Origin of the sequence: Streptococcus mitis, from assembly GCF_023109105.1 — a bacterium.
GTDB lineage: Bacteria > Bacillota > Bacilli > Lactobacillales > Streptococcaceae > Streptococcus > Streptococcus mitis_BW.
Genome location: NZ_JALDTZ010000002.1, coordinates 1 through 57671, shown reverse-complemented (window position 1 = coordinate 57671; position 57671 = coordinate 1). Strand labels below are relative to the sequence as shown.

Here is a 57671-nt window from a genome sequence, read left to right as displayed (position 1 = left end):
TTTCTGAATTGGTCAAACGGGCAGGTGTTTCGCGGGCGGCCTTTTACCGTAATTATGATTCCAAAGAGGAAATTTTAGAGAGTGTCTTTAAACGGAGTGTCCACAATATTATGGAACAGTTGCATCATTATGATTTAAAAACAGATCTTTATCTGGTCTGGGTTCATCTTTTCCGAGAGGCTAGAAAAGAAGCCAGAGTGATTCAACTTGCCTTAGATTACCATTTGGAAAAAATCTTTGTCCAGGCCATGCAGGAATTTTTAGAAAAATACCATGGAAAATCAAAAGGTGTCAGCTCTTATCTTCATTCCTTCTGGAGCTCAGCCATTGTATCTGTCCTTCTAAAATGGATCAAGGATGGCATGAAAGTACCTGCTGAAAAGATTGCGGATTTACGGTTACCATTTTTTAAAAAATAGAGAAAAAGGAGAAAAGAGATGACTGAAAAAAGACTAGCCTGGGATGAGTACTTTGCAGCTCAAGCCCTACTAATTGCCAATCGTTCCACTTGTAAACGTGCCAAAGTGGGCGCAATTCTGGTAAAGGATAATAAGGTAATTTCCACTGGTTACAATGGTTCGGTGTCAGGGACTGAGCATTGTATTGACCACGAATGTCTGGTCATCGAAGGACACTGTGTTCGCACCCTTCACGCTGAGGTCAATGCTATCCTTCAAGGTGCAGAACGTGGTGTTCCTAAAGGCTTTACAGCCTATGTAACCCATTTTCCTTGTCTCAACTGTACAAAACAATTGCTGCAGGTAGGTTGCAAGCGCGTGGTTTATATCAACCAGTACCGAATGGACGATTATGCCCAATACCTTTATCAAGAAAAGGGAACAGAATTGACCCATTTACCACTTGAGACAGTACAGTCCGCTCTTAAAGAGGCAGATTTAATGTAAAAATTATCAAAAATAAATGGTTTAGAAAGATTTTTAAACCGTTTTTTGGTATAATAAGAAGAATAAATTGAAAGAAGGAACTCAAAAAATGGGAAAAATTGAAGTTATTAATCATCCACTGATTCAACACAAATTGTCAATCTTGCGTCGTACAGATACTTCTACAAAAGCTTTTCGTGAGCTAGTAGATGAGATTGCAATGTTGATGGGGTATGAAGTACTTCGTGATCTTCCACTAGAAGATGTGGAAATCGAAACACCAATCACAAAAACAGTTCAAAAACAATTGGCAGGTAAGAAATTGGCCATCGTTCCAATCTTGCGTGCAGGTATCGGGATGGTTGATGGGCTCTTGAGCTTGGTTCCAGCTGCTAAGGTTGGTCACATCGGTATGTACCGTGATGAAGAAACACTTCAACCAGTTGAGTACTTGGTGAAATTGCCTGAAGATATTGACCAACGTCAAATTTTTGTCGTAGACCCAATGTTGGCAACAGGTGGCTCAGCAATCTTGGCTGTTGACTCGCTTAAAAAACGTGGTGCATCAAATATTAAATTTGTCTGCCTTGTATCTGCACCAGAAGGTGTCAAAGCCCTACAAGAAGCTTATCCAGATGTAGAAATCTTTACAGCAGCCTTGGATGAACGCTTGAACGAACACGGTTATATCGTTCCAGGTCTTGGAGATGCTGGAGATCGCTTGTTCGGTACGAAATAAGATCGAAAAGAAGAATGACTTGGAAAAGAATTTCCAGTCACGAAAGGAGGTTAAATTTTTGTTTCTGTCTAATGAAAACAGAGCAAAAATTTGACCTTTTTTGACCAAGATATTATAATAGTCTTATCTTCAGTCATTTGACCAACAAAATTAAAATTCAAAAGGAGAAATAAATGATTCCTGTAGTTATTGAACAAACAAGCCGTGGAGAACGTTCATACGATATTTACTCACGTCTTTTAAAAGACCGCATCATTATGCTGACAGGTCCAGTTGAAGACAATATGGCTAACTCTGTTATTGCTCAGTTGCTCTTCTTGGATGCTCAAGATAGTACAAAAGATATTTACCTTTATGTCAATACACCTGGTGGTTCTGTTTCAGCTGGTTTGGCAATCGTTGATACCATGAACTTTATTAAGGCAGATGTCCAAACCATCGTTATGGGAATGGCTGCATCTATGGGAACAGTCATCGCATCAAGTGGAGCCAAAGGCAAACGTTTCATGCTTCCAAATGCAGAGTATATGATTCACCAACCAATGGGTGGTACAGGTGGTGGTACTCAACAAACCGATATGGCGATCGCTGCAGAACACTTGCTCAAAACTCGTAATACCTTGGAAAAAATCTTGGCTGAAAATTCAGGTCAGTCAATCGAAAAAGTCCATGCGGATGCAGAACGTGATAACTGGATGAGTGCCCAAGAAACACTTGAATATGGCTTCATTGATGAAATCATGGCCAACAATTCATTGAACTAATGATTAAAGAAGGCAAACTCGACTGGGTTTGCTTTTTTTGGTATAATAGGGAGAGATTTCTTAGAAAGAGGATTTATCATGTTTGAAAAAGTCAATCGATCTGGCTTGATTATCTATCTTTACTATAATCGTGATGCAAAAAAACTGCAGGATTATGGAGATATTACCTATCATTCCAAGAAACATCGTTACTTACAACTCTATGTTCCAACTCAAGAAGTGGAGCAATTGGTCGGGCGCTTGAGCAAGGAAAGATTTATCAAAAAAGTTAGAGTTTGTCATATCCAAGAATTGGAAACACCCTTTGTGGGCAATCTTTATCGAGAGGAAAACGCAATCATTTAAAAAATATAAAAAAAGTGTTGACAATTTTCTGATAATTCGGTATATTCTTAACATGCTATTTATTTAAGAAATAAGGAGATAAAAAATGAAGAAAAAATTTGCCCTATCGTTTGTGGCGCTTGCAAGTGTAGCACTTCTTGCAGCCTGTGGAGAAGTGAAATCTGGAGCGTCAAACGCTGCTGGTAACTCAGTAGATGAAAAGACAATCAAAATCGGATTTAACTTCGAGGAAACTGGTGCCGTAGCAGCCTACGGTACATCTGAACAAAAAGGTGCCCAACTTGCCGTTGATGAAATCAATGCCGCAGGTGGTATCGATGGAAAAAAAATCGAAGTAGTTGATAAAGATAACAAGTCTGAAACTGCTGAGGCGGCTTCAGTAACAACTAACCTTGTAACTCAATCTAAAGTATCAGCAATCGTAGGACCTGCGACATCTGGTGCAACTGCAGCTGCGGTAGCTAACGCTACAAAAGCAGGTGTTCCATTGATTTCACCAAGTGCAACTCAAGATGGATTGACTAAAGGCCAAGATTACCTCTTTATCGGAACTTTCCAAGATAGCTTCCAAGGAAAGATTATCGCAAACTATGTTTCTGAAAAATTAAACGCTAAGAAAGTTGTTCTTTACACTGACAATGCCAGTGACTATGCTAAAGGTATTGCCAAAGCTTTCCGTGAAGCTTACAAAGGCGAAATCGTTGCAGATGAAACTTTCGTAGCAGGTGACACAGACTTCCAAGCAGCTTTGACAAAAATCAAAGATAAAGACTTTGATGCGATCGTATTACCAGGTTACTACACTGAAGCTGGTAAAATTGTAAACCAAGCGCGTGGTATGGGAATTGACAAACCAATCGTTGGTGGTGATGGATTCAACGGTGAAGAGTTTGTGCAACAAGCAACTCCTGAAAAAGCATCAAACATCTACTTTATCTCAGGCTTCTCAACTACTGTAGAAGTTTCACCTAAAGCAAAAGCCTTCCTTGAAGCTTACCGTGCAAAATATAACGAAGATCCTTCAACATTTGCAGCTCTTGCTTATGACTCAGTTCACCTTGTAGCAAACGCAGCAAAAGGTGCTAAAAACTCAGGTGAGATCAAGGACAACCTTGCTAAAACAAAAGACTTTGAAGGTGTAACTGGTCAAACAAGCTTCGATGCAGACCACAACACAGTCAAAACTGCTTACATGATGACCATGAACAATGGTAAGGTTGAAGCAGCAGAAGTTGTAAAACCATAATAGAAAAATGTTGAAATAGGGAATGAGCCGTTGACTCACTCCCTGTTTCGATGTTTAGTACTCTTCGAAAATCACATTCAAACCGCGTCAACGTCGCCTTGCCGTACTCAAGTACAGCCTGCGGCTAGTTTCCTAGTTTGCTCTTTGATTTTCATTGAGTATAAGAACCTATCAAAAATTGAGGGAAAACCCTCAAAATTATAAATAGAAAGAGTGAATCTTATGCTCCAACAACTAGTAAATGGTTTGATTCTAGGTAGTGTTTACGCACTGTTAGCCCTAGGATATACCATGGTTTACGGAATTATCAAGCTCATCAACTTCGCCCACGGTGATATTTATATGATGGGAGCCTTTATTGGTTATTTCTTGATTAATTCTTTCCAAATGAATTTCTTTGTAGCGCTAATTGTAGCTATGCTAGCTACAGCCATCCTTGGTGTCGTGATTGAGTTCCTTGCTTACCGACCTTTGCGCCACTCAACTCGTATTGCTGTTTTGATTACGGCTATTGGGGTTTCCTTCCTACTTGAGTATGGAATGGTCTATCTGGTTGGTGCCAATACTCGTGCTTTTCCTCAAGCGATTCAAACAGTTCGCTATGATTTGGGACCAATTAGCCTAACAAATGTACAGTTAATGATCTTGGCCATTTCCTTGATTTTGATGATTTTGTTACAAGTCATTGTCCAAAAGACTAAGATGGGGAAAGCCATGCGTGCAGTATCCGTAGATAGCGATGCAGCACAATTGATGGGAATCAATGTAAACCGTACTATCAGCTTTACCTTTGCTTTGGGTTCCGCTCTTGCGGGTGCGGCTGGTGTTCTGATTGCCCTCTATTATAACTCTCTTGAGCCTTTGATGGGTGTTACTCCAGGTCTTAAGTCTTTCGTTGCCGCTGTACTTGGTGGTATCGGAATTATTCCTGGTGCGGCTCTTGGTGGATTTGTAATTGGTCTATTGGAAACCTTTGCGACAGCCTTTGGAATGTCAGACTTCCGTGATGCCATTGTTTATGGAATCTTGTTGTTGATCTTGATTGTCCGCCCAGCTGGTATCCTTGGTAAAAATGTGAAAGAGAAGGTGTAAACAATGAAAGAAAATTTAAAAGTTAATATTCTATGGTTACTCCTTTTGTTAGCTGGCTATGGCTTGATTAGTGTACTGGTTTCAGTCGGAGTACTCAATCTATTCTATGTACAGATTTTACAACAAATTGGGATTAATATTATTCTGGCTGTTGGTCTTAACTTAATCGTTGGTTTTTCAGGCCAATTTTCACTTGGGCATGCTGGTTTCATGGCGATTGGTGCCTATGCTGCTGCTATTATTGGTTCTAAATCACCAACTTACGGTGCCTTCTTTGGAGCTATGCTTGTAGGGGCTTTGGTTTCAGGAGCAGTTGCCTTACTTGTCGGAATTCCAACTTTGCGCTTGAAGGGAGACTATCTTGCGGTAGCGACTCTTGGTGTTTCTGAAATTATCCGTATCTTTATCATCAATGGTGGAAGCCTTACAAACGGTGCGGCAGGTATCTTGGGAATTCCTAATTTTACAACTTGGCAAATGGTTTACTTCTTTGTCGTGATTACAACCATTGCAACCTTGAACTTCTTACGTAGTCCAATTGGGCGTTCAACCCTTTCTGTTCGTGAGGATGAAATCGCTGCTGAGTCAGTTGGGGTTAATACGACTAAAATTAAAATCATCGCTTTTGTCTTTGGTGCTATTACTGCAAGTATTGCAGGGTCGCTTCAGGCAGGATTTATCGGTTCAGTTGTACCGAAAGATTATACTTTCATCAACTCAATCAACGTTTTGATCATTGTTGTATTTGGTGGACTTGGCTCAATTACAGGTGCCATTGTTTCGGCTATTGTTCTTGGAATTTTGAATATGCTTCTCCAAGATGTTGCTAGCGTGCGTATGATTATTTACGCTTTAGCCTTGGTATTGGTAATGATTTTCAGACCAGGTGGACTCCTTGGAACATGGGAATTGAGCCTATCACGTTTCTTTAAAAAATCTAAGAAGGAGGAACAAAACTAATGGCATTACTTGAAGTAAAACAGTTAACCAAACATTTTGGCGGTCTAACAGCTGTTGGAGATGTGACTCTTGAATTGAACGAAGGGGAATTGGTTGGACTAATTGGTCCAAACGGAGCTGGGAAAACCACTCTTTTCAACCTCTTGACGGGTGTTTATGAACCAAGTGAGGGGACAGTTACCCTAGATGGTCACCTTTTGAATGGAAAGGCACCATATAAGATTGCTTCTTTGGGACTTGGCCGTACTTTCCAAAATATCCGTCTCTTTAAAGATTTAACAGTTTTGGACAATGTTTTGATCGCTTTTGGCAACCATCACAAACAACATGTTTTTGCTAGTTTCTTACGCTTACCAGCTTTTTATAAGAGTGAAAAAGAATTAAAGGATAAAGCTTTGGAATTGCTGAAAATCTTTGATTTAGATGGCGATGCAGAGACTCTTGCTAAAAACCTTGCCTACGGACAGCAACGTCGTTTGGAAATTGTTCGTGCCCTTGCTACGGAACCTAAAATTCTCTTTTTAGATGAACCAGCAGCAGGTATGAACCCACAGGAAACAGCTGAATTGACTGAGTTAATTCGTCGTATCAAAGATGAATTTAAGATTACAATCATGCTGATTGAACACGATATGAATCTGGTCATGGAAGTTACAGAACGCATCTATGTACTTGAATATGGTCGTTTAATTGCTCAAGGAACTCCAGACGAAATTAAGACCAATAAACGCGTTATCGAAGCTTATCTAGGAGGTGAAGCCTAATGTCTATGTTAAAAGTTGAAAATCTTTCTGTACATTACGGTATGATCCAAGCAGTCCGTGATGTAAGCTTTGAAGTGAATGAAGGAGAAGTAGTTTCCCTTATAGGTGCCAATGGTGCAGGTAAGACAACCATTCTCCGTACCTTGTCTGGTTTGGTTAGACCGAGTTCAGGAAAGATTGAATTTTTAGGTCAAGAAATCCAAAAAATGCCAGCTCAGAAGATTGTAGCAGGTGGTCTTTCACAAGTACCAGAAGGACGCCACGTCTTCCCTGGTTTGACTGTTATGGAAAATCTTGAAATGGGAGCTTTCTTAAAGAAAAATCGTGAAGAGAATCAAGCTAACTTGAAGAAGGTTTTCTCACGCTTTCCTCGTCTTGAAGAACGGAAGAACCAAGATGCAGCAACTCTTTCAGGTGGTGAGCAACAAATGCTTGCTATGGGTCGTGCCCTCATGTCAACACCTAAACTCCTTCTTTTAGACGAACCATCAATGGGACTTGCCCCAATCTTTATCCAAGAGATTTTTGATATCATTCAAGATATCCAGAAACAAGGGACAACTGTCCTCTTGATTGAACAAAACGCTAATAAAGCACTCGCAATCTCTGACCGAGGCTATGTACTGGAAACAGGAAAAATCGTCCTATCAGGAACAGGAAAAGAACTCGCCTCATCAGAAGAAGTCAGAAAAGCATATCTGGGTGGCTAAAACAATCCAGTGGATTGTTTTAGTCGGCAGATGGAGATTGCGAAGCAATCATCATCATTATAGTCCGGTGGACCTTTTTAGTCGGTAGATAAAGATTGCTCAAGAAATCTTCAGACAGTCTGGGAGACTAGTTTAGGTTGCGAATGGAGATTGCAAACAAATCTGCATCTATATTGAAAGCTTAATTTCTAATAATTGAAAAAATCGAATGAAAGGTATCTAACTTTCATTCACGGAGCTCGATTTCAGAGCTCTTTTTGCTAGCTTATTCATACTTTTCTGAATTTTGAAAAAGAAATGTAAGCGTTTGATAGATTTACAAAAAGATTGTATAATAGGGATAAGAATAGAAAAGGAGAAGTCTCATGGCAGTTAAAGATTTTATGACCCGCAAGGTAGTGTACATTAGTCCAGATACAACAGTATCTCATGCAGCAGATTTGATGAGAGAGCAAGGGTTGCACCGCTTGCCTGTTATCGAAAATGATCAATTGGTTGGTTTGGTAACTGAAGGAACAATTGCGCAAGCTAGTCCATCAAAAGCAACAAGTCTTTCTATCTATGAGATGAACTATCTTCTAAATAAGACCAAAGTAAAAGATGTCATGATTCGTGACGTTGTTACTGTTTCAGGTTATGCTAGTCTAGAAGATGCAACTTATCTGATGTTAAAGAACAAGATTGGTATTCTTCCTGTCGTAGATAACCATCAAGTCTATGGTGTTATTACAGACCGTGACGTTTTCCAAGCCTTTCTTGAAATTGCTGGTTACGGTGAAGAAGGAATTCGTGTGCGCTTTGTTACAGAAGATGAAGTTGGTGTACTCGGAAAGATTGTTTCTTTGATTGTAGAAGAAAATTTGAATATTTCCCATACAGTCAATATCCCACGAAAAGATGGTAAGGTGATTATCGAAGTTCAAATTGATGGTTCAGTTGATTTGTCATCCTTAAAGCAAAAATTTGAATCAGAGAATATTCAAGTCGAAGAAATCACTCGTACTTCAGCAAAAGTCTTGTAAGAAGGGAAGCCGAAAGGCTTCTTTTTATGTCTAATAATGGATTAGAGCAAAAGATGGAAAGAAATGATAGAATATGGTATAATAAAATGATACAAAAAAGGAGTATTTATGGACATTTCAGAAATTCGTCAGAAAATTGACGCAAATCGTGAAAAATTAGCTTCTTTCAGGGGGTCTCTTTGACCTCGAAGGTCTAGAGGAAGAGATTGCCATCTTGGAAAATAAGATGACAGAACCTGATTTTTGGAACGATAATATCGCGGCCCAAAAAACGTCGCAAGAATTAAATGAATTAAAAAACACCTATAACACCTTCCACAAAATGGAAGAGTTGCAGGATGAAGTTGAAATTTTATTAGACTTTTTAGCTGAAGATGAGTCAGTGCATGAAGAGCTGGTTGAACAGTTGTCAGAGCTTGATAAGATGATGACCAGTTACGAGATGACCCTTCTCTTGTCAGAACCTTATGACCACAATAATGCCATCTTGGAAATCCATCCAGGCTCCGGTGGTACAGAGGCTCAGGATTGGGGTGATATGTTGCTTCGTATGTACACTCGCTATGGAAATGCTAAAGGCTTTAAAGTAGAAGTTTTGGATTACCAAGCAGGAGATGAAGCTGGTATTAAGTCGGTAACTCTATCATTTGAAGGCCCTAATGCCTATGGCCTTCTCAAGTCAGAAATGGGTGTTCACCGCTTGGTGCGAATCTCACCATTTGACTCTGCCAAACGTCGTCATACCTCTTTCACATCTGTAGAAGTGATGCCTGAGTTGGACGATACCATTGAAGTGGAAATCCGAGAAGATGACATCAAGATGGATACCTTCCGTTCAGGTGGTGCCGGTGGACAAAACGTCAACAAGGTTTCAACAGGTGTACGTTTAACTCACATTCCAACTGGAATTGTTGTCCAATCAACAGTGGATCGTACCCAGTATGGAAATAGAGATCGAGCTATGAAGATGTTGCAGGCCAAGCTCTATCAAATGGAGCAAGAGAAGAAAGCCGCGGAGGTAGATTCCCTCAAGGGTGAGAAAAAAGAAATCACATGGGGAAGTCAAATCCGTTCTTATGTTTTCACGCCATATACTATGGTAAAAGATCACCGAACTAGCTTTGAGGTTGCTCAGGTAGATAAAGTTATGGATGGAGACCTAGATGGTTTCATTGATGCCTATCTCAAGTGGCGCATCAGCTAACATAGAAAGGAACTCACATGTCAATCATTGAAATGAGAGATGTCGTCAAAAAATACGACAATGGAACGACTGCCCTACGCGGTGTTTCGGTCAGCGTTCAACCGGGGGAATTTGCTTATATCGTAGGTCCTTCAGGAGCAGGGAAGTCAACATTCATTAGAGCTTTATACCGCGAAGTAAAAATCGAAAAAGGAAGCTTAACTGTAGCTGGTTTTAATCTGGTTAAAATTAAGAAGAAAGATGTCCCTCTCCTACGTCGTAGTGTTGGGGTTGTCTTCCAAGATTATAAACTGTTACCAAAGAAAACTGTTTATGAAAATATTGCTTATGCAATGGAGGTAATTGGAGAAAGTCGCCGTAATATCAAAAAACGGGTTATGGAAGTCTTAGACTTGGTTGGATTGAAGCATAAGGTTCGTTCTTTCCCAAATGAACTTTCGGGGGGAGAGCAACAACGGATTGCGATTGCGCGTGCTATTGTAAACAATCCCAAAGTATTAATAGCTGATGAACCAACAGGAAACTTGGACCCAGATAATTCATGGGAAATCATGAATTTGTTGGAACGCATCAATCTCCAAGGTACAACTGTCTTGATGGCTACCCACAACAGTCAGATTGTAAATACCTTGCGCCACCGTGTCATTGCCATTGAAAATGGTCGTGTAGTTCGTGACGAAGCTAAAGGAGAATATGGATACGATGATTAGTAGATTTTTTCGTCATTTATTTGAATCATTAAAAAGTTTGAAACGAAATGGCTGGATGACAGTAGCTGCTGTCAGTTCAGTTATGATTACTTTGACCTTGGTTGCAATATTTGCATCTGTTATCTTTAATACGGCTAAACTAGCTACAGATATTGAAAATAATGTCCGAGTAATGGTATACATTCGTAAGGATGTAGCTGATAATAGTGAGACGATTGAAAAAGAAGGTCAGACTGTTACAAATAACGACTACCATAAGGTATACGATGCTTTAAAAGGTATGTCAACTGTTAAAAGTGTTACGTTTTCAAGTAAAGAAGAACAATATGAAAAATTAACCGAGACAATGGGGGACAACTGGAAAATCTTTGAAGGGGATGCCAATCCTCTCTATGATGCCTATATCGTTGATACCAATACACCAAGTGATGTAAAGACAGTAGCGGAAGAAGCTAAAAAAATTGAAGGTGTGTCAGAAGTTCAAGATGGTGGTGCTAATACAGAACGCTTGTTTAAGTTAGCCTCATTTATTCGTGTCTGGGGACTAGCTATCGCGGGATTATTGATTTTCATTGCAGTGTTCTTGATTTCTAATACTATTCGTATCACCATTATTTCACGCAGTCGTGAAATTCAAATTATGCGTTTAGTAGGTGCTAAGAATGGATATATCCGCGGACCATTCTTGCTTGAAGGTGCCTTCATTGGTTTGTTTGGAGCAACCCTTCCATCAGTTTTGGTTTACTTTGTCTATAACCGAGTATTCCAATCTGTTAACCCATCTTTGGTTGGACAAAATCTATCGTTGATTACACCGGATACCTTTATCCCATTGATGATTGGTCTCTTGTTCGTCATTGGAATCTGTATCGGTTCACTTGGTTCAGGAATTTCAATGCGCCGATTCCTGAAAATCTAAAATAAAATAGAAGTATATTTGAGGAGATTTTAATATCTCCTTTTTTGCTACAAAAATTTTAGAAAAAGTGTACTTTTTTTTATAAAAGCCTTTACAAAAAAAAATAAAGTGGTATAATTAATACATAGTTAAGTGCAAACGTTTTCGTAAAACGTTTGCCTAAATAAAAATAAAGGAGATTTGAATGATGAAAGATACATTCAAAAATGTCTTGTCTTTCGAGTTTTGGCAAAAATTCGGTAAGGCTTTGATGGTGGTTATCGCTGTTATGCCGGCTGCTGGTTTGATGATTTCAATCGGTAAGTCACTTGTGATGATTAACCCAACCTTTGCACCACTTGTAGTTACAGGTGGAATTCTTGAGCAAATTGGTTGGGGGGTTATCGGTAACCTTCACATTTTGTTTGCCCTAGCAATTGGAGGAAGCTGGGCTAAAGAACGTGCTGGTGGTGCTTTCGCCGCTGGTCTTGCCTTCATCTTGATTAACCGTATCACTGGTACAATCTTTGGTGTATCAGGCGATATGTTGAAAAATCCAGATGCTATGGTAACTACTTTCTTTGGTGGTTCAATCAAAGTTGCTGATTACTTTATCAGTGTTCTTGAAGCACCAGCCCTTAACATGGGTGTATTCGTAGGGATTATCTCAGGTTTTGTAGGGGCAACTGCCTATAACAAATACTACAACTACCGTAAACTTCCAGACGCACTTTCATTCTTTAACGGAAAACGTTTTGTACCGTTTGTTGTTATTCTTCGTTCAGCAATCGCTGCAATTCTACTTGCTGCTTTCTGGCCAGTAGTTCAAACAGGTATCAATAGCTTTGGTATCTGGATTGCCAACTCACAAGAAACTGCACCAATCCTTGCACCATTCTTGTTTGGTACTTTGGAACGTTTGCTCTTGCCATTTGGTCTTCACCATATGTTGACTATCCCAATGAACTACACAGCTCTTGGTGGTACTTATGACATTTTAACTGGTGCAGCTAAAGGTACTCAAGTATTTGGTCAAGACCCACTATGGCTTGCATGGGTAACAGACCTTGTTAACCTTAAAGGTACAGATGCAAGTCACTACCAACAATTGTTAGATACTGTTCACCCAGCTCGTTTCAAAGTTGGACAAATGATCGGTTCATTCGGTATCTTGATGGGTGTGATCGTGGCTATCTACCGTAATGTCGATGCTGATAAGAAACATCAATATAAAGGTATGATGATTGCAACAGCTCTTGCAACATTCTTGACAGGGGTTACTGAACCAATCGAATACATGTTCATGTTTGTAGCAACACCTATGTATCTTGTTTACTCACTTGTTCAAGGTGCTGCCTTCGCTATGGCTGACGTAGTAAACCTACGTGTCCACTCATTCGGTTCAATTGAATTCTTGACTCGTACACCACTAGCAATTAATGCTGGTATTGGTATGGATATCGTTAACTTTATCTGGGTAACTGTTCTCTTTGCTGTAATCATGTACTTTATCGCAAACTTCATGATTCAAAAATTCAACTACGCAACTCCAGGACGTAACGGAAACTATGAAACTGCTGAAGGAGCTTCAGAAGGAGCTAGCAGTGAAGTGAAAGTTGCAGCAGGTTCTCAAGCTGTAAACATTATCAACCTTCTTGGTGGACGTGCAAACATCGTTGATGTTGATGCATGTATGACTCGTCTTCGTGTAACTGTTAAAGATGCAGATAAAGTAGGAAATGCAGAGCAATGGAAAGCAGAAGGAGCTATGGGTCTTGTCATGAAAGGACAAGGAGTTCAAGCTATCTACGGTCCAAAAGCAGACGTATTGAAATCTGATATCCAAGATATCCTTGATTCAGGTGAAATCATTCCTGAAACTCTTCCAAGTCAAATGACAGAAGCGCAACAAAACACTGTTCAATTCAAAGGTCTTACTGAGGAAGTTTACTCAGTAGCTGATGGCCAAGTTGTTGCTTTGGAACAAGTAAAAGATCCAGTATTTGCTCAAAAAATGATGGGTGATGGATTTGCTGTAGAACCTGCAAATGGAAATATTGTATCTCCAGTTTCAGGTACTGTATCAAGCATCTTCCCTACAAAACATGCTCTTGGTCTTGTGACTGAAGCAGGTCTTGAAGTACTGGTTCACATTGGTTTGGATACAGTAAGTCTTGAAGGAAAACCATTTATAGTTCATGTAGCTGAAGGACAAAAAGTTGCAGCAGGTGATCTTCTTGTCACAGCTGACTTGGATGCTATCCGTGCAGCAGGTCGTGAAACTTCAACAGTGGTTGTCTTCACAAATGCTGAAGCTATTAAATCAGTTAAATTAGAACAAACAGGTTCTCTTGCAGCGAAAACAGCAGTTGCAAAAGTAGAATTGTAATATACTTGAGGTTGGAAGCTGTTTTCCAACCTCTTGTTTTAGGAGAAAATCATGAAATTTTTAACACTCAATACCCACAGTTGGATGGAGAAAGAAGCAGAAGAAAAATTCCAGCTCTTGCTCCGAGATATTCTTGATAAAGATTATGATTTGATTTGTTTCCAAGAAATCAATCAGGAAATTACTTCTCCTGAGGTGGAGGTTAATGATTTCTATCAAGCTTTACCTGCAGCAGAGCCAATTCACCAAGACCACTATGTTAGACTTTTGGTTGAAAAATTGTCTGAGAAGGGAAGAAGCTACTATTGGACTTGGGCCTATAACCATATCGGTTATGATCGCTACCATGAAGGTGTGGCTATCTTGTCCAAAACACCTATTGAGGCGCGTGAGATTTTGGTATCAGATGTAGATGATCCAACAGATTATCATACACGTAGAGTTGCCTTGGCAGAAACTGTAGTAGATGATAAGGAGCTTGCAATTGCTAGTGTCCACCTTTCTTGGTGGGATAAAGGGTTCCAAGAAGAATGGGCACGATTTGAAGCTGTCTTGAAAGAATTGAATAAGCCACTTTTACTAGCTGGAGATTTCAACAATCCAGCTGGGCAGGAGGGTTACCAAGCTATTTTAGCTAGTCCATTAGGCCTACAAGACGCCTTTGAAGTTGCTCAAGAGAAAAGTGGTAGCTATACTGTTCCACCAGAAATTGATGGTTGGAAAGGGAACACTGAACCCCTTCGAATCGACTATGTTTTTACTACCAAAGAGTTAGAGGTGGAAAATTTACATGTCGTATTTGATGGTAACAAGAGTCCGCAAGTCAGTGATCACTATGGCTTGAATGCTATTTTAAACTGGAAATAATGACTGAAAAGAGGTTGGAATTATGAAGTTCCAGCCTTTTTCTGACTAGAGAAGCTACTGGAAATATACTAATACTCAATAAAAATCAAAGAGCAAACTAGGAAGCTAGCCGCAGGTTGCTCAAAGCACTGCTTTGAGGTTGCAGATGGAAGCTGACGTGGTTTGAAGAGATTTTCGAAGAGTATAAATAAGTGAGGGTACTGAAATAGAACAAAATATGGTATAATTGATAAGATAGATAGAATCGAGGATATTATGTCATTTACGAAATTTCAATTTAAAAACTATATTAGAGAAGCCTTGGAGGAGTTAAAATTTACAACTCCAACAGAGGTGCAAGACAAGTTGATTCCTATTGTTTTAGCAGGTCGTGACCTAGTCGGTGAATCAAAAACAGGTTCAGGTAAGACTCATACTTTCTTGTTGCCGATTTTCCAGCAATTAGATGAAGCTAGTGATAGTGTACAGGCAGTGATTACGGCACCGAGCCGTGAATTGGCTACTCAGATTTACCAAGCAGCTCGTCAGATTGCCGCTCATTCAGATGTAGAAGTACGTGTCGTTAACTATGTTGGTGGAACAGACAAGGCCCGTCAGATTGACAAATTAGCAAGTAATCAACCACACATTGTCATTGGGACGCCAGGTCGTATTTATGATTTGGTAAAATCTGGAGACCTAGCTATTCATAAAGCTAAGACTTTTGTGGTCGATGAGGCAGACATGACCTTGGATATGGGATTTTTAGAAACTGTTGATAAGATTGCAGGAAGTCTTCCAAAAGACTTGCAATTCATGGTCTTCTCAGCAACCATCCCACAAAAGTTGCAACCATTCTTGAAAAAATACTTGTCAAATCCTGTCATGGAGAAAATCAAGACCAAAACAGTTATCTCTGACACCATTGATAACTGGTTGATTTCTACCAAGGGACGTGATAAGAATGCTCAAATTTACCAGTTGACTCAGTTGATGCAGCCTTATTTGGCAATGATTTTTGTGAACACTAAAACACGCGCTGATGAATTACATTCATACCTGACCGCTCAAGGTTTGAAGGTGGCAAAGATTCATGGAGATATTGCCCCTCGCGAACGCAAGCGTATCATGAATCAGGTGAAAAATCTGGATTTTGAGTATATTGTAGCAACAGATTTGGCAGCGCGTGGAATTGATATTGAAGGTGTTAGTCATGTCATCAATGATGCCATTCCGCAAGATTTATCTTTCTTTGTTCACCGAGTTGGTCGTACTGGACGAAATGGTCTAGCTGGTACAGCTATTACCCTTTACCAGCCAAGTGATGACTCGGATATCCGTGAGTTGGAGAAATTGGGAATCAAGTTTACTCCTAAGATGGTCAAAGACGGGGAATTTCAAGATACTTATGACCGTGATCGTCGTGCCAATCGTGAGAAGAAGCAAGATAAGCTTGATATTGAAATGATTGGTCTGGTCAAAAAGAAAAAGAAAAAAGTTAAACCGGGCTATAAGAAAAAAATCCAGTGGGCGGTTGATGAAAAACGCCGTAAAACCAAGCGTGCAGAAAGTCGTGCTCGCGGTCGTGCAGAGCGTAAAGCAAAACGCCAAACATTTTAATAGTAATTGTTGGAGTACTGAGCTCCAACTTTTTTTATTTATGAGAACGAACTATCTATACAGAAACACTACATTATAGACTGCAAATTGCACCTAAAAATGGTATAATGGTAGAGTTATATAGTCCCGATAAGATGGTAGAAATTTCTATTTTTTCTTTCGAGTCGCAACTCGCAAAGAATGACGGTTCCAAAGTCGTTCGTCATTCTACGGTTGCCGCTATAGGCGGTCACCCTATGCACCTTACTAGCTTCATAAATGTTTTTATTTCTTACGCGTTGTAACTCTTAGACTATAGAAATACCTATCAGTACTTTGTAACTCTATAACACTATTTTTAAGGGGGGGACATTTTTATGTCAGAACGTAAATTATTCACGTCTGAATCTGTATCTGAGGGGCATCCAGATAAGATTGCAGACCAAATTTCAGATGCGATTTTGGATGCTATTTTAGAGCAAGATCCAGAGGCGCACGTGGCTGCTGAAACAGCTGTTTATACTGGTTCAGTACATGTTTTCGGTGAAATTTCAACCAATGCTTATGTCGATATTAACCGAGTGGTTCGTGATACTATTGCAGAAATCGGTTATACCAATACAGAGTACGGTTTTTCTGCGGAGACGGTAGGAGTTCACCCATCCTTGGTAGAACAATCACCAGATATCGCTCAAGGGGTTAATGAAGCCTTAGAAGTTCGTGGAAATGCGGATCAAGATCCACTTGACTTGATTGGAGCTGGAGATCAAGGTCTCATGTTTGGTTTTGCAGTGGATGAAACTGAAGAACTCATGCCATTGCCAATCTCACTCAGTCACAAGTTGGTTCGTCGTTTGGCAGAGCTTCGTAAGTCTGGTGAAATTAGCTATCTTCGTCCAGACGCCAAATCTCAAGTTACGGTTGAGTATGATGAAAATGACCAGCCAGTGCGCGTGGATACAGTCGTTATTTCAACTCAACACGATCCAGAAGTCAGCAATGAACAAATCCATGAGGATGTGATTAACAAGGTCATCAAAGAAGTGATTCCAGCTTCGTATCTTGACGATGAAACTAAATTCTTCATCAATCCAACTGGTCGTTTCGTTATCGGAGGACCTCAAGGGGACTCAGGTTTGACGGGTCGTAAGATCATCGTAGATACTTATGGTGGTTACTCACGTCACGGTGGTGGTGCCTTCTCTGGTAAGGATGCCACTAAGGTTGACCGTTCCGCTTCTTATGCAGCTCGCTACATTGCTAAAAACATTGTTGCTGCAGGTCTTGCTAAGAAAGCAGAAGTTCAATTGGCCTACGCAATCGGTGTAGCTCAACCTGTATCTGTCCGTATCGATACTTTCGGTACAGGAACAGTAGCTGAAAGTAAACTTGAAAAAGCAGCGCGTCAAATCTTTGACCTTCGTCCTGCAGGAATCATCCAAATGCTTGACCTCAAACGTCCAATCTACCGTCAAACAGCGGCTTATGGACATATGGGACGTACAGATATTGATCTTCCATGGGAACGCTTGGATAAGGTAGAAGCCTTGAAAGAAGCAGTAAAATAAAATCTTAAGAGGGAGTTTCCCTCTTTTTAATATACTATTTCCTCTAAAATCATTGAAATTATAGCCTGAATTTGATATGATATTTCTATGGATAAAAGTAGAGCAAAACGTGTTGAGCACGATAAAAAGAGAATCGGTTTGATAGCCCTGGTAGCTATCTTTTCAGTAAGTATATGTGTCCTTGGTTCAATGATTGGATACAAAATATATACAAAGCAAAGTTTTGAACAAAGGATTGAATCTCTCAAAAAAGAGAAAGATGATCAATTGAGTGAGGGAAATCAGAAGGATCATTTTCGTAAGGGACAAGCAGAAGTAATTGCCTATTATCCTCTCCAAGGGGAGCAAGTGATTTCATCTGTAAAAGAAATCATGACACAGGATATTAAGGAAAATCTGGAAGACAAGGAAAATCTGGAAGACAAGGAAAATCTGGTTTTCTATTATACGGAGAAACAGGATTCGACTTTAAAAGGGATTGTCAACCGAAGTGTGATGAAACAAGTCTATGATTTAACTCCTTCAAAAGTTGAAGAGACTGAAAAAACTAGTCTTGCAAAAGTCCATTTGACAGAAGATGGCAAACCTTTTACACTTGATCAATTGTTTTCAGATGCTAGTAAAGCCAAAGAGCAGCTGATAAAAGAACTGACCTCTTTCTTACAGGATAAGAAATTGGAGCAAGAAAAGGTCGATCAGCTTGTTAAAGGTTTCTCTGACCAAGACTTATCTTTATGGGATTTTGATTATAAGGATAGTCAAATAATCCTATATCCTAGTCAGGCAGTTGAGAATCTAGATGAGATAGCCTTGCCAGTATCTAGTTTCTTTGAGGTTATTCAGTCCTCATATCTGCTGGATAAGGATGCGGAACTTTATAAGGCTTATTATGAAAAGAAAAATCGTAAAGTAGTAGCCTTGACTTTTGATGATGGACCTAATCCTACAACGACAAATCAAACATTAGATACTCTTTCTAAGTATGGAATTAAGGCTACTTTCTTTGTACTAGGTAAGAATGTTTCTGGAAATGAAGAGATTTTGAAACGCATGAAAGCAGATGGTCATGTCATTGGAAACCATAGTTGGAGCCATCCAGTGCTTTCAAAACTTTCGCTTGATGAAGCTAAGAAACAGATTACTGATACTGAGGATGCGTTGACTAAGGTGCTGGGCGCTAGTTCTAAACTTATGCGTCCGCCTTATGGAGCCATTACAGACGACATTCGCAATAGCCTCGATTTGAGCTTTATTTTGTGGGATGTGGATAGTCTTGACTGGAAGAGTCATAATGAAGCATCTATTCTGACAGAGATTCAGCGTGAAGTGCAGAATGGTTCTATTATTCTCATGCATGATATTCATGCTGAGAGTGTCAATGCTTTACCGAAGGTTATTGACTATTTGAAAGGGCAAGGTTATGACTTTGTGACAATTCCAGATTTGTTAGACTCTCGTCTTAAAGCTCATCAGCTCTATTACGGCCGCAATCAATAATACACAAAATCTAAAGAGAAAAGTTTTCCTTGAAATTTGGCTCTTTGGATTTTCTTCTCATTGAAAGGAAAAATAATGAAATCTTATACTTTAAACAATGGTGTTACAATTCCAGTACTGGGATTTGGAACCTGGAAAGCTGAAAATGGAGAGATTGCCTATCAAGCTGTACTAGAGGCTTTAAAGGCAGGCTATCGCCATATCGATACGGCAGCGATTTATAAAAATGAAGAAAGCGTTGGTCGTGCTATTCAAGATAGTGGCATTCCGAGGGAGGAAATCTTTGTAACCAGTAAACTTTGGAATACAAATCATAACTATGAGCAAGCTCGTCAGGCTTTTGAAGAGTCTTTAGAGAAGCTGGGCTTGGATTATTTGGATCTGTATTTGATTCATTGGCCGAACCCAAAACCTTTAAGAGAAAATGAGGCATGGAAAACTCGCAATGCTGAGATTTGGAGAGCGATGGAGGATCTTTATCTAGAAGGTAAAATCCGTGCTATCGGAGTTAGTAATTTCCTTCCCCATCATTTGGATGCCTTGCTTGAAACAGCAAGAATCGTTCCTGCGGTTAATCAAGTTCGTTTGGCACCAGGTGTGTATCAAGAGGAAGTAGTAGATTACTGTCGAGAAAAAGGAATTTTATTGGAAGCTTGGGGGCCTTTTGGTCAGGGAGAACTGTTTGATAGCAAGCAAGTGCAAGAAATTGCGGCAAATCACGGAAAGTCTGTTGCTCAAATAGCCTTGGCCTGGAGCTTGGCAGAAGGATTTTTACCACTCCCAAAATCTGTCACAGCATCGCGTATTCAAGCTAATCTTGATTGCTTTGGAATTGAACTGAGTCATGAGGAAAGAGAAACCTTAAAAACGATTGCTGTTCAGTCGGGTGCTCCACGAGTTGATGATATGGATTTCTAGAAAATCATAAAAAGAATTGTACATTCTTCTAATTTTTGATATAATAGTCTGCAGGAAAGAAAGTCTTATGGCGTTCTTCAAGCGAGCTTGGGATAGTGGGAGCCAAGTAGGACAAAATAAAGAACTGGCGCTTTCTGTAGTATTTAAAAAAGCAATGAAGTAATAAATTAGGGTGGAACCGCGTTTCTGACGCCCCTAGTCGCAAGGCTTGGGTGTTGAAATTCGGTTCTTTTTGATTTTGAACCTGAGTCTTCTTTCAAGAAAATCAGTCCTGGATTTTCTATACAGTCTCACTGCTTCATGTGTTTAAGCTAGACGCAGTACTAACTCGTCTTGCCTCGTATAATCGACTAGGCAGACTCGTATCGCAAGAAATCATTTTTTATTAAGGAGTATTCAATGTCTAAGAAATTAACATTTCAAGAAATTATTTTGACTTTGCAACAATTTTGGAATGACCAAGGTTGTATGCTAATGCAGGCTTATGACAATGAAAAAGGTGCGGGAACCATGAGTCCTTATACTTTTCTTCGTGCCATCGGACCTGAGCCATGGAATGCGGCTTATGTAGAGCCATCACGTCGTCCTGCTGACGGTCGTTACGGGGAAAACCCTAACCGTCTTTACCAACACCATCAATTCCAAGTGGTCATGAAGCCTTCTCCATCAAATATCCAAGAACTTTACCTTGAATCTTTAGAGAAATTGGGAATCAATCCTTTGGAACACGATATCCGTTTCGTTGAGGACAACTGGGAAAACCCATCAACTGGTTCAGCTGGTCTTGGTTGGGAAGTTTGGCTTGATGGGATGGAAATCACTCAGTTCACTTACTTCCAACAAGTGGGTGGATTGGCAACTGGCCCTGTGACCGCGGAAGTTACCTATGGTTTGGAGCGCTTGGCTTCTTATATTCAGGAAGTGGATTCTGTCTATGATATCGAATGGGCTGATGGTGTAAAATACGGAGAAATCTTCATCCAGCCTGAGTACGAGCACTCAAAATATTCATTTGAAATTTCGGACCAAGAAATGTTGCTTGAAAACTTTGATAAGTTTGAAAAAGAGGCTGGTCATGCCTTGGAAGAAGGCTTGGTACACCCTGCCTATGACTATGTTCTTAAATGTTCACACACCTTTAACCTGCTTGATGCGCGTGGTGCCGTATCTGTAACAGAGCGTGCAGGCTATATCGCTCGTATCCGTAACTTGGCCCGTGTCGTAGCCAAAACCTTTGTCGCAGAACGTAAACGCCTAGGCTACCCACTTTTGGATGAAGCAACACGAGCTAAACTCTTAGCAGAAGACGCAGAATAGTGAGTAATACTGTGCTCTAAAATCGTTAGAGGCAAGTCGAAGACTTGCTAGAGGGATATGCACCGTTGTACTGTTATGTGGGGATTTTTGAAACCTTAGGTTCAAAAATTAGTCAGCTAAATCCACTTTGATGAGACTGTTGGAAATCTTGATTAATTTAGCATTAGATTTCCCTACAGACTCACAAAGTTAGTTAGCGACGTCCCCAGTACCTAAGGTGCATATCAAAAAAGATTGAAGAAAATGTAAAGGAAAAAACATGACAAAAAACTTATTAGTAGAACTCGGTCTTGAAGAATTACCAGCCTATGTTGTTACGCCAAGTGAAAAACAACTAGGCGAAAAAATGGCAACCTTCCTCAAGGAAAACCGCCTGTCTTTTGAAGCTATTCAAACCTTCTCAACACCACGTCGTTTGGCTGTTCGTGTCACTGGGCTTGCAGACAAGCAGTCTGATTTGACAGAAGATTTCAAGGGTCCAGCAAAGAAAATTGCCTTGGATAGTGATGGGAACTTTACCAAAGCAGCTCAAGGATTTGTCCGTGGAAAAGGCTTGACTGTTGAAGATATTGAATTCCGTGAAATCAAGGGTGAAGAATACGTCTATGTCACTAAGGAAGAAATTGGTCAAGCAGTTGAAGCCATTGTTCCAGGTGTTGTGGATGTCTTGAAGTCACTGACTTTCCCTGTCAGTATGCACTGGGCTGGTAATAGCTTTGAATACATCCGTCCTGTGCACACTTTAACCGTTCTCTTGGATGAGCAAGAGTTTGATTTGGATTTCCTTGATATAAAGGGTGATCGTGTCAGCCGTGGTCATCGTTTCTTGGGACAAGAAACCAAGATTCAGTCAGCCTTGAGCTATGAAGAAGACCTTCGTGCACAGTTTGTAATTGCAGATCCACGTGAACGTGAGCAGATGATTGTGGACCAAATCAAAGCAATCGAAGCTGAACATGGTGTCCGTATCGAAATTGATGCCGACTTGCTAAATGAAGTCTTGAACTTGGTTGAATATCCAACTGCCTTCATGGGAAGTTTTGATGCCAAATACCTTGACGTTCCAGAAGAAGTTTTGGTGACTTCGATGAAAGAACACCAACGTTACTTTGTTGTCCGTGATCAAGATGGTAAACTCTTGCCAAACTTCATTTCAGTTCGTAATGGAAACGCAGAGCATTTGGAAAATGTCATCAAAGGAAATGAGAAAGTCTTGGTAGCCCGCTTGGAAGATGGAGAATTCTTCTGGCGTGAAGACCAAAAATTGGTGATTTCAGATCTTGTTGAAAAATTAAACAATGTAACCTTCCATGAGAAGATTGGTTCTCTTCGTGAACACATGATTCGTACGGGTCAAATCGCGGTACTTTTGGCAGAAAAAGCTGGCTTGTCAGTGGATGAAACAGTTGACCTAGCCCGTGCAGCAGCCATTTACAAGTTTGACTTGTTGACAGGTATGGTTGGTGAATTTGACGAGCTCCAAGGAATTATGGGTGAGAAATATGCCCTTCTTGCTGGTGAAACTCCAGCAGTGGCAGCTGCTGTTCGTGAACACTACATGCCTACATCAGCTGAAGGAGAACTTCCAGAGAGCAAGGTTGGCGCAGTTCTAGCCATTGCAGACAAATTGGATACGATTTTGAGTTTCTTCTCAGTAGGCTTGATTCCATCAGGTTCTAATGATCCTTATGCCCTTCGTCGTGCAACTCAAGGTGTAGTTCGTATCTTGGATGCTTTTGGTTGGTACATTGCTATGGATGAGCTGATTGATAGCCTTTATGCTTTGAATTTCGATAGTTTGACTTATGAAAATAAGGCGGAAGTTATGGACTTTATCAAGGCTCGTGTTGATAAGATGATGGGTTCTACTCCAAAAGATATCAAGGAAGCCGTTCTTGCAGGATCAAACTTTGTTGTGGCGGATATGTTGGAAGCGGCAAGTGCTCTCGTAGAAGCAAGCAAGGAAGAAGACTTTAAATCATCTGTTGAATCACTTTCTCGTGCCTTTAATTTGGCTGAGAAGGCAGAAGGAGTTGCTACAGTTGATTCAGCACTTTTTGAAAATGACCAAGAAAAAGCCTTGGCGGAAGCAGTAGATACACTTGTTTTATCAGGTACTGCAAGTCAGCAATTGAAACAGCTCTTTGCGCTTAGCCCAGTCATTGATGCTTTCTTTGAGAATACCATGGTAATGGTAGAAGATCAGGCTGTCCGTCAAAATCGCTTGGCTATCTTGTCTCATTTAACTCAAAAAGCCACTAAACTCGCTCGTTTTAACCAAATTAATACTAAATAAAATTTGATAAACGAACTTTATCTTATCACAAAGGAGAAGAAATGGATCCGAAAAAAATTGCTCGTATCAATGAGCTTGCTAAAAAGAAAAAAACAGAAGGCTTAACACCAGCTGAAAAAGTGGAACAAGCTAAACTACGTGAGGAGTACATCGAAGGTTATCGTCGTGCAGTTCGTCACCATGTTGAAGGTATTAAAATCGTGGATGAGGAAGGAAATGACGTGACTCCTGAAAAACTTCGTCAAGTGCAACGCGAAAAAGGATTGCATGGTCGAAGTCTTGATGATCCAAATTCATAATAAGCATTATGCCTTTTAACAAGGATAGATAAAATAATACTCAATGAAAATCAAAGAGCAAACTAGGAAGCGAGCCGCAGGTTGCTCAAAGCACTGCTTTGAGGTTGTAGATAAGACTGACAAAGTCAGTAATCATACCTACGGCAAGACGAAGCTGACGTGGTTTGAAGAGATTTTTGAAGAGTATAATAACCAAAAGACTAGCAGTTTGTGTTGCTAGTCTTTTTATCACTAAAAAAGGAACCGGGATGGTTCCTAAATCTATTATTAGTTACTTGCACCAGATGTAGCGTCTGCGCCACCACCGTGACCTCCAGCATCACCTGCATCAGAAGCTCCAGATGTGGCATCTGCTCCGCCATGTCCTCCAGCAGGAGCTGCAGCATTTCCACCAACTAGACGTTGCCCAGTTTCTTTCAAGTACCAGTCAAGCCATGGTTGGAAGTTGAAGACAATCTCGTTAATACCAGCATATGAACCATCAGGATAGTACATTGCTTGGTAGTTGTGAGTGTTGATAACACCAGCAGGTGAACCAGGAACAATTGTACGTACGTAATCTTGGTTACCATTGCGAAGTGTTCCGATAACCCACTCAACGTTTTTCATACGTGCTGGTGGAAGTGAACCGTGAACTGTTGACATACGGCTACCAGATTGAGATGGTACACGTTTTGCAAACATTGTATCAGGGTCTTGGTGAGCGTTGTTGTAGTAGAGGAATTGGTTGTTATCGTCAGCATATGTCAATTCAAAAGGCATAGCTTTCAAGAACATATCAATTTGGTTAACTGTAAGGATACCATGGTCAAGTTTAACGTATGTATCACCGGATACAGCGCCTGTAATTTCTGCAACTTTTTCTACCCATTCTGGATCATCAGGGTCAACTTCTGTAATAGTTGTAGCGATTGGTTTTCCACAATCCAAGTCTTCTGGATCAATTGGTTTTGGTTTTTTCAATTTAGAAACGACTCCCACGTATTTGACAAAGTTATCTAAGCAAGTTTCAAGGAATTTAATAGTGCCTTCGTTAATAATGTTTCCATCTGCGTCAAAAGCTTCCTTAGCTTTTCCAAGAAGGAATTCATTACCTGGCAATGTGTAGGCATTTACTCCTGGTGCATCTAGAATCTTACGAAGGTGTACTTGAGCACGTGAAGTTCCTTGGTCATAATATGAAGCACCAACGATCATCACTGGTTTGTTTTCAAATGGATGAACTTCGTATGAAAGCCATTCAAGAACTGATTTAAGTGAAGCAGAAATTGTGTGGTTGTGCTCAGGAGTGGCAATAATGACACCATCAGCACGTGTAATTCTGTTATAAAGAAGACGTAATTGGAAACTTTCGTCCCATTTTTCGTCTTGGTTAAACATTGGAACTTCATCGATTTCCAAAACCTCTAGTTCAAATTTAATTTTAAACTGACGGCGGATGAACTCCAAGAGTTTGCGGTTATATGATTGATCGTAGTTTGATCCAACAAGTCCAACAAATTTCATTCTATTTTGTCTCCTATCTTACAAGTTTTCCCAGTCAAATTCTTCTGCATCTTTGCGAAGCAATTCTTGTGCACTACGTAATTTTTCAGTAATCTTGACAAAGATACGGAAGTCGTCAAAGATGGCATCCAATTTATTGATGACATCAAGATCTACCAAGTCACCATTCTTATCAAATGCTTGAAGAGAGTGAGAAAGTAAGAATTCATCAGGAAGAACTGTTGCTTTAATCTCAGGAGCATTCAAAATTTGACGAAGTTGCAATTGAGCACGTGAAGAACCAAGTGTGCCATATGAAGCACCAGTAATCATAACAGGTTTATTCAAAAGTGGGAATACTCCGTAAGAAATCCAAGCTAGGGCGCTCATAAGAACAGCTGGAATTGAGTGGTCGTATTCTGGTGTACCGATGATAACACCATCAGCTGCTTCGATTTTAGCTACGATTTCCATAGCTTCAGCCGGAATTTGTTTGTCGGCTGGTTTATTGAAGACTGGAAGATCTTTAATTTCTACTAATTCGATTTCTGCTTTATCAGCAAAGTGTTTTTGCATATATTGAAGCAGTTGACGGTTTGTGGAACGTTTTGAGTTAGTTCCTACAATAGCAATAAGTTTTAACATGAGATTTCCTTTCTCTTTTTACATAATACGATTTAAAACTCCATTGAAACATCTATTTCTATAGAGTAGGAATTCCTGAAGAACAGCTTAGGTGACCTTCTTTATCGATGAGGATAGCTTCGATGCCCTCCAAACTTTCGACTTGCCAGAGGATAGAAGCAGGTCTTTCTCCAAATAAACGAGTTGTCCAGATTTCGCCATCGACTGACTTATCAGAGATGATGGTTAGACTAGCTAGTTCCGTTTCAACAGGATATCCTGTTTGGCTGTCAAAAATATGATGGTAATCTTTTCCATCGACTGTCAGGTGACGTTCATAAATGCCTGAAGTCACGACAGATTTATTGACAACGGGGATGGTCATTAAGTGATTTCCCCTCGGATTGGCTGGGTCTTGAATCCCGATTTGCCAAGGCTGATCCCCTCTTGCCCGATTTTTTCCAATGGTCAGGATATTCCCTCCCAGATTGATCAAGGCAGAAGTCACTCCCTCTTCTCTAAGAAATTGGGCAACCTTATCCGCACTATAACCCTTGGCTAAACAACCAAGATCAATCTTCATTCCTTTCTGTTTTAAAAACACAGTGGAAGTGGAAGAATCTAACTCGATATAATGAGGATTGATTAAAGGTAGCACCGATTCAATCTCTTGAGGCTGGGCAACTTTGGCATCTGAAAAACCGATGCGCCAGGTTTGAATCAAGGGACCAATACTGATGTTGAGATGGCTAGAGGGTGCTAGGCTATGTTCTAATCCAAGTGAAATTAGCTCAAACAGGTTTGGATGAACCTTTACTGGAGCTATTCCAGCTTGATGATTGATTTCCATCAACTCAGATTCTTGGCTATTGGCATTGAAGCGGTATTCAAGCTCTTTGAGCAAATTAAAGGATTTTTGGAGCAAGTTATCAGCTCGCTCATCCACTAATGAAATAGTGATAGTGGTCCCCATTAGTCGTTCGGAATGTGAACTAAGAGGCAAGCTACCAACTCCTTTCTCTTATGAAAAGAAGGCTGAAATATGTTGAGTTTATATTAAATTTAACCCCTTACATTTTCTTTCCATGATACTAGCATACCATAAAGTCAGCGTTTTCACAAATAAAATTTGTAAAGTTGTCAAGAAATATGCTCAGAAAATAAAGAATAATTGTAAGAAAGGATGGTAAAATACAGATTATTTACATTTTTTTACAAAAAAATCAGGAAAATCAGCAAAACTCTTGTAAACGCTAACAGTAAATGTTATACTAGAAGAGTAAATATAAAATTGAAGGTAGGAATTTTTCTATGAGTAAAATCGTTGTAGTTGGTGCTAACCACGCTGGTACAGCATGTATTAATACTATGTTGGATAATTTTGGAAATGAGAACGAAATCGTTGTATTTGACCAAAACTCTAACATCTCTTTCCTAGGATGTGGAATGGCCCTTTGGATTGGTGAGCAAATCGACGGTCCTGAAGGCTTGTTCTACTCTGATAAAGAAACGCTTGAAGCTAAAGGTGCGAAAATTTACATGAACTCACCTGTACTTTCAATCGACTACGATAACAAAGTTGTTACTGCAGAAGTTGAAGGAAAAGAACACAAAGAATCATACGATAAGTTGATCTTTGCTACTGGTTCTACACCAATTTTGCCTCCAATTGAAGGTGTTGAAATTGTTAAAGGTAACCGTGAGTTCAAAGCAACTCTTGAAAACGTACAATTCGTTAAATTGTATCAAAATGCTGAAGAAGTTATCAACAAACTTGCTGATAAGAGCAAACACCTTGAACGTATCGCTGTAGTTGGTGGTGGTTACATTGGTGTTGAGCTTGCTGAGGCTTTCGAACGTCTTGGAAAAGAAGTTGTCCTTGTTGATATCGTTGACACAGTATTGAACGGATACTATGACAAAGACTTCACACAAATGATGGCTAAAAACTTGGAAGACCACAACATCCGTTTGGCTCTTGGACAAACTGTTAAAGCTATCGAAGGTGATGGTAAAGTTGAACGCTTGATCACTGACAAAGAAACATTTGATGTGGATATGGTTGTTCTTGCAGTTGGATTCCGTCCAAACACAGCTCTTGCTGACGGTAAGATTGAACTCTTCCGTAACGGAGCCTTCCTTGTTGACAAGAAACAAGAAACATCAATTCCAGGTGTTTATGCAGTGGGTGACTGTGCGACTGTTTATGACAACGCTCGTAAAGACACTAGCTACATCGCGCTTGCTTCAAACGCTGTTCGTACCGGTATCGTAGGTGCCTACAACGCTTGTGGACATGAACTTGAAGGAATCGGTGTTCAAGGATCAAATGGTATTTCTATCTATGGTCTTCACATGGTTTCAACTGGTTTGACACTTGAAAAAGCAAAAGCTGCAGGTTACAATGCAACTGAAACTGGATTCAACGATCTTCAAAAACCAGAATTTATGAAGCATGACAACTATGAAGTAGCTATCAAGATTGTCTTTGATAAAGACAGCCGCGAAATTCTTGGCGCTCAAATGGTATCACGTGATTCAGCTATCAGCATGGGAATCCACATGTTCTCACTTGCTATCCAAGAACACGTTACAATTGATAAATTGGCATTGACAGACCTATTCTTCTTGCCACACTTTAATAAACCTTACAACTACATCACAATGGCTGCACTTACAGCAGAAAAATAAAAATAAATGAGCTATCTGGCCTTAAGTTAAGGTCGGATAGTTTTTTATACTCAATGAAAATCAAAAAGCAAACTGGGAAGCTAGCCACAGGTTGCTCAAAGCACAGCTTTGAGGTTGTCGATAGAACTGACGAAGTCAGCTCAAAACACTGTTTTGAGGTTGCAGATAGAACTGACGAAGTCAGTCACATATATAATCCAAGGTGAAGCTGACGTGGTTTGAAGAGATTCTCGAAGAGTATTAGTTAATCTGTACCCATACAATTACGATTTTTTTATCTTGTACTTCATTCTAATCTAACTTAAAATGAAATGGTAGCTACCAATACAAATGATGAGGATAAAACAAATGACTGAAAATCGTTATGAACTAAATAAAAACTTGGCGCAGATGCTCAAGGGTGGGGTTATCATGGATGTGCAAAATCCTGAACAGGCCCGTATTGCAGAGGCTGCTGGTGCGGCAGCTGTTATGGCCTTGGAGCGGATTCCAGCTGATATTCGTGCAGCTGGTGGGGTTTCCCGCATGAGTGACCCAAAGATGATTAAGGAAATCCAAGAAGCGGTTAGCATTCCAGTGATGGCCAAGGTCAGAATTGGCCATTTTGTTGAAGCTCAGATTTTAGAGGCTATTGAAATTGACTATATCGATGAGAGTGAAGTTCTATCTCCAGCCGATGACCGTTTCCATGTGGACAAGAAAGAATTTCAAGTTCCTTTTGTCTGTGGGGCGAAGGACTTGGGGGAAGCCTTGCGTCGTATCGCTGAAGGTGCTTCTATGATTCGTACAAAAGGAGAACCGGGTACGGGGGATATCGTCCAAGCCGTTCGTCATATGCGTATGATGAATCAGGAAATTCGCCGCATTCAAAATCTACGCGAGGACGAACTTTATGTTGCTGCGAAGGACTTGCAAGTACCTGTAGAATTGGTTCAATATGTCCATGAACATGGGAAATTGCCAGTTGTAAACTTCGCAGCTGGAGGCGTTGCAACGCCAGCAGATGCTGCGCTGATGATGCAACTTGGTGCTGAAGGCGTCTTTGTTGGCTCAGGAATTTTCAAGTCAGGCGATCCTGTTAAACGAGCGAGTGCTATTGTTAAGGCTGTGACTAACTTCCAAAATCCTCAAATCTTAGCACAAATCTCTGAAGATTTAGGAGAAGCCATGGTTGGTATTAATGAAAATGAAATCCAAATTCTCATGGCTGAGCGAGGAAAATAGATGAAAATCGGAATATTGGCCTTGCAAGGTGCCTTTGCAGAGCATGCAAAAGTGCTAAATCAATTAGGTGTCGAGAGTGTTGAAATCAGAAATTTAGAAGATTTTCAGCAAGATCAGAGTGACTTGTCGGGTTTGATATTACCCGGTGGTGAGTCTACAACCATGGGCAAGCTTTTACGTGACCAGGACATGCTGATTCCCATTCGAGAAACCATTCTATCTGGATTACCAGTGTTTGGGACCTGTGCAGGTTTAATTTTGCTAGCTAAGGAAATTACTTCTCAGGACGAGAGTCATCTTGGAACTATGGATATGGTGGTCGAGCGCAATGCCTATGGGCGCCAACTAGGGAGTTTCTATACGGAAGCAGAATGTAAGGGAGTTGGTCAAATTCCAATGACCTTTATTCGTGGTCCGATTATCAGTAGTGTTGGAGAGGGTGTAGAAATTCTAGCAACAGTTGATAATCAAATCGTTGCAGCCCAAGAAAAAAGTATGTTGGTGACATCTTTTCATCCAGAATTGACTGATGATGTGCGCTTGCACCAGTACTTTATCAATATGTGTAAAGAAAAAAGTTGAGATTGAATTTCTCAACTTTTTTACATGTAATAAACAATTGCGATGTATTGGAGTGCAGATGCAGCTAGGATAAAGAGATGCCAAATCATGTGGAAATAAGGTTTTTTCTTAGCATAAAATCCAGCCCCAACTGTATAAGAGAGTCCACCAGTTACCATGAGACTCCAGAAAATCGGCGTTGTTTGACTGATAATGGCTGGAATGATAGCCAGAACTAACCAGCCCATAATCAGGTAAAGAGCAAGGCTGAATTTCTCATTGACCTTTTTAGCAAAGATTTTATAGAGAATACCAAAGATGGTCGTTCCCCACTGGATGGTAATAATCAGATAGCCAAACCAGTTATTCATTAAGGTTAATACGACGGGCGTGTAAGATCCAGCAATGGCAACGTAAATCATAGAATGGTCAATGATTCTCAAGACATATTTATGGGTCGAACCATAGGCCATAGAGTGATAAATGGTGGATGATAGAAACATGAGAAAGAGACTGATGACGAAAATGGAAACGCCGATAGATGATAAAAATCCATGTGTCTCATAACTATAGGTGGACGAAATAGGGAGTAAGATCAGCATGATGACTGCACCCACAGCATGGGTCACGCTATTAGCGATCTCCTCTCCAAAACTGAGTTGTTTGCTGAGTTTAAGGCTAGTGTTCATTGGATTATCTCCTCTTCAGTATGGTGGATTAAGGCTAGAGTTTGATGATAGAGTTTAACGGTTTGGCAGCTAGTTTGGATAATAGGGTTAGCTGGGTCAATTCCTTGGTTCATGTAGTCCACAAAAGCATCGTAGAGTTGATCTGAACTTGCTTGACTTTGTAGAGTATTAAGTGTCTGGGCTATTTCTTGAATAGAAAATACAGACTTGAGGGTTGTGATAGCAATCAAACGTGCAATCTGTTGGCGTTGGTATTTTTTCTTATCAGGCTTTGTCAGGTTACCATGTTTCACATAATTATTGACCATAGATGCTGTCAGGCCCTTTTCTTTATCAGGAGAGATAGGAGCGCAGACCTGATTGACATAAAGCAAAACCTGATCTAGATAGAGGTCAATGTTTGGAATTTCTGCCCATTTTGGGTAGGAAAAGGTAGTTTTCATTTTCAACTCCTTTTTATCTAGTTTTAATAACTAGATTATAAGAAAATAAAAACAGAAAGTCAAGTTTTAACTGCTTGTGAAAAGGCTTAAATTATGCTATGATGGGAGAAACTAGTCAGAAATGAGGAGAAAAGATGGAGATTCGTTTAGCTTTTCCAAATGAAGTAGATGCCATCATGCAGGTGATGGAGGATGCTAAAAAATGTTTAGCAGATGCTGGTAGTGACCAGTGGCAAAATGGTTATCCAAATGCTGATGTTGTTATTGAGGATATTATCTCAGGCCAGGCCTACGTAGCCTTAGAAGAGGGAGAACTACTAGCTTATGCTGCTGTGACCAAGAGTCCAGAGGCAGCCTATGAAGCCATTTATGAAGGAAACTGGCAAGCTGAAGAGTCAGAGTATCTAGTCTTTCACCGTATCGCCGTAGCAAGAGGTTTTCAAGGACAAGGAGTTGCTCAAACCTTTTTAGAGGGCTTGATTGAAGGCTTTGATTATCTAGATTTTCGCTCAGATACGCACTCTGAAAACAAGGTTATGCAACATATTTTTGAAAAACTGGGTTTTAAACAGGTCGGTAAGGTGCCGGTTGATGGGGAACGCTTGGCCTATCAAAAATTGAAGAAATAATGCAAAAGAAGTACGCAAAAATTCTCTACTCTTCGCCAATTGGTATTCTATCACTGGTAGCTGATGACCATTATTTGTATGGAATTTGGGTGCAGGAGCAGAAGAATTTTGAGAGGGGACTAGGAGATGAAACAATCGAAGAAGTTGTTAGTCATCCTATTTTAGACCCAGTTATTGCTTGCTTAGATGCTTACTTTAAAGGCAAGTCTCAAGAGTTATCCGACTTGCCCTTGGCTCCAATCGGAACAAATTTTGAAAAGCGAGTTTGGTCCTATTTACAGGGGATTCCTCATGGTCAGACAGTGACCTATGGACAAATAGCCCAAGACCTGCAAGTGGATTCTGCTCAAGCAATTGGTGGAGCGGTAGGACGCAATCCTTGGTCTATCCTAGTACCTTGTCATCGTGTGCTGGGCGCAGGCAAGCGTCTGACAGGTTATGCTGCAGGAGTGGAAAAGAAAGCCTGGCTCTTGGAGCATGAAGGCGCAGATTTTCAAGATATAAACAATAGAAAGTGAAAGACATGTTAGAATTTATCGAATACCCAAAATGTTCAACTTGTAAAAAAGCAAAACAAGAATTAAACCAACTCAGTGTGGACTATAAAGCTGTTCATATCGTGGAAGAAACACCAAGCCAAGAAGTTATTTTAAACTGGTTAGAAACCTCAGGTTTTGAGTTGAAGCAATTTTTCAACACCAGTGGAATCAAATACCGTGAATTAGGGCTGAAAGATAAGGTAGGAAGTCTGTCAAACCAAGAAGCAGCTGAGTTGCTAGCAAGTGACGGTATGTTGTTAAAACGCCCCATTTTAGTGGAGAATGGAACTGTTAAACAAATCGGTTATCGAAAACCTTATGAAGAATTGGGATTGAAATAGTTTTTACTTATCTCTTTGATAGATAAAATATATAACCTCCCTGTTTCAAAGTATGATAAACTAGTAGATAGACAAAGTTCGTATCTGACCGTAGCAAATAATTTCATTGACGGCAGAAGTATGGTAGAATGAATCATTATCAGGAGAGGATGTTTTTATGAATGTTACAACGATTTTAGCATCAGATTGGTACCAAAACTTGATGCAATTGATTCCGGATGGCAAGCTTTTTAGCTTGCGTTCGGTCTTTGATGGAATCCCTAGAATTGTCCAACAACTTCCAATAACGATTATGTTGACAATTGGTGGTGCCCTTTTTGGCTTGGTTTTAGCACTTCTTTTTGCCATTGTCAAAATCAATCGTGTCAAGATTTTATATCCCTTGCAGGCTTTCTTTGTTAGTTTCTTAAAAGGGACACCGATTTTGGTGCAACTCATGTTGACCTACTACGGAATCCCTTTGGCTTTGAAAGCTCTCAATCAGCAATGGGGAACTGGTCTCAATATCAATGCTATTCCAGCTGCAGCTTTTGCGATTGTAGCCTTTGCTTTTAATGAAGCAGCTTATGCTAGTGAAACCATTCGTGCAGCCATTCTCTCAGTCAATCCTGGTGAGATTGAGGCAGCACGCAGTCTAGGTATGACCCGAGCACAAGTTTATCGACGAGTGATTATTCCAAATGCGGCAGTTGTGGCAACTCCAACCTTGATTAATTCTTTAATCGGCTTGACCAAGGGAACATCCCTAGCCTTTAGTGCGGGTGTTGTGGAAGTCTTTGCCCAAGCTCAGATTTTAGGTGGAGCTGATTACCGCTATTTTGAACGCTTTATCTCCGTTGCCCTTGTTTATTGGGTAGTCAATATTGGAATTGAAAGCCTCGGTCGTTTCATCGAGAGGAAAATGGCTATTTCTGCACCAGATACAGTGCAAACAGATGTGAAAGGAGACCTTCGTTAATGATTAAGATTTCGAATTTAAGCAAATCCTTTTCAGGTCAGACTGTCTTGGATCATCTGGACTTGGATATTCAAAAAGGGGAAGTTGTCGCCTTGATTGGTTCTTCAGGAGCTGGAAAATCAACCTTCCTTCGTAGCCTCAATTATCTTGAAACACCTGACAGTGGCTCTATTCAGATTGATGATTTCTCGGTTGATTTTTCTAAAATCACTCAAGAAGAAATCCTTGCTTTACGCCGTAAGCTGTCTATGGTTTTCCAACAGTTTAATTTGTTTGAACGCCGTACAGCACTTGATAATGTGAAAGAAGGCTTGGTTGTTGTCAAGAAATTATCTGACCAAGAAGCGACTAAGATTGCTAAGGAAGAGTTGGCTAAGGTTGGGCTTTCTGACCGTGAAAACCATTATCCTCGCCATTTATCAGGTGGACAAAAGCAACGGGTTGCCCTAGCGCGTGCGCTTGCTATGAAACCAGATGTTTTGCTCTTAGACGAACCAACTTCAGCCCTTGACCCAGAATTGGTCGGTGAAGTAGAAAAGTCTATTGCAGATGCTGCTAAGTCAGGTCAAACCATGATTTTGGTCAGTCATGACATGTCCTTTGTAGCCCAAGTAGCTGATAAGATTCTCTTCTTAGATAAGGGGAAAATCATCGAGTCTGGAACACCAGATGAGATTATCCACCATCCAAAAGAAGAGCGAACAAAAGAATTCTTCGCTAGTTACAAACGGACTTATATTTGATATAATAGATAAAGAAAAACTCAGTTAGCTGGACTAGCTGAGTTTACTCTTTAAAAAAGATAGAAATGAGAGAAATCATGCTACTGCAACTATTTTCTTTATATTTCGAGAGTTTGATCTTGACCACCATCCTTGTCCTGATTTTTTTAGGGATTTGGATTGGACTAAGAGCTATGTCGGGAGTTGATAAGACAGCCAAGGCTCGCCAAGCCCATCTCTATGATATGATTATGATTGGTGTCTTGGTTGTTCCAGTATTATCCTTTGCGGTTATGAGTTTAATTCTTGTTTTCAAGGCATAATCCTTGCTTGATTGACAAGAAAGAGTTAGAATAAAGATAGTTACAATAAGAAAGAAGGAATCTATATGTACGATACTATTATTATCGGAGCTGGACCTGCAGGGATGACTGCGGCCTTATACGCTGCTCGAAGCAATTTGAAAGTAGCCTTGATTGAGGGTGGTCTGCCAGGTGGTCAGATGAATAATACATCTGATATTGAAAATTATCCAGGGTACGCTAATATCAGTGGCCCAGAATTGGCTGAAAAGATGTTTGAACCACTTGAAAATCTTGGTGTTGAGCACATTTATGGTTATGTTGAAAATGTAGAAGACCATGGTGATTTTAAGAAAGTGATTACTGATGACCAAACATATGAAACACGTACAGTTATCGTAGCAACTGGTTCTAAACATCGTCCTTTGGGAGTGCCTGGAGAAGAAGAACTGAACAGTCGTGGTGTTTCTTACTGTGCTGTGTGTGATGGTGCTTTCTTCCGTGACCAAGATTTGTTGGTAGTCGGTGGTGGAGATTCAGCTGTTGAAGAAGCTCTCTTCTTGACTCGTTTTGCTAAGACTGTTACCATCGTTCACCGTCGTGATCAACTCCGTGCCCAAAAGGTTTTACAAGACCGTGCCTTCGCTAATGAGAAAGTCAGCTTTATCTGGGATTCTGTAGTGAAGGAAATCAAGGGTGAAAACCGAGTAGAATCTGTCGTATTTGAAAATGTGAAAACAGGTCAAGTGACAGAGCAAGCCTTTGGTGGCGTCTTTATCTATGTTGGTTTGGACCCTGTTAGCGATTTTGTTAAAGAATTGAATATCCAAGATCAGGCAGGCTGGATTGTGACAGATAACCACATGAAAACTGCAGTTGACGGTATCTTTGCAGTTGGTGATGTTCGCTTGAAAGACCTTCGTCAAGTGACAACAGCAGTTGGAGATGGAGCTATTGCTGGTCAAGAAGCTTACAAGTTTATCACCGAACATAGTTAATACTCTTCGAAAATCTCTTCAAACCACGTCAACGTCGCCTTGTCGTAGATATAGGTAACTGACTTCGTCGGTTTTATCTGCAACCTCAAAACAGTGTTTTTAGCTGACTTCGTCAGTCTTATCTACAACCTCAAAGCAGTGCTTTGAGCAACCTGCGGCTAGTTTCCTAGTTTGCTCTTTGATTTTCATTGAGTATAATCATAAAAAAGTTTCCAATCAGATGACTGGAAACTTTTTTATAGTCTATTTCGAAAAACTTCGTACATGAGAATAGCTGCAGCAACACTGGCATTAAGGCTTTGAACATGTCCATTCATAGGAATGGTAATCATTTCATCGACCTGTTTTTTGATGTTGCTAGAGATACCTTTTCCTTCATTTCCGATGATGAGAGCAATTTTTCCTTTTGTATTCCACTTGTGGCAAGGAGTCCCATTCATATCTGTTCCAAAGGTCCAGAATCCTTCATCCTTGAGTTTGTCTAGAGTTTGGCTTAGATTGGTTACTCGGGCGATTGGAACATGCTCAATAGCACCTGTGGCTGTTTTGGCAACGACAGGAGTAACACCGACAGCACGGTGTTTGGGAATGATGACACCTGAAACATTGGTCGCATCAGCGGTTCTTAAGATGGAGCCTAAGTTGTGAGGGTCAGTTAGGCCATCTAGAATCAATAGAAGTGGATTTTCTTCTTGACGTGTTTTTGCAAGGATGTGATCTAACTCGCTATAGGCAAATTCAGACACTCGTAGAACAAAACCTTGGTGAACAGCACCTTCAGTCATCTCAGAGAGGGATTTTTTTGAAGTCCAAGAAATGGACACTTTCTTTTCTGTAGCTAGTTCCTTGACTTTTTCAACATTTTTACCTCGTAGGTCTTCTTGGAGGTAAAGTTTGTTTCCAGTATTTGCAAGGAGGGCTTCGGTAACGGCGTGGACGCCATAGACAATATCATTTGTTTTCATGCCTCTATTATAACACAAAACCCCGTCTTGCAACGGGATTTTCTTTATTCTAGAATTAGTAAACCATCTTTAACTGCAAATGGGTCTTTTTCATTGATACGATCGTAAAACATGATGCCGTTTATGTGGTCAATTTCATGTTGAACAACAATGGAGTTATAACCTTTAAGTTTGATGCGGTGTTTTTCTCCATCTTTGTCAAAGTAGTCAACAGTAACGCGAGCATGGCGAACAACATAGCCAGGCACGTTGCGGTCAACAGACAGGCAACCTTCTCCTTCACCAAGAGCAGCGTCTTGAACAGAGTGAGAGACGATTTTGGGATTGTACATAATAGCTTGTAAGTCGTAGGCTTCTTGTGGAGTTTCGCCTTCTTCAACAATATTAGGCACCAAAACAGCGATAATGCGTTTTGAGATATCTAATTGAGGAGCAGCAAGTCCAACACCACCTCGGAGCCCCATTTTTTCAGCCATGACAGGATCTTGGGAATGTTTGAGGAATTGCATCATTTTTTCGCCAAGGATGATTTCCTGATCAGATAGGGGGAAAGTAACTTCCTCAGCAACCGCGCGTAGAGTAGGATTCCCTTCACGGATAATATCGTTCATATCAATTAAGTGAGCAGCTTTTGTAATACGTTCTATTGCAGACATTTTCTCTCCTTTCATTACCTCTACATGATAACACAAAATGACAAGGATTGAAAGTATTACGGCATCGAGCTTTTATAGAAAATGTCTAGTAGGTTCGATTCAATTGTGAAAGAATTACTTATCTGTGATATAATAAAAAGAAAAGGCTTGCATTAGAAAGTAGGGAGAATGAAAATGCAAAGAAGACAGGATAGAAATAAACGTGGACCAGTTTTTCATTTTGTGAGAGGCTTTGTAAACTTTTTTAGGAGTTATCGCAAGTGGAGCAATAAGGGATTTGTGGCGATACTCTTGCTAGCAGTTGTTTTATCAATGGGCTTGGTCTTGTTGTTTGAAAGCTTCCAAGGAATCCCCTTAACCAGTCAAAAAAAGGATACCATTTCTCAAGAAGCAAATAAGACCAATCAAAATGCTAAAGATCAGGACGAGGAAAAAACTGCAAGAATTATGGCTAACGGGGACCTCCTCTATCACATTCCTATCTATCGTTCTGCCTTAAAAGAAGATGGAACCTATGATTTTCATGAAAATTTTGATTATGTGAAACCATGGCTCAAACAAGCAGACCTGATTATAGGCGACTTTGAAGGTACGGTAAACAAGGACCACTATTTGGCTGGTTATCCTCTTTTTAATGCACCTGGCGAAGTCATGGATGCCATCAAGGATGCAGGTTATCAAGTGCTAGACTTGGCGCATAACCATATCCTAGATTCACAAATAGAAGGTGTGGTTTCAACAGCAGATGCTATTGAGAAGGCAGGAATGACACCTATTGGAGTATATACGCATGAGTCCCGTGACCAAGCTCCACTGGTTATCAAGGAAGTGAATGGCATCAAAGTTGCACTTTTAGCCTATTCTTATGGATTTAATGGAATTGAGCAAAGTATTTCTCAAGAAGACTATAACCGCTATCTTTCAGACCTAAATGAAGACAAGATGAAGGTTGAAATTGAACGAGCAGAGAAGGAAGCGGATATCACCATTATCATGCCTCAGATGGGTGTGGAGTATCGCTTGGAACCAACTGAAGAACAAAAGGCTCTTTATCACAAGATGATCGATTGGGGAGCGGATATTATCTTTGGAGGGCACCCTCACGTAGTTGAACCATCTGAAACGGTTGAAAAAGATGGAGACAAAAAACTCATTATCTATTCAATGGGGAACTTCATTTCTAATCAACGAATTGAAACCATGCAAGATGAAGAGAATGCTAAGTGGACAGAGCGTGGTGTGCTCATGGACGTGACCATTAAGAAAAAATCAGGTAAGACGACAATCGAAACTGCCAAAGCGCATCCTTCTTGGGTAAATCGTACACCGAAAGGAACCTATTCTCCAGAAGGTTATCCACTCTTCCTTTACCAAACCTATATCTTAGAAGATTTTATCGAAGGTGGCAGTCATCGTGATCAATTAGATGAAGCGACTAAGGAACGAATTGATACAGCCTATAAAGAAATGAATGAACATGTGGGATTGAAGTGGGACTAGCTTGAATCCAGAGGGAAGTAAATGACGATTAAAGTAATTGCGACAGATATGGATGGGACCTTGCTGGATGCTAGAGGCCAGCTTGATATCCCACGCTTGGAAAAGATTTTAGATCAGTTGGATCAAAGGGGTATTCGTTTTGTCATCGCGACGGGCAATGAAATTCACCGCATGAGGCAACTACTGGAGCACTTGGTCGATCGAGTGGTTCTGGTTGTTGCTAACGGCGCTCGTATTTTTGAAAACAATGAACTGATTCAGGCCCAGACTTGGGATGATGCCATTGTTGATAAGGCCTTGGCTCATTTCGAGGATCGAGCGTGTCAGGATCAGTTTGTTGTAACGGGGATGAAGGGTGGTTTCGTCAAAGAAGGTACGATTTTTACAGATCTTGAAAGTTTTATGACTCCAGAAATGATTGAAAAATTCTATCAACGGATGCATTTTGTGGATACATTAACCTCTGACCTCTTTGGTGGTGTTCTTAAGATGAGTATGGTTGTTGGTGAGGAACGTTTGAGTTCGGTCTTGGAAGAAATCAATAACCTCTTTGATGGCCGTGTTCGGGCTGTATCGAGTGGCTATGGTTGCATTGATATCCTCCAATCTGGGATTCATAAAGCGTGGGGCTTGGAAGAATTACTCAAGCTTTGGGAATTGAACCCTCAACAAATCATGGCTTTCGGTGACAGTGAAAATGATGTTGAAATGCTTGAAATGGCTGGAATTGCCTATGCGATGGAAAATGCTGATGACAAGGCCAAAGCTGTGGCGACTGCTCTAGCGCCAGCCAACAGCCAAGGAGGAGTTTATCAAGTCTTGGAAAACTGGTTAGAAAAAGGAGAATGAAGTGGCAGTACAGTTATTAGAAAATTGGTTACTAAAGGAACAAGAAAAAATTCAAACCAAGTATCGTCACTTAAATCAAGTTTCTGTTCTAGAGCCAGACATTCTTTTTATTGGGGATTCCATTGTCGAATATTATCCTCTACAGGAATTATTTGGGACGTCGAAGACGATTGTCAATCGAGGCATTCGAGGTTATCAGACAGGGCTGTTACGAGAGAATCTAGATGCGCATCTTTACGGTGGAGCAGTAGATAAAATTGTCCTTTTGATTGGGACAAATGATATCGGAAAAGATGTGCCTGTGAATGAGACTCTCAATAATCTCGAAGCTATCATACAATCTATTGCTCGCGATTATCCATTGACTGAGATTAAATTGCTTTCCATTTTGCCAGTCAATGAGGGCGAGGAGTACAAGCAGACAGTCTATATCCGCACGAATGAAAAAATTCAGAAATGGAATCAAGCCTATCAAGGGCTTGCTTCTGCCTATATACAGGTGGAATTTGTGTCAGTTTTTGATAGTTTGACAGACCAGGCAGGCCAACTCAAAAAAGATTATACAACTGATGGGTTGCACCTTAGTGTTACTGGTTATCAGGTTTTGACCAAAGCTTTGAAAGACTATCTTTTATAGTTAGTCGATTTCCTTTTTGCATTTTTTTGTTAGATAAGGTATAATGGTTTTATTGTCTTTTGGGGTCGTTACGGATTCGACAGGCATTATGAGGCATATTTTGCGACTCGTGTGGCGACGTAAACGCTCAGTTAAATATAACTGCAAAAAATAACACTTCTTACGCTCTAGCTGCCTAAAAACCAGCAGGCGTGACCCGATTTGGATTGCTCGTGTTCAATGACAGGTCTTATTATTAGCGAGATACGATTAAGTCTCGTCTAGCGGCTTGATAAGAGATTAATAGACTCGCAGTTTCTAGGCTTGAGTTATGTGTCGAGGGACTGTTAAACTAATACATAACCTATGGTTGTAGACAAATATGTTGGCAGGTGTTTGGACGTGGGTTCGACTCCCACCGGCTCCATTATTAATTACTAAAACGTTGTTAAATCAACGTTTTTTATTTTTGTCTTTGATATTCCTTTGCATTCTTTTGCGAAAAAAGGATACAACAAAGGAGTCACATATAGACCCTAAAACAGACCTTATTTTTAAAAAAGCGATAAAAAAGGACACAACATTTGTTGAATCCTAGAAATCTATGTACTTCGCAAAGCGTTCTCCAGCTCTATTATAAAAGGCTTAGAAATATGAGTTTTCTAAGCCTTCTTCAAATGTCTTGTATCTTGTGGAATGATTAAATTGTTTGAATAGAAGATATATTCTATTCCCTTACTAGGTTTGGTTACTGAATAATTTAAATAATATTTTTCGTTGCGAAAAGTGTTATACATTTGAAAAATTTCAGGTGCAACATCATATGTGAGAATCCATTTTTTATTTTTTAAATATTTCTTAATGGTATAAGATAAATTAAGATGATTCTCGTGGTTATAAAAATTTGTGTAAAGACCAGGACCTTTGGTGTAATAAGGAGGATCAAAAAATGTGAAGGAATCTTTTGTTTTAGTAATATTTAGTCGAATAAATTTTTCAGCATCCATATTATATAGCTTAATTCTACTTTTCATAGAAGCTATTAATTTAATTTTTTCAATAATTTTATCTTTATCAAAACGACAATCAAGTTTGTAATCACCATTCTGTTGGAGACCGCCTATAACACCAGCTTTCATGATTCCTGAGCGATTTGTTCGATTAAGAAATAAAGTTGAAAATCCTAATTCAAGTAGGTCTTCAGATACATCTTTATTTTGTTGTATAATTCTCTGTTTTTTCCATTCTTCAATCGTAATAGAAGTTGTCTCAATTAAGTTAATAAGGTGATCTGTATAATTTAAAACAGAGTACCAGAATGCATAAATAGCTTTATCATAATCATTTACCATAATTTTCTTTACGTTGTTATTCAAGAGCAACTTTAAAGCAATCCCCATTCCCCCCATATAAGGTTCAATATATGTTGTTGATTCATTCAATTCAATAAGTTCTCTAACAAAATCATATACTTGTGTTTTTCCACCAGGATATCGTAACGGACTAATGTTTCTCATTTGTTTCGTCACTCTCTTTCTAAAGTAATCATGATTCTATTTTGGATTGGGTTTTAATGGCCATTTTGATTGATCAATGTTATAAAATGGAGCAGTTTTATAGAAAGATATGTGTAATTTTTGAAAGAATTTATTCACTTCTTGTTCATTATTATCAATCCAATATTTCATAACATAGTTCCAAAAAACAGCATCACTTTGATAAATTTTCTTATTTCCTTCTCGTCTATCGCCATGATGTGAACCAGGTAATTTGAGTTTGGTTTCTAATTCAGCTAATTGTGAAAGGAATTGATCTTGAACATACTTTTTAGTGTAACCACTTGCAACAAGGTCAGCTTTTTTCCAAAATTCATCATCATTTACCAGGTTCACTTTCAGATAATCAAAAATGAGTTCTTCGGGTGATGATTTCCCAGGAAGGCTTAGTAAGTTATGATTTAAAGATTCAGTCTTTAAAGTCTGGTCTCCATCAACTATGGATATAGTTCTAATACTTGACTGTTTAGCAAATTTATCCGTTGCCAAAGCTTTTATTGCTTCAGAGGACAACTTTGCGTCTACTATATGAAAGAAGGACTCTATTATAATATTATGACTCTCTTGATATGATTGAATTAGATTGTTGAAGAAATCTTTTGCCTCATCATCTTCCAATAATACTGGAATCCGAGTATTTTCATAAATATTTTGCACTAGATTATTTTGTAAAAGTGCATTAATTGAGTACTTATTAATATTAGATAATAAATCAACATGGTCAACTTGATCAGTTAGATAAATCAATTTACCAATTTTTTTATCAAGGGAATAGTCAATTAGTGAAAAACTATGAGTAGTAAAAAAAATTTGAATTTTGTATTCATTTGAAAACTCTTTAAACTCATTTATCAATTTGATCTGAAATTCAGGATGTAAAGAGGCATCTAGTTCATCAATTAGTAATATACTTTCTATAGAATTATTTTCATTAGGATTTATACTTTCATAGTATGCTTTCAATGAAACTAATGATGTTAAAATTGTAAGTAAATTATCTTCGCCCGCAGAAATTGTATTTGAATCAATTCCCTCGGTAGTTGTCGAAAACTCTGTCTTAGATCGAATTCCTCCGAAATTATTCAATTTCCCATCAAAATGAATTTCATATCCAGTAAACTTCTTGTAGAGCTCACTTAGTTTATTAAGATATTTTTCTGGTAACTTATTAATAATATTTTTAAACTTACTTTCACCATCCCATTCACCATAGGAAAATAGTCTGAATGTTCCTAAATAGATAATTGGAATTTCAGGAAGTCTATCAGAAGTACCTCTCTTGTATTTAGGTTTAATTGCAAAGCGATCATGATTATTTATAGTTTTACTATTATGTCTTCTGAAATCTAAAGAATAGTTTTCAAAAACTGCGGTATAGAGAGTACCAGCTACTCCAGGAGCGGGATCATTATATTTTTTATCCCCTCGGGCTAATGCCTCAATCTTAGGATTGAATATTTTATTAATTTTTTGAATAGTTGATAAAACAGGATTATCTGACGAATTAGAAACTTTTTGATGAGAGTTACTTATCAAATGAAGTATGGATGATTTACAAGTTCCATTTGTTCCTGCTAAGATGTTAATATTATCATCAAAGTCTATTTTAAGGTTTTTAAGTTTTCTATATTGGATAAATTCTATTCTTCTCATACTCAATGACATCTTTCATCAATATTTATTATATATATTGAAAAGACTCCATCATAAGATGCAGTCTTATATATTTAACGGAAGACATGGGATTCGAACCCACGCACGCTGTTACACGCCTACCGCGTTTCCAACACGGCCTCTTAAGCCTCTTGAGTAATCTTCCAATACTTACTCAAATAGTCTACCATAAAGGCTCTTATCTTGCAATAAAAATTCTGGAAATAAGGAAAATGATAGAATTTGGAAGAAAGTGATAAAATATGCTTGACTTTGAAAGAAAGTGTGATAGAATGAATAGTGTAAACGATAACAGGAGGTGATTCAGTGTTAAAAACAGAGCGGAAGCAACTGATTTTAGAGGAATTAAATCAACATCATGTAGTTTCTCTAGAAAAATTAGTTAGTTTGCTAGAGACCTCAGAATCAACGGTTCGAAGAGATTTGGATGAGTTGGAAGCGGAAAACAAGCTTCGTCGCGTGCATGGTGGAGCAGAATTACCCCACTCCTTGCAGGAAGAAGAAACCATTCAAGAAAAATCTGTCAAAAACCTTCAAGAAAAGAAGTTGCTGGCTCAGAAAGCAGCTTCTCTCATTAAAGAAAAAGATGTCATATTTATCGATGCTGGAACAACAACTGCTTTTTTGATTCATGAATTGGTCAATAAGAATGTTACAGTCGTGACCAACTCGATTCACCATGCTGCTCAGTTGGTTGAAAAGCAGATTCCAACTGTCATGGTTGGAGGAAGTGTCAAGATGGCGACAGATGCTAGCATCGGGGGCGTTGCTCTTAACCAGATTAACCAATTGCACTTTGACCGTGCCTTTATCGGGATGAATGGTGTGGACGATGGCTATTATACGACTCCTGATATGGAGGAGGGAGCTGTGAAGCGTGCTATTTTAGAGAATGCCAAACAGACCTATGTCTTGGTCGATTCATCAAAAATAGGACAAACTTGCTTTGCCAAGGTAGCACCACTCAAACGAGCTATTGTTATCACAAGTCAAGGGCATGAGCTCTTGCAGGCTATTAAGGAGAAAACGGAGGTAATAGAAGTATGATTTATACAGTCACACTCAATCCATCCATTGACTATATCGTTCGTTTGGACCAAGTCCAAGTTGGTAGTGTCAATCGTATGGACAGTGATGATAAGTTTGCTGGTGGGAAAGGAATCAATGTCAGTCGTGTCTTGAAACGCTTGGATATTCCAAATACAGCGACTGGATTTATCGGTGGCTTTACTGGTAAATTTATTACAGATACTTTAGAAGAAGAAGAAATCGAGACGAGTTTTGTCCAAGTAGCAGAAGATACTCGTATCAATGTTAAAATCAAAGCAGACCAAGAAACAGAAATCAACGGAAGGGGTCCAACTGTTGAACCAGCTCAGTTAGAAGAATTGAAAGCTATTCTTTCAAGTTTAACAGCAGCAGATACAGTTGTCTTTGCTGGTTCAAGTACTAAAAATCTAGGCAATGTTATCTATAAGGATTTGATTGCCTTGACGCGTCAGACGGGTGCGCAAGTGGTTTGTGACTTTGAAGGACAGACCTTGATTGATAGTTTGGACTACCAGCCACTTCTTGTCAAACCAAACAATCACGAACTGGGAGCGATCTTTGGAGTTAAACTCGAAAGTTTAGATGAAATCGAGAAATATGCTCGTGAGTTACTGACTAAAGGTGCCCAAAACGTCATTATTTCTATGGCTGGTGACGGTGCCCTCCTTGTTACATCTGAGGGAGCTTACTTTGCTAAACCTATCAAGGGAACAGTCAAAAATTCAGTTGGGGCTGGTGATTCTATGGTTGCCGGATTCACAGGTGAATTTGTCAAATCAAAAGACGCAGTAGAAGCCTTCAAATGGGGAGTGGCTTGCGGAACAGCAACGACCTTCTCAGATGACTTGGCAACGGCAGAATTTATTAAAGAAACATATGAAAAAGTTGAGGTAGAAAAACGATGAGAATTCAAGACTTATTGAGAAAAGATATCATGTTGCTGGATTTGCAGGCAACTGAAAAAACAGCTGTCATTGAAGAGATGATTAAAAGTTTGACAGAGCACGGTTATGTGACAGATTTTGAAACCTTTAAAGAAGGCATTTTGGCGCGTGAATCCTTGACTTCTACAGGTTTGGGTGACGGAATCGCAATGCCTCACAGCAAAAATGCTGCTGTCAAAGAAGCGACTGTTCTTTTTGCTAAGTCGAACAAGGGTGTTGACTATGAGAGTTTGGATGGACAAGCAACTGATTTATTCTTTATGATTGCGGCTCCAGAAGGTGCCAATGATACCCACTTGGCTGCCTTGGCAGAATTGTCTCAATACTTGATGAAAGACGGTTTTGCTGACAAACTTCGCCAAGTAACATCAGCTGACCAAGTTATCGAACTTTTTAACCAAGCTTCAGAAAAAGCTGAGGAGCCGGTTCAAGCACCTACCAATGACTCTGATGACTTTATCGTAGCTGTTACAGCTTGTACAACAGGTATTGCCCACACTTACATGGCTCAAGAAGCCCTTCAAAAAGTTGCTGCTGAAATGGGTGTTGGAATTAAGGTCGAAACCAACGGTGCTAGCGGTGTTGGAAACCAACTAACTGCGGAAGACATTCGTAAGGCTAAAGCTGTTATCATAGCAGCAGACAAGGCCGTTGAAATGGATCGTTTCGATGGCAAACCTTTGATCAATCGTCCAGTTGCTGACGGTATCCGTAAGACAGAAGAGTTGATCAACTTGGCTCTTTCTGGAGATGCTGAAGTTTATCGTGCTGCTAATGGAGCAAAAACTGCAACAGCCTCTAACGAAAAACAAAGCCTTGGTAGTGCCTTCTACAAACACTTGATGAGTGGTGTATCGCAAATGTTGCCATTCGTTATCGGTGGTGGTATCATGATTGCCCTTGCCTTCTTGATTGATGGTGCTTTGGGTGTGCCAAATGAAAACCTTGGAAATCTTGGTTCCTACCATGAGCTAGCTTCTATGTTTATGAAAATTGGTGGTGCAGCCTTTGGTTTGATGCTTCCAGTCTTTGCAGGTTATGTTGCCTACTCTATCGCTGAAAAACCAGGTTTGGTAGCAGGTTTCGTGGCTGGTGCTATTGCCAAAGAAGGGTTTGCCTTTGGTAAAATTCCTTATGCCGCAGGTGGTGAATCCACTTCAACTCTTGCAGGTGTTTCATCTGGTTTCCTAGGTGCCCTTGTTGGTGGATTTATTGCTGGTGCCCTGGTTCTTGCTATCAAGAAATACGTTAAAGTTCCTCGTTCACTTGAAGGTGCAAAATCAATCCTTCTCTTGCCACTTCTTGGAACAATCTTGACTGGATTTGTCATGCTAGCTGTTAATATCCCAATGGCAGCAATAAACACTGCTATGAATGACTTCCTAGGGGGTCTTGGAGGAGGTTCAGCTGTCCTTCTTGGTATCGTCCTTGGTGGAATGATGGCTGTTGACATGGGTGGACCAGTCAATAAAGCAGCTTATGTCTTTGGTACAGGTACGCTTGCAGCGACTGTTTCTTCAGGTGGTTCTGTAGCTATGGCAGCAGTTATGGCTGGAGGAATGGTGCCACCACTTGCCATCTTTATCGCAACTCTTCTTTTCAAAGATAAATTTACTAAGGAAGAACGCAACTCTGGTTTGACAAACATCATCATGGGCTTGTCATTTATCACTGAGGGAGCGATTCCATTTGGTGCAGCTGACCCAGCTCGTGCTATTCCAAGCTTCATCCTTGGTTCAGCAGTAGCAGGTGGCCTCGTTGGTCTTACTGGTATCAAACTCATGGCGCCACACGGAGGAATCTTCGTGATCGCCCTTACTTCAAATGCCCTCCTTTACCTAGTTTCTGTCTTGGTAGGAGCAATCGTAAGTGGTGTGGTCTATGGTTACCTACGCAAACCACAAGCATAAAACTTAGATAGAGAATGAAAGATTGTACCATTTGGTGCAGTCTTTTTCTCTTTCCGAAATGCCTGTGAAATATGGTATAATAGAAGAATGGCAAACAAGAATACAAGTAAAACAAGACGGAGACCGTCTAAAGCAGAACTCGAAAGAAAAGAAGCGATTCAACGAATGTTGATTTCATTAGGAATCGCGATTTTATTGATTTTCGCAGCCTTCAAATTAGGGGCTGCGGGTATAACTCTTTACAATTTAATTCGCTTGCTGGTGGGTAGCCTAGCTTATCTGGCAATATTTGGTATCCTACTCTATCTCTTCTTTTTCAAGTGGATACGAAAACAGGAAGGGCTCCTATCTGGATTTTTCACCATATTTGCTGGCTTACTCTTGATTTTTGAGGCCTACTTAGTTTGGAAATATGGTTTGGATAAGTCGGTCCTAAAAGGAACCATGGCTCAGGTTGTGACGGATTTGACTGGTTTTCGAACGACCAGTTTTGCTGGAGGGGGCTTGATTGGGGTCGCTCTTTATATGCCAACCGCCTTTCTTTTTTCAAATATCGGTACTTACTTTATTGGAGTTATCTTGATTTTAGTGGGGACTCTCCTAGTCAGTTCTTGGTCTGTCTATGATGTTGCTGAATTTTTCAGTAGAGGCTTTGCCAAATGGCGAGAAGGGCATGAGCGACGAAAAGAGGAACGCTTTGTCAAACAAGAAGAAAAAGCTCGCCAAAAGGCTGAGGAAGAGGCTAGATTAGAACAAGAAGAAGCTGAAAAAGCCTTACTCGATTTGCCTCCTGTTGATATGGAAACGGGTGAAATTCTGACTGATGATGGTGTGCTTGACGTTCCTCCTGTTCCAGAAGAAGAGTGGGTGGAACCAGAAATTATCCTGCCTCAAGCTGAACTTGAATTCCCTGAACAGGAAGATGGCTCTGATGCTGAAGATGTTCAGGTCGATTTTTCAGCCAAGGAGGCTCTTGAATACAAACTTCCAAGCTTACAACTCTTTGCACCTGATAAACCCAAAGACCAGTCTAAAGAGAAGAAAATTGTTCGAGAAAATATCAAAATCTTAGAAGAAACCTTTGCTAGCTTTGGTATCAAGGTAACGGTTGAACGGGCTGAAATTGGACCTTCAGTAACCAAGTATGAAGTCAAGCCAGCAGTAGGTGTAAGGGTCAACCGCATTTCCAATCTAGCCGACGACCTCGCTCTTGCCTTGGCAGCTAAGGATGTCCGGATTGAAGCTCCAATTCCTGGGAAATCCTTAGTCGGAATCGAAGTACCTAACACCGAGATTGCGACAGTTTCTTTCCGAGAACTATGGGAACAATCTCAAACGAAAGCAGAAAATCTCTTGGAAATTCCTTTAGGAAAGGCTGTTAATGGTACCGCAAGAGCTTTTGACCTTTCTAAAATGCCCCACTTGCTAGTCGCAGGTTCAACGGGTTCAGGGAAGTCAGTAGCAGTTAACGGTATTATCGCTAGCATTCTCATGAAGGCGAGACCGGACCAAGTTAAATTTATGATGGTGGATCCCAAGATGGTTGAGTTATCTGTTTACAATGATATTCCCCACCTCTTGATTCCAGTCGTGACAAATCCACGTAAGGCTAGCAAGGCTCTTCAAAAGGTTGTGGATGAGATGGAAAATCGTTATGAACTCTTTGCTAAGGTGGGAGTTCGGAATATTGCAGGCTTTAATGCCAAGGTAGAAGAGTTCAATGCCCAGTCTGAGTATAAGCAGATTCCACTACCACTCATTGTCGTGATTGTGGATGAGTTGGCGGACCTCATGATGGTGGCCAGTAAGGAAGTAGAAGATGCTATCATCCGTCTTGGACAGAAGGCACGTGCTGCAGGTATTCACATGATTCTTGCAACTCAGCGTCCATCCGTTGACGTCATTTCTGGTCTGATCAAGGCCAATGTTCCTTCTCGTGTGGCATTTGCAGTTTCATCAGGGACAGACTCCCGTACGATTTTGGATGAAAATGGAGCTGAAAAACTGCTTGGTCGAGGTGATATGCTCTTTAAACCGATTGATGAAAATCATCCTGTTCGTCTCCAAGGCTCCTTTATCTCAGATGACGATGTCGAACGCATCGTAAACTATATCAAGGCTCAGGCGGATGCAGACTACGATGAGAGTTTTGATCCGGGAGAAGTTTCTGAAAATGAAGGTGAATTTTCTGATGGCGAATCTGGAGGTGATCCTCTCTTTGAAGAGGCCAAGGCTTTGGTAATCGAAACTCAGAAAGCCAGTGCATCCATGATTCAGCGTCGTTTGTCTGTTGGATTTAACCGTGCGACCCGCCTCATGGAAGAACTTGAGATGGCAGGTGTCATCGGTCCAGCTGAAGGTACTAAACCAAGAAAAGTTTTACAACAATAAAAAATAGCTTCTTTCCAAATTTGGAGGGGAGCTATTTTACTGGCTATTGATTACTTTTATACTCTTCGCAAATCAAATTCAAACCACGTCAGCTTCGCCTTGCCGTACTCAAGTACTGCCTACGGCTAGCTTCCTAGTTTGCTCTTTGATTTTCATTGAGTATTATTTTCCGAAGTTGGAGTATTATTGGACTGCTTTTCAGTTTCAGTGGCAGGTTTACTTGGAGTAGGAGTAGAAGAGTCTTGAGTTGCTGTTTTCTGCTCTTCTTTTTTCTCTTCCTTGATGCTGGATTTTGGCGTTTCTTCTTGTTGTGTTTTTTCTTGAGAAGTGTTATTTTCCTTATTGGGACTAGTGTTTTCCTGAGGGGATTCCTTTTGAATTTCTTTGACAATGGTTGTCGTCTGGGTTGTCGTAGGTTCTTTTTTAGTATTTTTGTTATTATCCAAGGCGTTCATGATAGTGATACTCGCGGTAATTAAGCCAAGGATACTACCGATAGTAGCAATGGTTTTTTGAAAGACTGTAAAGCCTTTTTTGATGTGTTCTGTTTTTGGTTTTGAAGTTCTACGATAATTAGACATGCATTCTCTCCTTTAACTAAAATTTATTATACCTCATTTCTTTAAAAAAATCTTAAAAAAAGAGGAATTGCCCTTTCTTGTCGCAAGCTCCGTTTCATGATACAATAGAAGGAGTGATTTTAGAAAGTGTGAGAAAACATGATTTACTTTGATAATTCGGCGACGACCAAGCCCTATTCTGAAGCCCTTGAAACCTATATGCAGGTCGCTTCAAAAATTTTAGGAAATCCATCTAGTCTCCATCGTTTAGGAGAACAGGCAACACGAATCTTAGATGCTTCTCGCCAACAGATTGCAGATTTAATCGGTAAGAAAAGCGATGAAATCTTCTTTACTTCTGGTGGGACAGAAGGAGATAACTGGGTCATCAAGGGTGTGGCCTTTGAAAAAGCCCAGTTTGGCAAGCACATCATCGTATCAGCCATTGAGCATCCGGCAGTCAAGGAGTCAGCCCTCTGGCTGAAAAGTCAAGGGTTTGAAGTGGATTTTGCTCCAGTTGATGAGAAAGGATTTGTGGATGTTGAAGCGCTAGCAGGTTTAATACGACCTGATACGACCCTCGTTTCCATCATGGCTGTGAACAATGAAATCGGATCTATCCAGCCTATTGAGGCTATTTCAGAACTGTTGGCAGACAAGCCAACTATTTCCTTCCATGTTGATGCGGTTCAGGCGCTTGCCAAGATTCCGACTGACAAGTACCTGACAGAACGAGTGGATTTCGCGACTTTCTCTAGTCACAAGTTCCACGGAGTTCGTGGTGTTGGCTTTGTCTATATCAAGTCTGGCAAGAAGATTACGCCTCTTTTAACAGGTGGTGGTCAGGAGCGCGATTATCGTTCAACAACTGAAAATGTGGCAGGGATTGCAGCGACAGCCAAGGCTCTCCGTTTGTCTATGGAAAAGCTAGATTTCTTTACTAGCAAGACTGGGCAGATGAAGACAGTGATTCGTCAAGCCCTTCTGGATTATCCAGATATTTTTGTTTTCTCAGCTGAGGAAGACTTTGCCCCTCATATTCTGACTTTTGGAATCAAGGGTGTTCGTGGAGAAGTTATCGTTCACGCCTTTGAAGACTACGATATTTTTATTTCTACGACCTCTGCTTGTTCGTCCAAGGCTGGAAAACCCGCAGGCACCTTGATTGCCATGGGAGTGGACAAGGATAAGGCCCAGTCAGCTGTGCGTCTAAGTCTAGACCTTGAAAATGATATGAGTCAGGTCGAGCAGTTTTTGACCAAGCTAAAATTAATTTACAATCAAACTAGAAAAGTAAGATAGGAGCATTTATGCAGTATTCAGAAATTATGATCCGCTATGGAGAATTGTCAACTAAACACAAAAATCGTATGCGTTTCATCAATAAACTTCGTAATAATATTTCAGACGTTTTGTCTATCTATCCTCAAGTTAAGGTAACCGCAGATCGCGACCGTGCCCACGCTTACCTCAATGGTGCTGATTACACCGCAGTAGCAGAATCCCTCAAACAAGTATTCGGGATTCAAAACTTTTCTCCCGTTTATAAAGTCGAAAAGTCTGTGGAAGTTCTTAAGTCTGTTGTCCAAGAGATTATGAAAGATATATACAAAGAAGGCATGACTTTTAAAATCTCTAGTAAACGTAGCGACCACACCTTTGAACTTGACAGTCGTGAACTCAACCAAACACTTGGAGGAGCTGTATTCGAAGCCATTCCAAACGTACAGGCTCAGATGAAAAATCCAGATATTAATCTTCAGGTGGAGATTCGTGAGGAAGCGGCTTATATTTCTTATGAAACCTTTCGTGGAGCAGGAGGATTACCTGTGGGAAGTTCTGGTAAAGGTATGCTCATGTTATCAGGAGGAATTGATTCACCTGTGGCAGGTTATTTAGCTCTTAAACGAGGGGTTGATATTGAGGCAGTTCACTTTGCTAGTCCACCTTACACGAGTCCTGGTGCACTTAAAAAAGCCCAAGATTTGACTCGTAAATTAACCAGGTTTGGGGGCAATATTCAGTTTATCGAAGTACCTTTCACAGAGATTCAAGAGGAAATTAAGGCCAAAGCGCCAGAAGCCTACCTCATGACCTTGACACGCCGTTTTATGATGAGAATTACCGACCGTATCCGTGAGGTACGAAATGGTTTAGTTATCATCAATGGGGAAAGTCTTGGTCAAGTAGCTAGCCAGACCTTGGAAAGCATGCAGACTATCAACGCTGTGACCAGCACTCCAGTCATTCGTCCTGTGGCTACTATGGATAAGTTGGAAATTATTGACATCGCCCAAGCAATCGATACCTTTGATATTTCTATCCAGCCTTTTGAAGACTGCTGTACGATTTTTGCACCTGATCGTCCGAAAACAAATCCAAAGATTAAGAACGCGGAGCAGTATGAGACACGTATGGACGTTGAAGGATTAGTTGAGCGAGCAGTGGCAGGGATTATGATTACTGAGATTACACCTCAAGTTGAAAAAGATGAAGTAGATGACTTAATTGACAATCTGCTTTAATCAGAAAATCCAAAAGAATTTAGGAAAATAAATTAAAAAGTTAGTTTTTAATCCAAAAATGGAAGCAAAACTGACTTTTTTTCTATTTTTATGATATAATGAGATAAAATTTTGAATATAGAGAGTTTTCTGACAATGAATCAATCCTACTTTTATTTAAAAATGAAAGAACACAAACTCAAGGTTCCTTATACTGGTAAGGAGCGCCGTGTACGTGTTCTTCTTCCCAAAGATTATGAGAAAGATACAGACCGTTCCTATCCTGTGGTTTACTTTCATGACGGGCAAAATGTCTTTTATAGTAAGGAATCTTTTATTGGTCATTCATGGAAGATTATCCCAGCAATTAAACGAAATCCCGATATCAGTCGCATGATTGTCGTTGCTATTGACAATGATGGCATGGGTCGGATGAATGAGTATGCGGCTTGGAAGTTCCAAGAATCTCCTATCCCGGGGCAGCAGTTTGGCGGTAAGGGTGTGGAGTATGCCGAGTTTGTCATGGAGGTGGTCAAACCTTTTATAGACGAGACCTACCGTACCAAAGCTGATCGCCAACATACGGCTATGATTGGTTCCTCATTAGGAGGCAATATTACCCAGTTTATCGGTTTGGAATTCCAAGACCAAATTGGATGTCTAGGAGTCTTTTCATCTGCAAACTGGCTTCACCAAGAAGCTTTTAACCGCTATATTGAGCGCAAGAAACTATCGCCTGACCAGCGCATCTTCATCTATGTGGGGACGGAAGAAGCTGATGATACAGACAAGACGCTTATGGCTGGCAATATAAAGCAGGCCTATATCGACTCGTCGCTTCGCTATTACCATGACTTGATAGCAGGGGGAGTTCATCTGGATAATCTTGTCTTGAAAGTTCAGTCTGGTGCTATCCATAGTGAAATTCCTTGGTCGGAAAATTTACCAGATTGTTTGAGATTTTTTGCAGAAAAATGGTAAGTTAGAAAAAGAGAAAGCCGATGCATATTGAAAACCTTAGCCACTGGAGTGGCCATCTTAACCGTGAAATGTACCTCAACCGTTATGGGCATGCTGGGATTCCAGTTGTGGTCTTTGCTTCATCAGGTGGTAGTCACAACGAATACTATGATTTTGGCATGATTGATGCCTGTGCTTCCTTTATCGAGGAAGGCCGTGTTCAGTTCTTTACCCTATCCAGTGTAGATAGTGAGAGCTGGTTGGCCACTTGGAAAAATGGTCACGACCAAGCAGAGATGCACCGTGCCTACGAACGCTATGTGATTGAGGAGGCTATTCCTTTTATCAAGCATAAGACAGGTTGGTTTGATGGCATGATGACGACAGGTTGCTCGATGGGTGCCTACCATGCAGTCAACTTTTTCCTCCAGCATCCAGATGTCTTTACCAAGGTGATTGCTCTTAGTGGTGTTTACGATGCACGTTTCTTTGTAGGCGATTACTACAATGATGATGCTATTTACCAAAACTCGCCAGTAGATTATATCTGGAATCAGAACGACGGCTGGTTTATTGACCGTTACCGTCAGGCAGAGATTGTGCTTTGTACGGGCCTTGGTGCCTGGGAACAAGACGGTCTACCATCTTTCTACAAGCTCAAAGAAGCCTTTGATCAAAAACAAATTCCAGCCTGGTTTGCTGAATGGGGACACGATGTCGCCCACGACTGGGAATGGTGGCGTAAACAAATGCCCTATTTTCTTGGACACCTGTATCTATAAAAGGAGTTACCTATGAATTACCTTGTTATTTCTCCCTACTATCCGCAAAATTTTCAACAGTTTACGATTGAACTAGCCAATAAAGGAATCACAGTATTGGGAATTGGTCAAGAACCCTATGAGCAATTGGATGAGCCCTTGCGCAATAGCCTGACTGAGTATTTCCGTGTTGATAATCTTGAGAACATAGACGAAGTTAAACGTGCAGTTGCTTTTCTCTTTTATAAACATGGCCCAATTGACCGCATTGAGTCTCACAATGAATACTGGCTGGAGCTGGACGCAGCACTCAGAGAACAATTCAATATCTTTGGTGCCAAACCAGAGGATCTCAAAAAGACTAAATATAAGTCTGAAATGAAGAAACTTTTCAAAAAAGCAGGTGTCCCTGTGGTTCCTGGAGCTGTTATCAAGACGGAAGCAGATGTAGATCAAGCAGTGAAAGAAATTGGCCTGCCAATAATTGCCAAACCTGATAATGGAGTGGGAGCAGCCGCAACCTTTAAACTTGAGACAGCAGACGATATCAATCACTTCAAGGCTGAGTGGGACCATTCGACCGTTTATTTCTTTGAGAAATTTGTCACTTCCAGTGAAATTTGCACCTTTGATGGACTAGTGGACAAGGATGGAAAAATCGTCTTTTCAACAACCTTTGACTACGCCTATACACCGCTTGATCTCATGATTTACAAGATGGACAATTCCTACTATGTGCTCAAGGATATGGATCCTAAACTGCGCAAGTATGGGGAAGCGATTGTCAAGGAATTTGGGATGAAAGAACGTTTCTTCCATATAGAGTTCTTCCGCGAGGGGGATGATTATATTGCCATCGAGTACAATAACCGTCCTGCAGGTGGTTTCACTATCGATGTTTATAACTTTGCTCATTCCTTGGACCTCTATCGTGGCTATGCAGCCATTGTTGCAGGAGAGGAGTTCCCAGTGTCAGAGTTTGAACCTCAGTATTGTTTGGCTACTTCTCGACGTGCAAATGCTCATTATGTCTATTCTGAGGAGGACTTGCTTGCCAAATACAGTCAGCAGTTCAAGGTTAAAAAAATCATGCCAGAGGCCTTCGCGGAACTTCAAGGAGATTACCTGTATATGCTGACAACTCCGAGCCGACAAGAAATGGAGCAGATGATTGCTGATTTCGGACAACGTCAATAATAAGAACTCTCGGATTAAGGAAATTCACTCCCTTAATCCTTTTGCTTTTTTATACTCTTCGAAAATCTCTTCAAACTACGTCAGCGTCGCCTTATCGTAGGTATGGTTACTGACTTCGTCAGTCTTATCTACAACCTCAAAACGGTGTTTTGAGCAGCCTGCGGCTAGCTTCCTAGTTTGCTCTTTGATTTTCATTGAGTATTATAATAAACGAAATCGCTTTCTTATATATTCTTTTAGAAAACTTGTTGCTAAAAGATATAAAAATTGATAGAATAAGGATTGTCTAAAAAATTTTAAGGAGAATCTATCAAATGGATTTCACATGGGCAATTAAATATGCCACTGAATTTTTGGCTACTGCTATTTTGATCATTCTTGGTAATGGTGCAGTTGCTAACGTTGAACTTAAAGGTACGAAAGGTCACCAAAGTGGCTGGATCGTTATCGCTGTTGGTTATGGTATGGGTGTTATGATCCCAGCCTTGATGTTTGGTAACGTATCTGGGAACCACATCAACCCAGCCTTCACTCTTGGACTTGCAATCAGCGGTCTCTTCCCTTGGGCACAAGTAGCTCCTTATATCCTTGCACAAGTTTTGGGTGCTATCTTTGGTCAAGCCTTGGTTGTGGCAACACACCGCCCATATTACTTGAAAACTGAAAATCCTAACAATATCTTGGGTACTTTCTCAACAATTTCAAGTTTGGATAATGGTACAAAAGAATCACGTTTTGCAGCAAGTGTTAATGGTTTTGTAAACGAGTTTGTTGGTTCATTTGTTCTTTTCTTTGCAGCGCTTGGAATGACTAAAAACTTCTTTGGTGCTGAACTAGTATCAAAAGCACAAGCAGCTATTAATGCTCAAGTTGCACAAGCAACTACTCAAGGTCAAACAATTCCTCAAGAGCAAGTAACAGCAGCACTTGACCAAGCTAAAGAACAAGTAGCACCATTTATGACATCTGGTCTTGGAATTGCTCACTTGGCACTTGGATTCCTTGTTATGGCCTTGGTAACATCACTTGGTGGACCTACAGGACCTGCCTTGAACCCAGCCCGTGACTTGGGACCACGTCTCCTTCATGCTTTCCTTCCAAAATCAGTTCTTGGTGAGCACAAAGGTGATTCAAAATGGTGGTATTCTTGGGTACCAGTAGTAGCACCTATCGCAGCAGCAATTGCGGCAGTAGCTATCTTCAAATTCCTTTACCTATAAGAAATTGAGGCTCTTTGTCAACTGTAGTGGGTTGAAGAAAAGCTAAGATCGAGAAAGGACAAATTTCGTCCTTTCTTTTTTGATA

The 57671-nt window shown here is 40.2% G+C and carries 58 protein-coding genes, 1 tRNA gene and 1 other RNA gene (1 of these 60 running past the window's edge); 49 read left to right on the top strand and 11 right to left on the bottom strand.

The window, feature by feature from the left end; genetic code table 11:
- The 24 genes from M1F37_RS01840 to M1F37_RS01725 form a co-directional block, all read left to right on the top strand.
- On the top strand, positions 1-419 hold the 3' portion of the coding sequence (locus M1F37_RS01840) for a TetR/AcrR family transcriptional regulator (RefSeq protein ID WP_000004132.1). It extends 139 nt beyond the left edge of the window; only the last 419 of its 558 coding nucleotides appear in the window; its start codon lies off the left edge, out of view; its stop codon occupies positions 417-419.
- Between the two features lie 18 nt (positions 420-437).
- Complete coding sequence (locus M1F37_RS01835; RefSeq protein ID WP_000136975.1) at positions 438-905, top strand: deoxycytidylate deaminase; 468 nt, start codon at positions 438-440, stop codon at positions 903-905.
- A gap of 88 nt (positions 906-993) precedes the next feature.
- Positions 994-1623: a uracil phosphoribosyltransferase gene (gene upp / locus M1F37_RS01830; RefSeq protein WP_247934492.1), complete on the top strand. Its 630-nt coding sequence runs from the start codon at positions 994-996 to the stop codon at positions 1621-1623.
- Between the two features lie 173 nt (positions 1624-1796).
- Positions 1797-2387, top strand: a complete 591-nt coding sequence (clpP, locus tag M1F37_RS01825) for an ATP-dependent Clp protease proteolytic subunit ClpP (RefSeq protein WP_000613475.1) — start codon at positions 1797-1799, stop codon at positions 2385-2387.
- Positions 2388-2465: 78 nt separating this feature from the next.
- Positions 2466-2732 carry a YlbG family protein gene (locus tag M1F37_RS01820; RefSeq protein ID WP_247934491.1) on the top strand — a complete coding sequence of 89 codons (267 nt, stop codon included), beginning with the start codon at positions 2466-2468 and terminating at the stop codon, positions 2730-2732.
- An 85-nt stretch (positions 2733-2817) separates the two neighbouring features.
- Positions 2818-3978 carry an ABC transporter substrate-binding protein gene (locus tag M1F37_RS01815; RefSeq protein ID WP_247934490.1) on the top strand — a complete coding sequence of 387 codons (1161 nt, stop codon included), beginning with the start codon at positions 2818-2820 and terminating at the stop codon, positions 3976-3978.
- Positions 3979-4200: 222 nt separating this feature from the next.
- Positions 4201-5070: a branched-chain amino acid ABC transporter permease gene (locus tag M1F37_RS01810; RefSeq protein ID WP_000941421.1), complete on the top strand. Its 870-nt coding sequence runs from the start codon at positions 4201-4203 to the stop codon at positions 5068-5070.
- 3 nt (positions 5071-5073) lie between these two features.
- Positions 5074-6030: a branched-chain amino acid ABC transporter permease gene (locus M1F37_RS01805; protein ID WP_247934489.1), complete on the top strand. Its 957-nt coding sequence runs from the start codon at positions 5074-5076 to the stop codon at positions 6028-6030.
- Positions 6030-6794 carry an ABC transporter ATP-binding protein gene (locus M1F37_RS01800; RefSeq protein WP_201058270.1) on the top strand — a complete coding sequence of 255 codons (765 nt, stop codon included), beginning with the start codon at positions 6030-6032 and terminating at the stop codon, positions 6792-6794. The genes M1F37_RS01805 and M1F37_RS01800 overlap by 1 nt, the downstream gene beginning before the upstream one ends.
- Positions 6794-7504, top strand: coding sequence for an ABC transporter ATP-binding protein (locus tag M1F37_RS01795; protein ID WP_000062219.1), 711 nt, complete (start codon positions 6794-6796; stop codon positions 7502-7504). Before M1F37_RS01800 ends, M1F37_RS01795 begins: the two co-directional genes overlap by 1 nt.
- Before the next feature lie 365 nt (positions 7505-7869).
- Positions 7870-8526: a CBS domain-containing protein gene (locus tag M1F37_RS01790; protein WP_247934488.1), complete on the top strand. Its 657-nt coding sequence runs from the start codon at positions 7870-7872 to the stop codon at positions 8524-8526.
- 108 nt (positions 8527-8634) lie between these two features.
- A protein-coding gene (gene prfB / locus M1F37_RS01785; RefSeq protein ID WP_120769994.1) for a peptide chain release factor 2 occupies positions 8635-9730 on the top strand; the annotation gives its coding sequence in 2 pieces (ribosomal slippage) (positions 8635-8706 and positions 8708-9730; 1095 coding nt in all).
- 17 nt (positions 9731-9747) lie between these two features.
- The gene (gene ftsE / locus M1F37_RS01780) at positions 9748-10440 is read left to right on the top strand and encodes a cell division ATP-binding protein FtsE (RefSeq protein WP_247934487.1); all 693 of its coding nucleotides are present in this window, start codon (positions 9748-9750) and stop codon (positions 10438-10440) included.
- Entirely contained in the window at positions 10433-11359 is a 927-nt protein-coding gene (ftsX, locus tag M1F37_RS01775; protein WP_247934486.1) for a permease-like cell division protein FtsX, read from the top strand. The genes ftsE and ftsX overlap by 8 nt, the downstream gene beginning before the upstream one ends.
- A gap of 184 nt (positions 11360-11543) precedes the next feature.
- Entirely contained in the window at positions 11544-13727 is a 2184-nt protein-coding gene (locus M1F37_RS01770; RefSeq protein WP_247934485.1) for a PTS transporter subunit IIBC, read from the top strand.
- 51 nt (positions 13728-13778) lie between these two features.
- On the top strand, positions 13779-14594 hold the full coding sequence (locus M1F37_RS01765) for an endonuclease/exonuclease/phosphatase family protein (RefSeq protein WP_247934484.1): 816 nt from the start codon (positions 13779-13781) through the stop codon (positions 14592-14594).
- 255 nt (positions 14595-14849) lie between these two features.
- Entirely contained in the window at positions 14850-16193 is a 1344-nt protein-coding gene (locus M1F37_RS01760; RefSeq protein WP_247934483.1) for a DEAD/DEAH box helicase, read from the top strand.
- A gap of 356 nt (positions 16194-16549) precedes the next feature.
- On the top strand, positions 16550-17740 hold the full coding sequence (gene metK, locus M1F37_RS01755) for a methionine adenosyltransferase (protein WP_049494917.1): 1191 nt from the start codon (positions 16550-16552) through the stop codon (positions 17738-17740).
- 87 nt (positions 17741-17827) lie between these two features.
- Positions 17828-19237, top strand: coding sequence for a peptidoglycan-N-acetylglucosamine deacetylase PgdA (pgdA, locus tag M1F37_RS01750; RefSeq protein ID WP_247934482.1), 1410 nt, complete (start codon positions 17828-17830; stop codon positions 19235-19237).
- A 75-nt stretch (positions 19238-19312) separates the two neighbouring features.
- Positions 19313-20155: an aldo/keto reductase gene (locus M1F37_RS01745; protein ID WP_247934481.1), complete on the top strand. Its 843-nt coding sequence runs from the start codon at positions 19313-19315 to the stop codon at positions 20153-20155.
- A gap of 399 nt (positions 20156-20554) precedes the next feature.
- Complete coding sequence (gene glyQ / locus M1F37_RS01740) at positions 20555-21472, top strand: glycine--tRNA ligase subunit alpha (RefSeq protein WP_084940864.1); 918 nt, start codon at positions 20555-20557, stop codon at positions 21470-21472.
- Positions 21473-21731: 259 nt separating this feature from the next.
- Entirely contained in the window at positions 21732-23768 is a 2037-nt protein-coding gene (gene glyS / locus M1F37_RS01735) for a glycine--tRNA ligase subunit beta (RefSeq protein ID WP_247934480.1), read from the top strand.
- A gap of 41 nt (positions 23769-23809) precedes the next feature.
- The gene (locus M1F37_RS01730; protein ID WP_247934479.1) at positions 23810-24067 is read left to right on the top strand and encodes a DUF896 family protein; all 258 of its coding nucleotides are present in this window, start codon (positions 23810-23812) and stop codon (positions 24065-24067) included.
- A gap of 43 nt (positions 24068-24110) precedes the next feature.
- Positions 24111-24287, top strand: a complete 177-nt coding sequence (locus M1F37_RS01725; RefSeq protein ID WP_247934478.1) for a hypothetical protein — start codon at positions 24111-24113, stop codon at positions 24285-24287.
- A 47-nt stretch (positions 24288-24334) separates the two neighbouring features.
- Here M1F37_RS01725 and M1F37_RS01720 read toward each other — a convergent pair whose 3' ends face one another.
- From M1F37_RS01720 to M1F37_RS01710, 3 genes are read right to left on the bottom strand one after another with little or no spacing between them, the layout of a single operon-like run.
- Positions 24335-25573: an NAD(P)H-dependent oxidoreductase gene (locus tag M1F37_RS01720; protein WP_247934477.1), complete on the bottom strand. Its 1239-nt coding sequence runs from the start codon at positions 25571-25573 to the stop codon at positions 24335-24337.
- 18 nt (positions 25574-25591) lie between these two features.
- Entirely contained in the window at positions 25592-26197 is a 606-nt protein-coding gene (locus M1F37_RS01715; protein WP_075229439.1) for an NADPH-dependent FMN reductase, read from the bottom strand.
- Positions 26198-26255: 58 nt separating this feature from the next.
- On the bottom strand, positions 26256-27179 hold the full coding sequence (locus M1F37_RS01710; RefSeq protein ID WP_247934476.1) for an FAD:protein FMN transferase: 924 nt from the start codon (positions 27177-27179) through the stop codon (positions 26256-26258).
- Between the two features lie 308 nt (positions 27180-27487).
- Here M1F37_RS01710 and nox point away from each other — a divergent pair, with 308 nt between their 5' ends.
- The 4 genes from nox to pdxT all read left to right on the top strand — a co-directional run bounded on the left by nox (position 27488) and on the right by pdxT (position 30673).
- Positions 27488-28867, top strand: coding sequence for a H2O-forming NADH oxidase (gene nox / locus M1F37_RS01705; RefSeq protein ID WP_247934475.1), 1380 nt, complete (start codon positions 27488-27490; stop codon positions 28865-28867).
- Between the two features lie 53 nt (positions 28868-28920).
- The gene (locus tag M1F37_RS01700; RefSeq protein WP_247934474.1) at positions 28921-29073 is read left to right on the top strand and encodes a hypothetical protein; all 153 of its coding nucleotides are present in this window, start codon (positions 28921-28923) and stop codon (positions 29071-29073) included.
- Between the two features lie 142 nt (positions 29074-29215).
- Positions 29216-30091, top strand: a complete 876-nt coding sequence (pdxS, locus tag M1F37_RS01695; RefSeq protein ID WP_115904792.1) for a pyridoxal 5'-phosphate synthase lyase subunit PdxS — start codon at positions 29216-29218, stop codon at positions 30089-30091.
- Positions 30092-30673: a pyridoxal 5'-phosphate synthase glutaminase subunit PdxT gene (gene pdxT, locus M1F37_RS01690; protein WP_247934473.1), complete on the top strand. Its 582-nt coding sequence runs from the start codon at positions 30092-30094 to the stop codon at positions 30671-30673.
- Positions 30674-30693: 20 nt separating this feature from the next.
- Here the strand turns inward: pdxT and trhA are convergent, their stop codons facing one another.
- Both trhA and M1F37_RS01680 read right to left on the bottom strand, forming a co-directional pair.
- A complete protein-coding gene (gene trhA / locus M1F37_RS01685) occupies positions 30694-31341 on the bottom strand; it encodes a PAQR family membrane homeostasis protein TrhA (protein WP_247934472.1) in 648 nt (215 codons plus the stop codon).
- Positions 31338-31784: a DUF1836 domain-containing protein gene (locus M1F37_RS01680; protein WP_247934471.1), complete on the bottom strand. Its 447-nt coding sequence runs from the start codon at positions 31782-31784 to the stop codon at positions 31338-31340. Before M1F37_RS01680 ends, trhA begins: the two co-directional genes overlap by 4 nt.
- Positions 31785-31918: 134 nt before the next feature.
- Here M1F37_RS01680 and M1F37_RS01675 point away from each other — a divergent pair, with 134 nt between their 5' ends.
- The 7 genes from M1F37_RS01675 to trxB all read left to right on the top strand — a co-directional run bounded on the left by M1F37_RS01675 (position 31919) and on the right by trxB (position 36273).
- Positions 31919-32413: a GNAT family N-acetyltransferase gene (locus M1F37_RS01675; protein ID WP_247934470.1), complete on the top strand. Its 495-nt coding sequence runs from the start codon at positions 31919-31921 to the stop codon at positions 32411-32413.
- On the top strand, positions 32413-32931 hold the full coding sequence (locus M1F37_RS01670) for a methylated-DNA--[protein]-cysteine S-methyltransferase (protein ID WP_247934469.1): 519 nt from the start codon (positions 32413-32415) through the stop codon (positions 32929-32931). The genes M1F37_RS01675 and M1F37_RS01670 overlap by 1 nt, the downstream gene beginning before the upstream one ends.
- Positions 32932-32936: 5 nt before the next feature.
- On the top strand, positions 32937-33293 hold the full coding sequence (locus M1F37_RS01665; RefSeq protein WP_247934468.1) for an arsenate reductase family protein: 357 nt from the start codon (positions 32937-32939) through the stop codon (positions 33291-33293).
- A gap of 157 nt (positions 33294-33450) precedes the next feature.
- Entirely contained in the window at positions 33451-34251 is an 801-nt protein-coding gene (locus tag M1F37_RS01660; protein ID WP_049552098.1) for an amino acid ABC transporter permease, read from the top strand.
- Positions 34251-34994: an amino acid ABC transporter ATP-binding protein gene (locus tag M1F37_RS01655; RefSeq protein WP_000590965.1), complete on the top strand. Its 744-nt coding sequence runs from the start codon at positions 34251-34253 to the stop codon at positions 34992-34994. Before M1F37_RS01660 ends, M1F37_RS01655 begins: the two co-directional genes overlap by 1 nt.
- A 77-nt stretch (positions 34995-35071) precedes the next feature.
- Positions 35072-35296 carry a DUF4059 family protein gene (locus M1F37_RS01650; protein ID WP_000926599.1) on the top strand — a complete coding sequence of 75 codons (225 nt, stop codon included), beginning with the start codon at positions 35072-35074 and terminating at the stop codon, positions 35294-35296.
- 65 nt (positions 35297-35361) lie between these two features.
- The gene (gene trxB, locus M1F37_RS01645; protein ID WP_247934467.1) at positions 35362-36273 is read left to right on the top strand and encodes a thioredoxin-disulfide reductase; all 912 of its coding nucleotides are present in this window, start codon (positions 35362-35364) and stop codon (positions 36271-36273) included.
- A gap of 236 nt (positions 36274-36509) precedes the next feature.
- Here trxB and rlmB read toward each other — a convergent pair whose 3' ends face one another.
- Positions 36510-37238, bottom strand: coding sequence for a 23S rRNA (guanosine(2251)-2'-O)-methyltransferase RlmB (gene rlmB, locus M1F37_RS01640; protein ID WP_000855742.1), 729 nt, complete (start codon positions 37236-37238; stop codon positions 36510-36512).
- Between the two features lie 44 nt (positions 37239-37282).
- Positions 37283-37894, bottom strand: coding sequence for a peptide deformylase (gene def, locus M1F37_RS01635; protein ID WP_001272956.1), 612 nt, complete (start codon positions 37892-37894; stop codon positions 37283-37285).
- 174 nt (positions 37895-38068) lie between these two features.
- Here def and M1F37_RS01630 point away from each other — a divergent pair, with 174 nt between their 5' ends.
- The 4 genes from M1F37_RS01630 to ssrA all read left to right on the top strand — a co-directional run bounded on the left by M1F37_RS01630 (position 38069) and on the right by ssrA (position 41289).
- Positions 38069-39394: a CapA family protein gene (locus M1F37_RS01630; RefSeq protein WP_348771856.1), complete on the top strand. Its 1326-nt coding sequence runs from the start codon at positions 38069-38071 to the stop codon at positions 39392-39394.
- Positions 39395-39415: 21 nt separating this feature from the next.
- A complete protein-coding gene (locus M1F37_RS01625) occupies positions 39416-40243 on the top strand; it encodes an HAD family hydrolase (RefSeq protein WP_153219667.1) in 828 nt (275 codons plus the stop codon).
- Position 40244: 1 nt separating this feature from the next.
- A complete protein-coding gene (locus M1F37_RS01620) occupies positions 40245-40880 on the top strand; it encodes an SGNH/GDSL hydrolase family protein (protein ID WP_247934466.1) in 636 nt (211 codons plus the stop codon).
- Between the two features lie 61 nt (positions 40881-40941).
- Positions 40942-41289, top strand: a transfer-messenger RNA (tmRNA) gene (gene ssrA / locus M1F37_RS01615).
- Between the two features lie 232 nt (positions 41290-41521).
- Here ssrA and M1F37_RS01610 read toward each other — a convergent pair.
- The 3 genes from M1F37_RS01610 to M1F37_RS01600 form a co-directional block, all read right to left on the bottom strand.
- A complete protein-coding gene (locus M1F37_RS01610; protein WP_247934465.1) occupies positions 41522-42376 on the bottom strand; it encodes a DNA adenine methylase in 855 nt (284 codons plus the stop codon).
- Positions 42377-42412: 36 nt separating this feature from the next.
- Positions 42413-44068 carry an AAA family ATPase gene (locus M1F37_RS01605; RefSeq protein WP_247934464.1) on the bottom strand — a complete coding sequence of 552 codons (1656 nt, stop codon included), beginning with the start codon at positions 44066-44068 and terminating at the stop codon, positions 42413-42415.
- A 78-nt stretch (positions 44069-44146) separates the two neighbouring features.
- Positions 44147-44234, bottom strand: a tRNA-Ser gene (locus M1F37_RS01600).
- 161 nt (positions 44235-44395) lie between these two features.
- Between M1F37_RS01600 and M1F37_RS01595 the strand changes: the two genes are divergently transcribed.
- From M1F37_RS01595 to M1F37_RS01580, 4 genes are all read left to right on the top strand, one after another.
- Positions 44396-45136 carry a DeoR/GlpR family DNA-binding transcription regulator gene (locus tag M1F37_RS01595; RefSeq protein WP_247934463.1) on the top strand — a complete coding sequence of 247 codons (741 nt, stop codon included), beginning with the start codon at positions 44396-44398 and terminating at the stop codon, positions 45134-45136.
- Positions 45133-46044 carry a 1-phosphofructokinase gene (pfkB, locus tag M1F37_RS01590; protein WP_247934462.1) on the top strand — a complete coding sequence of 304 codons (912 nt, stop codon included), beginning with the start codon at positions 45133-45135 and terminating at the stop codon, positions 46042-46044. Before M1F37_RS01595 ends, pfkB begins: the two co-directional genes overlap by 4 nt.
- The gene (locus tag M1F37_RS01585; RefSeq protein WP_247934461.1) at positions 46041-47993 is read left to right on the top strand and encodes a fructose-specific PTS transporter subunit EIIC; all 1953 of its coding nucleotides are present in this window, start codon (positions 46041-46043) and stop codon (positions 47991-47993) included. Before pfkB ends, M1F37_RS01585 begins: the two co-directional genes overlap by 4 nt.
- Positions 47994-48080: 87 nt before the next feature.
- Entirely contained in the window at positions 48081-50384 is a 2304-nt protein-coding gene (locus tag M1F37_RS01580) for a DNA translocase FtsK (RefSeq protein ID WP_348771855.1), read from the top strand.
- Between the two features lie 152 nt (positions 50385-50536).
- On the opposite strand, the gene M1F37_RS01575 is transcribed toward M1F37_RS01580, so the two are convergent.
- Positions 50537-50965: a DUF6556 family protein gene (locus M1F37_RS01575; RefSeq protein ID WP_247934459.1), complete on the bottom strand. Its 429-nt coding sequence runs from the start codon at positions 50963-50965 to the stop codon at positions 50537-50539.
- Between the two features lie 138 nt (positions 50966-51103).
- On the opposite strand from M1F37_RS01575, the gene M1F37_RS01570 reads away from it, so the two are divergent.
- The 6 genes from M1F37_RS01570 to gla all read left to right on the top strand — a co-directional run bounded on the left by M1F37_RS01570 (position 51104) and on the right by gla (position 57586).
- The gene (locus M1F37_RS01570; protein ID WP_247934458.1) at positions 51104-52246 is read left to right on the top strand and encodes a cysteine desulfurase family protein; all 1143 of its coding nucleotides are present in this window, start codon (positions 51104-51106) and stop codon (positions 52244-52246) included.
- A gap of 8 nt (positions 52247-52254) precedes the next feature.
- Positions 52255-53469: a tRNA uracil 4-sulfurtransferase ThiI gene (thiI, locus tag M1F37_RS01565; protein WP_247934457.1), complete on the top strand. Its 1215-nt coding sequence runs from the start codon at positions 52255-52257 to the stop codon at positions 53467-53469.
- Positions 53470-53604: 135 nt separating this feature from the next.
- Positions 53605-54429: an alpha/beta hydrolase gene (locus M1F37_RS01560; protein WP_247934456.1), complete on the top strand. Its 825-nt coding sequence runs from the start codon at positions 53605-53607 to the stop codon at positions 54427-54429.
- A 20-nt stretch (positions 54430-54449) separates the two neighbouring features.
- The gene (locus M1F37_RS01555; protein WP_247934455.1) at positions 54450-55190 is read left to right on the top strand and encodes an esterase family protein; all 741 of its coding nucleotides are present in this window, start codon (positions 54450-54452) and stop codon (positions 55188-55190) included.
- A 12-nt stretch (positions 55191-55202) separates the two neighbouring features.
- Positions 55203-56366: an ATP-grasp domain-containing protein gene (locus M1F37_RS01550; protein ID WP_247934454.1), complete on the top strand. Its 1164-nt coding sequence runs from the start codon at positions 55203-55205 to the stop codon at positions 56364-56366.
- Between the two features lie 314 nt (positions 56367-56680).
- Complete coding sequence (gene gla / locus M1F37_RS01545) at positions 56681-57586, top strand: aquaglyceroporin Gla (RefSeq protein ID WP_247934453.1); 906 nt, start codon at positions 56681-56683, stop codon at positions 57584-57586.
- The last annotated feature ends 85 nt before the right edge of the window (positions 57587-57671 follow it).

Excerpts from the sequence above, each read along its gene's own strand:
- M1F37_RS01630 (WP_348771856.1), top strand. The coding sequence starts at position 38,069 with ATGCAAAGAAGACAGGATAGAAATAAACGTGGACCAGTTTTTCATTTT.
- ftsE (WP_247934487.1), top strand. The coding sequence starts at position 9,748 with ATGTCAATCATTGAAATGAGAGATGTCGTCAAAAAATACGACAATGGA.
- pdxT (WP_247934473.1), top strand. The coding sequence starts at position 30,092 with ATGAAAATCGGAATATTGGCCTTGCAAGGTGCCTTTGCAGAGCATGCA.
- M1F37_RS01670 (WP_247934469.1), top strand. The coding sequence starts at position 32,413 with ATGCAAAAGAAGTACGCAAAAATTCTCTACTCTTCGCCAATTGGTATT.
- M1F37_RS01605 (WP_247934464.1), bottom strand. The coding sequence starts at position 44,068 with ATGAGAAGAATAGAATTTATCCAATATAGAAAACTTAAAAACCTTAAA.
- clpP (WP_000613475.1), top strand. The coding sequence starts at position 1,797 with ATGATTCCTGTAGTTATTGAACAAACAAGCCGTGGAGAACGTTCATAC.
- M1F37_RS01815 (WP_247934490.1), top strand. The coding sequence starts at position 2,818 with ATGAAGAAAAAATTTGCCCTATCGTTTGTGGCGCTTGCAAGTGTAGCA.
- ftsX (WP_247934486.1), top strand. The coding sequence starts at position 10,433 with ATGATTAGTAGATTTTTTCGTCATTTATTTGAATCATTAAAAAGTTTG.
- M1F37_RS01760 (WP_247934483.1), top strand. The coding sequence starts at position 14,850 with ATGTCATTTACGAAATTTCAATTTAAAAACTATATTAGAGAAGCCTTG.
- M1F37_RS01660 (WP_049552098.1), top strand. The coding sequence starts at position 33,451 with ATGAATGTTACAACGATTTTAGCATCAGATTGGTACCAAAACTTGATG.
- thiI (WP_247934457.1), top strand. The coding sequence starts at position 52,255 with ATGCAGTATTCAGAAATTATGATCCGCTATGGAGAATTGTCAACTAAA.
- pfkB (WP_247934462.1), top strand. The coding sequence starts at position 45,133 with ATGATTTATACAGTCACACTCAATCCATCCATTGACTATATCGTTCGT.
- nox (WP_247934475.1), top strand. The coding sequence starts at position 27,488 with ATGAGTAAAATCGTTGTAGTTGGTGCTAACCACGCTGGTACAGCATGT.
- gla (WP_247934453.1), top strand. The coding sequence starts at position 56,681 with ATGGATTTCACATGGGCAATTAAATATGCCACTGAATTTTTGGCTACT.
- M1F37_RS01610 (WP_247934465.1), bottom strand. The coding sequence starts at position 42,376 with ATGAGAAACATTAGTCCGTTACGATATCCTGGTGGAAAAACACAAGTA.
- M1F37_RS01730 (WP_247934479.1), top strand. The coding sequence starts at position 23,810 with ATGGATCCGAAAAAAATTGCTCGTATCAATGAGCTTGCTAAAAAGAAA.
- trhA (WP_247934472.1), bottom strand. The coding sequence starts at position 31,341 with ATGAACACTAGCCTTAAACTCAGCAAACAACTCAGTTTTGGAGAGGAG.
- metK (WP_049494917.1), top strand. The coding sequence starts at position 16,550 with ATGTCAGAACGTAAATTATTCACGTCTGAATCTGTATCTGAGGGGCAT.
- M1F37_RS01720 (WP_247934477.1), bottom strand. The coding sequence starts at position 25,573 with ATGAAATTTGTTGGACTTGTTGGATCAAACTACGATCAATCATATAAC.
- M1F37_RS01650 (WP_000926599.1), top strand. The coding sequence starts at position 35,072 with ATGCTACTGCAACTATTTTCTTTATATTTCGAGAGTTTGATCTTGACC.
- trxB (WP_247934467.1), top strand. The coding sequence starts at position 35,362 with ATGTACGATACTATTATTATCGGAGCTGGACCTGCAGGGATGACTGCG.
- M1F37_RS01550 (WP_247934454.1), top strand. The coding sequence starts at position 55,203 with ATGAATTACCTTGTTATTTCTCCCTACTATCCGCAAAATTTTCAACAG.
- M1F37_RS01555 (WP_247934455.1), top strand. The coding sequence starts at position 54,450 with ATGCATATTGAAAACCTTAGCCACTGGAGTGGCCATCTTAACCGTGAA.
- M1F37_RS01745 (WP_247934481.1), top strand. The coding sequence starts at position 19,313 with ATGAAATCTTATACTTTAAACAATGGTGTTACAATTCCAGTACTGGGA.
- M1F37_RS01715 (WP_075229439.1), bottom strand. The coding sequence starts at position 26,197 with ATGTTAAAACTTATTGCTATTGTAGGAACTAACTCAAAACGTTCCACA.
- M1F37_RS01770 (WP_247934485.1), top strand. The coding sequence starts at position 11,544 with ATGATGAAAGATACATTCAAAAATGTCTTGTCTTTCGAGTTTTGGCAA.
- glyS (WP_247934480.1), top strand. The coding sequence starts at position 21,732 with ATGACAAAAAACTTATTAGTAGAACTCGGTCTTGAAGAATTACCAGCC.
- pgdA (WP_247934482.1), top strand. The coding sequence starts at position 17,828 with ATGGATAAAAGTAGAGCAAAACGTGTTGAGCACGATAAAAAGAGAATC.
- def (WP_001272956.1), bottom strand. The coding sequence starts at position 37,894 with ATGTCTGCAATAGAACGTATTACAAAAGCTGCTCACTTAATTGATATG.
- M1F37_RS01790 (WP_247934488.1), top strand. The coding sequence starts at position 7,870 with ATGGCAGTTAAAGATTTTATGACCCGCAAGGTAGTGTACATTAGTCCA.
- M1F37_RS01835 (WP_000136975.1), top strand. The coding sequence starts at position 438 with ATGACTGAAAAAAGACTAGCCTGGGATGAGTACTTTGCAGCTCAAGCC.
- M1F37_RS01800 (WP_201058270.1), top strand. The coding sequence starts at position 6,030 with ATGGCATTACTTGAAGTAAAACAGTTAACCAAACATTTTGGCGGTCTA.
- M1F37_RS01795 (WP_000062219.1), top strand. The coding sequence starts at position 6,794 with ATGTCTATGTTAAAAGTTGAAAATCTTTCTGTACATTACGGTATGATC.
- M1F37_RS01810 (WP_000941421.1), top strand. The coding sequence starts at position 4,201 with ATGCTCCAACAACTAGTAAATGGTTTGATTCTAGGTAGTGTTTACGCA.
- pdxS (WP_115904792.1), top strand. The coding sequence starts at position 29,216 with ATGACTGAAAATCGTTATGAACTAAATAAAAACTTGGCGCAGATGCTC.
- M1F37_RS01655 (WP_000590965.1), top strand. The coding sequence starts at position 34,251 with ATGATTAAGATTTCGAATTTAAGCAAATCCTTTTCAGGTCAGACTGTC.
- M1F37_RS01665 (WP_247934468.1), top strand. The coding sequence starts at position 32,937 with ATGTTAGAATTTATCGAATACCCAAAATGTTCAACTTGTAAAAAAGCA.
- glyQ (WP_084940864.1), top strand. The coding sequence starts at position 20,555 with ATGTCTAAGAAATTAACATTTCAAGAAATTATTTTGACTTTGCAACAA.
- M1F37_RS01805 (WP_247934489.1), top strand. The coding sequence starts at position 5,074 with ATGAAAGAAAATTTAAAAGTTAATATTCTATGGTTACTCCTTTTGTTA.
- upp (WP_247934492.1), top strand. The coding sequence starts at position 994 with ATGGGAAAAATTGAAGTTATTAATCATCCACTGATTCAACACAAATTG.
- M1F37_RS01580 (WP_348771855.1), top strand. The coding sequence starts at position 48,081 with ATGGCAAACAAGAATACAAGTAAAACAAGACGGAGACCGTCTAAAGCA.
- M1F37_RS01585 (WP_247934461.1), top strand. The coding sequence starts at position 46,041 with ATGAGAATTCAAGACTTATTGAGAAAAGATATCATGTTGCTGGATTTG.
- rlmB (WP_000855742.1), bottom strand. The coding sequence starts at position 37,238 with ATGAAAACAAATGATATTGTCTATGGCGTCCACGCCGTTACCGAAGCC.
- M1F37_RS01700 (WP_247934474.1), top strand. The coding sequence starts at position 28,921 with ATGAAAATCAAAAAGCAAACTGGGAAGCTAGCCACAGGTTGCTCAAAG.
- M1F37_RS01560 (WP_247934456.1), top strand. The coding sequence starts at position 53,605 with ATGAATCAATCCTACTTTTATTTAAAAATGAAAGAACACAAACTCAAG.
- M1F37_RS01725 (WP_247934478.1), top strand. The coding sequence starts at position 24,111 with ATGAAAATCAAAGAGCAAACTAGGAAGCGAGCCGCAGGTTGCTCAAAG.
- M1F37_RS01570 (WP_247934458.1), top strand. The coding sequence starts at position 51,104 with ATGATTTACTTTGATAATTCGGCGACGACCAAGCCCTATTCTGAAGCC.
- M1F37_RS01575 (WP_247934459.1), bottom strand. The coding sequence starts at position 50,965 with ATGTCTAATTATCGTAGAACTTCAAAACCAAAAACAGAACACATCAAA.
- M1F37_RS01675 (WP_247934470.1), top strand. The coding sequence starts at position 31,919 with ATGGAGATTCGTTTAGCTTTTCCAAATGAAGTAGATGCCATCATGCAG.
- M1F37_RS01765 (WP_247934484.1), top strand. The coding sequence starts at position 13,779 with ATGAAATTTTTAACACTCAATACCCACAGTTGGATGGAGAAAGAAGCA.
- M1F37_RS01625 (WP_153219667.1), top strand. The coding sequence starts at position 39,416 with ATGACGATTAAAGTAATTGCGACAGATATGGATGGGACCTTGCTGGAT.
- M1F37_RS01820 (WP_247934491.1), top strand. The coding sequence starts at position 2,466 with ATGTTTGAAAAAGTCAATCGATCTGGCTTGATTATCTATCTTTACTAT.
- M1F37_RS01680 (WP_247934471.1), bottom strand. The coding sequence starts at position 31,784 with ATGAAAACTACCTTTTCCTACCCAAAATGGGCAGAAATTCCAAACATT.